Here is a 56546-nt window from a genome sequence, read left to right as displayed (position 1 = left end):
CGTATTATGGCCGCCGTTTTTGCTGTTCGTCGGGCAAGCGAATCCGACGCATTGGCCGCACCGACCGCAGGCCGGCCGGCCGTCCCGTTCCACGGAGTTGATCAGAAGAGGGACCGGACCGACAGCCCATCCGAGCTTCGCCGCCCCTTGAGCCAATCGCTCCGCCTCCGAAGCGCGGGGCAGCGGCGGCATCGGATAGGGACGCTGCCGCCGTCCGCCTCCCGGATGGGCACTCCCGTCGCCGGAGACGCCGACCTCCCATTCGGCCCGTTCATAATAAGGTTCGAGCTCTTCATAGCGAATCGGCCAATCCTGAAGCGAACTTCCGTCAGGCACTCCATAGCGGGTCGCCATGCGGAAGTCTTCCGGGTGGAAACGCCATGCCTGCGCTCCGTAAACCCGCGTTCCGCCGCCCGCTGTCATGGCATTATTATGATAGTCGCCTTCGAAAGGGAGCGTGATCCTCTCGTCTTCGCCGGCCGGCAGAATCGTGCGGGGATGACCCGACGAATCCGGCCCCGTGTTATGACCGTATTTGCTGAGCCGATGGTTGCGCAGGTGGTCCCGGCCTACCTGACCGTACCGAAGCCAGCTCCCGCGTTCGACGACGAGAACTTGCATTCCCGCTTCGGCCATCACCGCTGCCGCGACCGATCCCCCGGCTCCGGCTCCGATGACGACGGCATCGTAATGGTCCCGAAGCCGGTCGAACGGCCGCAGCGGCAGGTCGGCTTCCGCGGCCGGAGGAAGATCGCCGGAGACCGGCCCCGGACGGAATCCGATCATGTCCCACGACTTGCCCTCCAGGTTCCCGCCGGCATCCGGACTTCCGTAATAACCTTCGACAACCAGGCTCAGCAGCGTATCGAAGAAACGCTTGGGCGATACCGGCCAGTTCCGTACGCGCTCCAGTTCTACTTCCCGCAGCATGGCGTCGGCCTCCGCCTCCGGCAGCTCCTTAAAGCTGCGGCCGTGAAGATTCAAGGCCGTCGCATCCAACTTGCGCAAGCCCGGCTCGATCAAGTCCGTCCAAGCCGCGGGATCCTCGGCCGCATGACGTTCCAGGTAGCCGAGAACGCCGCCTTCTGTCGCCGACGGCCAGGCATCCTTCGGAACGATCCGATTCGCAAACGCTTCCAAGACAGAATGTATCTCATTGGAAAAAGAACGCCGGTCTCCGGGCTTCATCTCGTTCTCCACGCTCCATTTCGTTTGCTGTCCTTCTCCCTATCCTAGCAGACTTGAAATCGAAAATCGCGGGATTTTTAACAAAAATCCCGGATCATTTCCTCCTTCATAGCCTCGACGGGATAGCCCGGATAGATGGACATCAGAAACATCAGGCCATGCAGCGCCGAAGAGAAGTACAAGGAACGAAGCTTCGGGTCCTTCGCTTGCATGCGCTCGAAGATCTCGCATTGAAGCTCGTACTGTCTGGACATTTCGCGGTTCAGCCGTCGACTGTACTTAGAGAGCACTTCGTCTTCCTCCGGCTGCGTCTGAAGATGCAGGAAGAAGCGATACGCCTTCGGGTTCCTTGCGATATGATCCAGAGCCCCTTCGATAATCTTAAGCAGACAGTCTCTAGGCGAACCGGACGAGGAAGCCGCCTCCATCACGCTTGCGATCTCGTTTACCCGGGTTTGGACGATTTCGGCCAGAAGGCCTTCCTTTCCCTGATAGTAATTGTACAACAGCCCTTTGGACACGCCCGCTCTCCTGGCGATCTCGTCGATAGATACGGCGTGATACCCTCGCTCCAGGAAGCATTCCATGGCGGCGGTACCGATATTGTCCATCGCCAGTCGGCGAATTCTCTCGTTCTCTTCCCGGCTGCGCGGCATTCATCGTTCACTCCTGTCGATTCGAATCCGGAAATCCCAGAATGAGGGAGGCAAGCTTCGAGGCGTGCGTCATCGTAATCATATGGTCCGCGCCCTCCACCATGGCAAACCGCACCGACGGCACGCGTTTGAACGTCTCGGCGACGCCAAGCATATCGCTCCATTCCACCGATCCGTGAATAAACAGCGTCGGCGCGGCCGCTTGCTCCAGCCGCCCGATCGCCGGCGGCTGCGGCCATACGACCTCGAAGCTTTGCCATTCCGTAAAGACACGGGTCATATATCGAGTGTGCAGCTCCGCCAGAAAATCGCGGTGCTCGCTAGCCATTACCGTCCGGTAATGAGGGCCGTCCAACGAAAACTGTACCATTTTACGAATATCGGGAGCAAGCGCGTTTACGGCCCTTATCCACTCGACAAACTCTGGCGAATAGGGATACCCGGTCAAGGAAGGAGCGATGACAACCAGCCGTTCGACCATCTCGGGATACGCAAGCGCGAAATTCAGGGCCACCTCTCCTCCCATGGAGTGGCCGACGAGCGTAACCCTGTTCGACCGCAAGTGCCGAAGCAGCGCGAGCAGATCTCGCACGGGATCCATTGGCTCCTTCGGCGCGGGCGATTGCCCCATTCCCCTGCCATCGAAGGTAACGATCCGATAGGAATTCCTCAGCAACGGCGCGAGCTCTCTCCATTCCCTGGAGTCGACGCCGGGACTATGAATCAGAACGACGGTCGGCCCATGGCCTTGAATCTCGTAATGCAAATCCATTTCCAAAAAACTCCTCTCGTCGGAAAATTGTTTTGGATCCCCTCCATCTTACCTTTGATTGAACGTTCGGTCAATGTAAAAGTCATAAAGAAATCGCCGGCTTGCCATCCGCCGGACGAGGAGCGAGCTCAGGCTTTGCTTCCTCTCCGGCGCGAACAAGTCGGCGATCGTTCGATTCATGATTTCGGCTTGCGATGTTGGCCGAAAGTCTAACGGGAAAGTGCGACGACGGCACGGCCGCGCATGCGACCCTGCAGCACTTGAGCCAGCGCGTCCGGCAGCTCGGACAGCGCGATCTCGTGCGAGACGGCTTCCAGCAGCGCGTCGTCCGGCCGCCACTCGGAAGCGATGCGGCTCCAGACCGTGCGGCGGAGCCCCATCGGGCATTGCACCGAGTCAATGCCGAGCAGGTTGACGCCGCGCAGAATGAACGGGAACACCGTGGCGGCATAATCCGTCCCGCCCGTCAATCCGCTGAGCGCGACGGAGCCGCCGTAACGGACCGAGCCCAGCACGCCGGGCAGGAACGGACCTCCGACCGGATCGACGGCCCCCGCCCATCGCTCGCGGCTAAGCGGCCGGTTGTCCGGGCTCTCCAAATCCGCGGGCGAGATCGCCCCGCCGGCTCCAAGCCCCTTCAAATAATCGGCTTCGGCGCTCTTGCGGGAGCTGGCCGTCACCTCGTAGCCCGATCGCGCCAGCATCGCGACCGCCCAACTGCCGACGCCCCCGGTGGCTCCGCTCACGAGCACGGGGCCTTGGCCCGGAGCCAGCCCGTTCTCCTCCAGCCGGTGCACGGACAGCGCCGCCGTAAATCCGGCGGTGCCGATCGCCATCGCCGCCTTCGCCGACAGTCCCGGCGGCAGAGGCACTACCCATGCCGCGGGAACTCTCGCGACCTGGCTGAAGCCGCCCGGATGGGATACGCCCAAGCCGTATCCCGTCACCAGCACCTCGTCCCCCTCGCGGAACGCCGGATCGGACGAGGCGATCACCGTACCGGCCAAGTCGATGCCCGGCACATGGGGATAATGGCGCACGATCTTCCCCTCCGGGATGCTGGCGAGTCCGTCCTTGTAATTGACTCCCGAGTAAGCGACGCGGATCGTAACCTCGCCTTCCGGCAGATCGTTCATCGCATACTCGCGGATTTCCGCCGCTAAGCGCGAGTCTTTCCAGTCGACTGTCAAAGCCTGATAAGTCTCCATGTCCTTGTCTCCTCCCCTACGCTGCAAAAAAAGGAAAGCTTGTCCATCATGCTCCCTGCATCGCATGAAACAGCAGCGCAGCGCCTGATACTCGAATTGGCGGCCCCCTCTTATGTATAGATGTAATTGTAACTTCGGTTCTTTGCTGAAATCAAATCGAGGAATATCCCGTCAGACATGCCGAAGCTCCGGTCTTGCCACGATCAGCGCCGGCAGCTTGACGGGACCGGTTCGCCTGGTCATCGCCCGATGCAACGGGCTCCCATCTTTTGAACTGGCTGTTGCTAGCGGCACGGAATACGGCGTCAGCATCGACCGGATTCAAACCATCGGCATTCTGAACCTCTGCGGGGCGACGGCGACGGGATCTTTCTCGATCTCGATTCCGGAATAGCTCGGGCTTGCCGATTCGGATCAATGAGTTCGGTTCAAGATGCGGATCCACTTGCTTCTGCGCCGCTTGCGAAGGGGCACTCGCGCAGGCGTCGTGACGGATTTCAAATAAGCGAGGATGGCGTTGACGACGCAGACGGAAGCTTCCTGGCCGTCCACGGACGGATAAGCCCGGGCCCCGAATGGCTGTTGCCGCAAATATTGAACGGTTTGTCTTCTCAGATCCTTCTTGTTATAAGCCGTGCTCAGCGTCCCTTGGGCGGTCCAATACGACGCGTTTCCTTCCTCTTGCCCCGGAATCGGGCGGTATACGACGACCGGCAGCCGCATGGCGGACGCTTCGGTCAGCGTAATGCCGCCCGCTTTGGTGATCAAGCAGGCCGAATCGGCCATCAGCTGTTCGATCGCCTCCACATAGCCGTAAATCCGGACCCTCGGTTCTTCTCCGAACAGGCGGATCATGTGCCGTTCCAGCTTCTTGTTTCGTCCGCAGACGAGCGAGATCGCAATTCCCTCTTCAGCCAACAAAGATTGAACCATCGAGTCGACCTCGCCGGATACGCCGTAAGCCCCGGCCATAACGAGAACGCCCGCGGGAGCGGATCCGGTCTCCATTCTGGATCCGATCTTCGCCTGGATCTCGCTTTCCCGGAACGCGGAGCGGATGGGAATGCCGCTGACCCGAATTTGATCCGCCGGAACGCCGCACTGAACGATCATGTCCCGCTTCATTTCTTCGGACGCGACGAAATACAGATCCGTCTCGGGATGAAGCCAACGGCTGTGAAAAACATAATCCGTCAGGAGGGTGAACGTCGGAATCCGGTACCCCATGCTTTGGCGCAGGTACGACATCGTAAGCATCGGGAAGGTCTGAATGACCGCGCTCGGCCGCCATTCCTCCACAAGTCTCCCGAGCGTCTCCGAGCCGAGCGAATGAACCCATTGCCCCCAGCGAGTGGAAGACGGAAGCCGATCGGACAACGAGTATCCCAAGCCGTACAAGGTCGGCCAATGAGAGGTGCTTCCGTAATAAATCATCTGCGACAGCCGGTTCAGGACGGGATGGGATTCCGCGAACAGGTTGAACAGGACGACTTCCCGAATGCCTTGCGACTCGAACCGTTCCTTAAGCGCTTTGGCCGCCTGATAATGCCCGTCGCCGAACCGGGCGTACAGGATCAGAATTCTTATGGTCGCGTCCGACATGATTCGTCCCCTCTCTCATGACGAATTTCTTGCCTTCAATCCGCAGGACGACAGGAAATAGACGGACAGCAAAGCGAAGACGGCGCCGCAAATGTAAAAAGGGACCGCATCGCCGAACCTCTGCGCCACCCAGCCGCCCAGTACCGGTCCGGCCATGGCGCCCGCTCCTTCGATCGTGGAGATCAGCCCCCATCCCGTTCCTTGAGCCTGATCCGGAACGTGCTTCGCAAGCTCGGCGTTCCACGCCGGAAGAAAGGCGGCATAAGAAGCGCCGAGCACGGCGGCGAGCACGGCCGCCTGAACGAGGCGTCCGGCGCTGGGGACGGCCGCGACCGCGGCGGCGAACAGTCCGCACCCGACGATGAGAAATCGTTTGCCGCCGATCCGGTCCGTCAGCTTTCCCATCGGGATAAGCAATCCGACGGCGCAAGCGCCGCCCGTGATCATAACCGCGGACAGCGCCGCATGGCTCCAGCCGAAATGGGCGGTTGCGAACGGCGTCAGCAGCGGGACGAGCATGCTTCCCGACAAGGACTGAAGAATCATAACGGCCATCAGCGGCCCCATCCGCCTCGCTCGTTCCTTAAGCAGGGCCGCTTGCTCCCGGAAGTCGAGCCGGTCAAACGAAGCCTTCGCGCCTTGCGGCAGCCGCAGGGCGGCAAAACCGGCAATCGCGGTCAAGCCCATGAGCAGCGCCAAGGACAATGAATAACCCGCGTCCAACGCGAAGTTGATCAAGACCGGGCCAAGGCCGAGGCCTCCCATCCAGCATAAGTATAGGATGCCCATCTGTTCGGCCCGTTTGTCTTTGTCCAGCCGGCTGACCCCGACGAGCCACACCGGCGAGCTGCCGATGCCCGCCGCGGCCATGGCTGCATACAACAAGCCCGGGCTGCTCGAATGCGAGGCAAGGCCGAATCCTGCCGCCATGAGCACGGCTCCGCCGAACAGCGTAAACCGCGCCGGCACCCGCTCCAATACGTATCCGGCGATCAGCTTTAAGGCGCTGTCGGCCAAATAATGGATCGAGACAGCCAGGCCGATGACGGCCGCCGACAGGTGAAGCCGGTCATGGCCGATGCCTGGCAAATAAGACACGAGAAAAGCGCCGCGAACGAATTCGAAGGCGAACAGCAGCAGCAAGCTGAGCGTGAATCCTTCCGCTGAGACCGGGCGGTCTCGTTTTGCCGCAATCGCAAGCTCCGACGGCTGCATCTTTGTTCCCCTCCTTTCGGACATCCTAGGACTGTTGTCGCTGTTACCTTTACTTTAGAGTTCATTTTTAAATCCTGAGTAAAGCATCTCTTAAATGATTATTAAATGGTGCACTTTATTTATCCTTAAGATTGATCCGTTATCCTTTAAGATAAAAAACAATGGAGTGTCTCGACGATGAACGAGTCTAACCCCGCGAGATCCAGGCCGATTCCCGGATGGGTCGGCGCCTGCGTCGCCGCGCTCGGAACCTTGCTTCTGTTCCCCGCGAATTCCTATAACGATCCGGACACGTTCTGGCATATCGAGAACGGCCGGTACATGCTGGAGCACGGCGTCGTGCTGCATCATGCGATTCATACGTTCCAACCGGGACTTCCGTATGTTCCCCACGAAGTCGGATTTCAGCTGATCGAGGCCGCTCTCTATAACGGATTCGGCTGGCCCGGCATTTATGTATTGACGGCCGCTTGTTTTCTCCTGCTCGTCGCCGGACTGTACCGTTTGATGACCGTGTCCCGCAAGGAAGCGGGACTTGCAGGATTTCCTCTTTCCTGCTTGGTCCTGTTGGCGCTTGTCGGCGCGTGGGTATATTACCACTATTTTACCAGTCGTCCTCAGATGATCTCGTCGGTATTGATCGTATGGTATGTCTCATGGATGAGGCAGTACAGGATGACGGGCCAACTGCGCCTTGCCTTGGCGATGGTCCTTTCCTCCTGGCTGCTGGCCAACGTGCATGCGGGAGTCTGGCTCGTCATCGCGGTCGTTTCGGGGATGCAAATCGTCGAGACCTTGATTCGGCGGGACGGTACGGTTCGGGATGCGGCCGTTTACGCTGCCGTCGCGCTTGCCGGGCTTTTGAATCCGGGAGGCTATCGCAGCCTGTTCTATATCCTGGTCGTAACCAGACACCATTACAACCGGTTGATCGACGAATGGAACCCGATCGACTTCGGCAATTGGGAGAACGTCCCGATCGCGCTGATGCTTCTGTTCTTCGCCTTGACGTTTCTCTACTCCAACAAGAAAAACGGATTTCGCTGGATGCTGATGATCGGAACCGGGTACCTGGGCGTTACGAACTACAAACAAAATTTATTTTTATGGCTCTTCGTCCCTTATTTCGCCGCCGCAGCCATGGACACGGCACCGCTCCTTCGGTTTACGGCCAAGCTCCGTTTCCCCTTGCGACTCAAGGGAATCGTTTGCGGCCTGGCCGCCGGGCTTCTGGCGAACGCGCTGTTCGTCTTTGTCTTTCCTCCTTCGGTCGATGCGAAGAAATATCCGGTGGACGAGATGGCTTACCTACTCGCACATACTCCCCAAGGAGTTCGCCCCAAAGTGCTTGCCCGGTACGGATCGTCCGGCTACGTCATGTTCCGCGGCGGCGACGTCTTGTGCGACGGCAGGCAGGATCCGTTCATCACCGACGCCTCCAAAGGGGCTTACGGCTGGAATTCGTTCGAACGGTCGATGTACGGCTTCTCGGACCGGTTGCCGGCCATCGTTCAGTCCGACCGCCCCGATTATGTCATCGCGCAGAACGATGTATCCGAGAAGCTGATGAACCAGTGGATCGGCGCATTCGGTCCGCCCGTATATGAAGGAAGGTACGGCCGCGTGTTCGTCATTCGGCGGGCTTGACCGGCTCACGGGTTTGCGTATTCGGGAGCCTAACGGTGAATTCGGTGCCGGCTCCCTCCTCGCTCCGAACCGCGATCGTCCCCCCATGCTCCTGAACGATCGATTTGGCGATCGGAAGACCGAGCCCCGCGCCGCCCGTCTGACGTTGACGAGCCTGGTCGACCCGGTAAAAACGATCGAACACGTACCCGATGTGCTCCTTCGGAATGCCGATTCCGTAGTCTTTGACGCGAATCTCCGTATCTTCGCCCTGAGTAGAGACCGTCATCTCGATCTGTTTATCGCTGTATTTCAACGCGTTGTCCAACAAAATAAGCAGCAGCTGCTTGATCTTCTGCGGATCGGCTTGAATGATCGGGTCCAAAGCGCCTTTGGCCCGAACGGCGATATCCCTCTTATGGAGCTTGTTCGCCAGCGAAGCCGCCTGCTTGCAGCATTCGAGAATGGAGAAGGATTCGATCTCCAGCTTCGGATCGTTCTGCGACGACGCCAGATCGAGCAATTGACGCGTCATTTTTTTCATGCGCTTGGATTCTTCGTAAATGTTCTCGATCGACTCCCGCTGCACTTCCTCGTTTGTCGTTCCCCACCGCTTGAGCATACCGGCGTAGCCTTCGATGATCGTGAGCGTCGTGTTCAGCTCGTGAGACGCATCCGACACGAATTGCCGCTGCCGAAGGAAGCTGCCTTCCAACCGTTCCATCATGCGATTGAACGTATCCGTCAATTGCGACAGCTCGTCTTTATTTTTGCGGTGCGACGGAATTTTCTTGAACGTCAGGCTGCGCTCGATATCCTGCATCGTTCGAATATGGTCGGAGATCGGATTCATGATCGTTCGGGAGATGAGCAGTCCCCCGATCACGCTGAGCAAGGCGGCTCCTCCCGTGGAGAAAGCCAATACCGTGACGAGCATGCCGATGCTGGAATCGAGCGAATCCATCTTCTCGATCATTTCCAAAGTTCCGGCGGGAGTGGAGCCGGTCGTAATAATCGGAACGCGAACGATAATGACGTTCTGATCGCCATCCTCCAGTTCGGATTCGTTGGATGCGGCATAATGGAAAGGCGGAAGCTCGAACGGATCGTTCTGAACGAGGAGGATCAGCTTGGAATTCTCGTCGACGATCCGAATGGCCGTATCTTCCGGAACCATCGTTCGCAAATCCATGGCCCGGCTGTTTCGCATGAGCGGCTGCGGGCCGATCTTCTCGATGATTTGTTCCGCTTTCGATTGCAGCGTCTGGATCTCGTTGTGGGTAGCCGTCCGGATAAACAAGAAATAAATGATGAAGTCCGCGATAATGAGAATGCAGATAACAGTGACGGAGACGAGCAGCGTCAGCTTATTTTTGATATTCAACTCTCATCCTCTTTCATGCAGTATCCGACGCCGCGGATCGTGTGAATCAGCTTGTCCCGATGCGGTTCGTCGATTTTTTTGCGCAAATACCGGACGTAGACGTCGACCACATTCGTATCGCCCACAAAATCGTAGCCCCACACCCGGTTAATGATCTGTTCGCGCTCCAGAACGGTATTTTTGTTGTCCAGCAAATAGACGAGAAGATCGAACTCCTTCGGCGTTAGTTCGATATTTCGGCCGCCGCGGGACACCTTCCGGGTTACTCTGTCCACGGTTAAATCTTTCAATCGGAGAACCGGCGGAGGCGTATCGGCTTTCTCTTGAGAAGGCTCGCGAAGGCAAACTCTCATCCTCGCCAGCAGCTCCTCGATCTCGAACGGCTTCGTGACGTAATCGTTCGCTCCCTGGTCCAGGCCGCTTACCTTCTCCGCCGTGGAGCTTCGCGCCGTCAGCAGAATGATGGGCGTTCTCGCGTCCGTCTTCCTGAACCTTCGAAGCACTTCCATACCGTTAAGCTCCGGCAGCATGACGTCCAGAACGATTAGTTGCCAAGGCTCGGCGAGCGCCTTTTCAAGACCTTCCTTGCCGTTCGAAGCCACCTCGACGCGATACCCTTCGAAAGACAGCTCGAGCTGCAGCAGCCGCGCGATTTTGGCCTCGTCCTCGATGAGCAAAATTTTTTTTTCCAACCGCAGCCCTCCTTATGCAGCGATTGTATCCAATTGACGCGCAATCCATACAAAAGTCCATTAAGAAACCATTAGGAATTTCTAATCGATTTTTAACAAAGACGCTCCCGTACGGATCGCGCCTGGGTTTGCTTTTGATATGGTAATTTATAGTGCATTTATTTATGTTATGGTTGTTATAGGATCACGCAACCGAATCCGAACTGACAAGGGAGGATACAAGATGAGCATCCATAACCGGAAATATCGGCTCGGCAAATCGTTGCTGGGAGTCGGCCTCGGCCTTGCGATCGTTTTTGCCGGAAGCGCAGCGTTAACGAGCCAACCCGTGCAAGCCGCAGCGGCCTCGTCCAGCGCATCTTCGCTCGCGGACCAAATTATCGCCACGGGAGAAAAATATATCGGGGTTCCCTACAAGTTCGGAGCCCGATCGGGACAGACCGATTCGTTCGACTGCTCTTCCTTTACGCAATATGTCTATAAGCAGCACGGCATCGACCTTCCGCGTTCATCCAAAGACCAAGCGACCGTCGGCACCCGCGTGTCCAAGGATCAGCTGCAACCGGGCGACTTGGTATTCACGGATACGAATCGCGACGGGGTTATTAATCACGTCAGCATCTACATCGGCAACGGCCAATTGCTGCATACGTACCGCGTGGGAATCGGGGTTACGATCTCCGACTTCGCCGGCAGTACCTGGGATCAAACGTTCGTGACGGCTCGCCGCGTCATTCCGGACGACGGACAAGCCGCCGCGGACAATGGCCAAAGCGCTTCGACGGCCTCCGGCGGTCAATCGTCTGCCGACGATAAGCAAAGCGGTTCGGCGTCTGACAAGCAAACAACCGCAGACAACAAGCAAGTTCCCGCGGCCGATAACGGCCAATCTCTCGCGGATATCGGGCAAGCCGCATCGACAACGGATCGTTCCTCCTCCACTGCCCGATCGTCGAACTCCGGTTCCTCCTCCTCTTCCGGGCACAAAGATTTGACCTCTGATGCCGGGGGATCCTGGTGGCAAGGATTCGGCAATTGGAACGGAAGGCGCTAAGCCCGAATTACCAAAGAAAGCCAGCCGGCCCATTCGCGATGGAAGCGAATGGACCGGCTGGCTTTTGCTATGTCTTTCATCATGATTTCGATTTCGATTTGTTCTTCTTGCTTAGCGCTTTCTGCTCATTTTCTTTCGCTTTGTACGACGCCAGCTCCTTGATCAGTTCAAGGGGAATCGCTTGGTTCGCGGGGAACTTGACGGCAGTCTTCGACCTTTCGTATGGAGCGAGCTTGTCCTTGAAAACTTCGAAGACGCTGAACGGAGGCGGAACCGAGATGGAATAATGGTCTTTGTAAGCGGAGTAATAAATGAGCATACCGTGGTAGGAAAAGGCCGGCAGCTGGTAGCTAAGCACTTCCTCCGCTTCCGGAACGGCTTCTTGAATCGCGCTTCCAATCTGACGCAGCGTCTGCTGCACATCCGTGGGAAAGCTGGCGAGATAAGCATCCACGGTCTCGAATTTCATGCGCTTGGATCCCTCCCATTCTTGGATCGTGTAGCCATTGCCCCTTCAATATACCTATTTAGGAATATTCCTGTCAATGCTTAGAACGATAAAGCATCCGCCGAAATATGCCGATCATCTCCCCGTTCTATACATCAGCCGTGCCGCATCGGACGTCGGAGCTCATACAATGCCGAAGACATCGCCTTCTTCGCGGATTCCGGAGGTGATCAACTTTTGAAAATCGTGATTATGGCAGGAGGGAAAGGAACGCGTTTCTGGCCGCTCAGCACGGAGCACGCACCCAAGCAGTTTCTGTCTTTCCATTCGGAGCAAACTTTGATTCAGGAGACGGTGTCCCGCTTCCGGGACTTCGTGCCCGATTCCCGGCTGTTCGTTGCGGTGCCCCGCCGGTATTTGCCGGTCCTTCGAGAGCAGCTTCCCGGTCTGGCGCCGAAGCAGCTGATCGTCGAGCCTCGGCAAAAGGACACCGCCGCCTGCATCGCGCTGGCCGCTTTCCGCTTCCTTCAGGCCGGGGACAACGAGCCTGTCGCGTTCATCCCTGCCGATCAATATATCGACGATAAGGCGGCTTATCTCGCGGCAATCTCGGCAGCGGCGGAGATCGCCTTGAGGCCGAATGCGATCGTAACGCTCGGCATCAAGCCGCGAAGACCGGAGACCGGCTTCGGCTATCTGCTCACTTCTCCGGCAACGGAGGAAGAGCATGCAGCTTTGGGAGCGCGGCGGGTGAACCGTTTCGTGGAAAAACCTTCGGAGGAAAAAGCGCGGGAACTCATCGGGAAAGACGACGTTTATTGGAACAGCGGCATCATCGTCTGCCGGCCCGAGACGATTGCCCGCTGTATCGAAACTTATGAGCCGGCCATCTGGAACAGCCTGGCGGAGAACCCTCAAGATATCGACGCCGCTTATGCCGGCATGCCGCGGCTGTCCATCGACTATGCCGTCATGGAACGAGCCGATTCGGTCTACTGTCTTCCGATCGACTGCGGGTGGGACGATATCGGTTCCTGGGCATCCATGCGCCGGCATCTGGAGCCGGACAGCGCCGGCAATGTGAGCAAGGGCAATGCGACCTTGCCGGAATCGGCCGGAAATATCGTATTCGTCGAGGGGAAGCCGGCGGTTGTGATCGGGGTCAAAGATCTCATCATCGTATCGACCGCGAACGGTCTGCTCGTCTGCCCGAAATCCGAGGAACCGAGCTTGAAAAAATGGCTGTCGTTGAACGGTGACCTAACCTAGCGAAAAGGAGCGCGTTCTTAAGATGCCGTCTGGCCATGCATTTCCGATCGACGTCGTCATTCCGGCCATCCCGAAAGACCTCGGCACGCTTCCCCACGTGATCGATGGCGTAAGAAAGCACGTGGCGCATCCCATCGGCCGAATCTTCATCGTAGCGCCCTCAAGCGATAAAATCAAAGCCGTCTGCAAGCGTAAAGGCTGCACGTTCGTTCACGAGAGCACCGTCCTTCCTCTGCGAAAAAAAGACATCGTCTATCGATCGAAGCGGTGGGAAAGATCGGGGTGGCTGTACCAGCAGCTCTTGAAGCTCGGAAGCAGCTCCGTCGTGGGTCATCGGCACTTCCTGGTCATCGACGCCGACACCGTGCTGATCCGTCCGCACCGTTTTTCCGCCGACGGCAAGACAACGTTTTATTGCCGGGGCTGGAGCCAGCCGGAATATTTCGTCACCTACCGCAAGCTGCTCGGGGAGAAGCCTCCCCGGCCCCGTTCTTTCGTCACGCATTATATGATGTTCGATAAGGAAAAACTGCGGTCGCTCAAGCACAAAATCGAGAGCAGGCACGGCACGAACTGGTACAGAGCGATCATCCGAAGCATTGACCGCAAAAAGCAGTTCGGCTTCTCCGAGTTCGAGACCTACGGAAACTACGTGTATTCGAGAAATCCGGGGAGCGTCCGGCTGAGGAGCGCACGGAACAAAAGTCTCGCGTCCAGTCCGTCCGCTTTGTCCGCTTCGCAAAAAAGCCGGTTGGCCGCCCGCTATCGTTCGCTTTCCTTCCATAAAAGAAAGGCTTACGTGCGCAGCGCTTCTTCCTTGCAGTAATCCGGGTCGTAATCCGCCACGATCAGCACGTCCATATGACGGGCTTTGCGCAGGACGCCGTTCACGACCGAGCCTCGCCGCCAATTCGACCAGAAGCTGCGGGTCGATTGTCCCAGAATCATCTGGGTGGCGGCGAGCTCGTTGGCTTTCTGAACGAGAAGAGACGCGACGTGTTTGCGATGCCGCGCGTGCTGAAGCTCGAACGTTCCGCCCAACTGGCTCGTCAGCTCCTTCAGCTTGCCGATGCGCTTCGACGGCTCTTCCGGAATCGACTCCTCCTCATGCACATAGTGGACGAACCATGCCGCCTTCAGCCGATAGGCGATGCGGAAGCCGCGGCGGATGAGCCGCTCGGCGTTGGAACTGAGCGTGACCGCCACGAAGATCGCTTCCTTCCTCCGCCACGGTCCGCGCAACGAGTCCCGCCGGTCCCACGATTCCAATCGTTCGTCCACATCGTCCGCGATCTCCCGGAGCGCCAGCTCCCGCAGCGCGATCAGGTTGCCCAGCTTGAAAAAATGGCTCAGCGCCTGATCCACCTTGCTGCGGTCGTAAATTTTGCCTTCTTTCATTCTCTGCTGCAGCGCCACCGGCGCCACGTCGATCAATTGGACCTCGTCGGCCAGACGAATGATGCGATCGGGGACCGTCTCCCGGACGCGGATGCCGGTGATCTGCTCCACGGAATCGTTCAGGCTCTCCAGGTGCTGCACGTTCATGGTGGAGATGACGGAGATGCCGGCGTTCAGGATATCCTGCACGTCCGCGTACCGTTTCCGATGCCGGCTTCCCGGAACGTTCGTATGGGCCAGCTCGTCGATCAGCACGACCTCCGGGTTGCGCCTGATGATCGCGCCCGTGTCCATCTCTTCCAGCGTCGTTCCCCGATAGTTGATCTTCAGGCGAGGAATCGTCGGCAATGCCCCGACTTGCGCCATCGTCTCTTCCCGGCCGTGCGTTTCGAGCAGGCCGATGACGACGTCGATGCCTTTGGCCAGCAGGTCGTTGCCTTCCCGGAGCATCGTATACGTCTTGCCGACCCCCGGCGCCGCTCCGATGTACACCTTGCACTTGCCCCGCCTCATCCGCTCGATCTTCGCTTCCAGCTCTTTCCCGCTCAATCGGCGATAAGGATCGGCGGCGTCCCCGCTTCGGCTGCGGGTCGGAAGAATCCGCTCCCCTTCCGTTCTCGCGCGGTCGGCTACGAAGAACAAGTCGGTATTGTGGATCCGTTTGAGCAGCCCGCCCGAGACGGAGCCTTTCCACAGATCCTGCCAGCGGCTCTGCCGCGAATGTCCCATCACGATCCGCGTGACTTTGTGCTCCATCGCGTAGTCGGCCAGCTGCCGCGGCAGCGTTCGGCGCGACCGGATCGCGATTTCTTCGAAGACGCCTTCCACCTTTTCTACCAGCTGTATGATCGACTTCTTGAACGCCTGCGCTTCTTTGGACAGCGGCGCTCGGGCGCGAACGAAGGAGACGACCCGCAGATCGCCGCTTAACCGCTTCGCGATCTGCTGCCCCCTGCGAACGTAGATCGAACCGTTCCAATGATACTGCGTCGCGACGAGAATGCGCTCCGCCGCGCCCGAAGGACCCCGCAGCCCCAACTCCTCCCGGTGCTTCTCCAGCGAGTCGTTGACGCCGTCCGCGACCAGGCGAAGCGACAGCTCGCGAAGCTTGGCCAGATTCCCCCGCTTGAACAGGTCCGGATGGCCGCGGGCGAAATGGCCGTTCGACAAACGCTCCAGAATCGTCTCGGGCGTCACGTCGATCAAGCGAACTTCGTCTGCCAGCTCCAGCGTATGGGCCGGCACCGTCTCCTTGACCTCGATCCCCGTCCACTTCTGGGCAAGCTCCGTCATCCCGTCCAGCTCATAAACGTTGATCGTCGTAATGACGCTGATGCCCCGGCTTCGCAAATGCTGAATATCTTCGAGGCGCGTCGGGAAGCGCGCGCCTTCGCGGTTGCGGTGGGCCAGGTTATCCACCAGCACGACTTCCGGGTTGCGCGCGATCAAGGCGTCGAGATCGAGATCCTTGCGCTCTTGTCCGTCCCGGAACCAGTGAATGCTGGGTACCCGCTCCAGGTCTCCGACTTGCCGGACCGTCTCCGGCCGCTTCATGGTCGATACGGCGCAGATCACGACGTCGATGCCTTTGGCCTTCAACGACTGGCCTTCCTGAAGCATGTGATACGTCTTCCCGGCGCCGCTGACCGAGCCGATGTAGATTTTCAGCCGGCCCATCTGCACCTTCATCATGGAACAGAGCAGCTCTTCCGGCGTCTTGCGGCGAAATTCCGTCATCCGCAATCCCTCCTGCAGGCGCGCGGGAACCCCCGCCCGTCCGGTTGGACAAGCGGGGGTTCGCCGGCTTTTATTTGTTCAACATGGTCTTAAGCTCAAGGTTCAACTCGAGCACGTTCACCCGCGGTTCCCCGAAGACTCCGAGATCGCGTCCGCCCGTATGCTTGTCGACCAGCTGCTGAAGCGTATCCGGAGCGATCCCGGTCAGCTTGCTGATGCGCGGAATCTGCACGGCCGCGGACTTCGGCGAGATATGCGGGTCCAGTCCGGACCCGGAGTTGGTGATCAGATCGATCGGCAGCTTGGAGATCGGAACGTCAGGGTTCGCCTGCTGCCATGCCGCGATCGAATCTTGCGTACGCTTGAGCAGATCCGGATTCGACGGCGCGTAGTTGTTCGACCCCGAACCGTCCGCTGCGTTATCGATACTCGATACCCGACCCTGAAAATATTTCGGATCGGCGAAGGTTTGACCGATCAGCTCGGATCCGACGACCTGTCCGGACGCGTCCTTGATCAGGCTTCCGTTGGCATGGCCCGGCATGAGCAGCTGCGCAAGGCCCGTGCATAGGAGCGGATAGACGATGCCGCACAGAATCATGAACAGAATGCCGCCTCTGATCGCGATCCAGACGTAAGAGCCCGATGACGTCCCGGGAAGCTTGTTTGTTTGGTCCATGTCCGATGTCCTTCCTTCTTCACGATATTCCGTTAACTACCCGTTATACCCACAGATGAACGATCAAGTCGATCAGCTTGATGCCGATGAACGGCACGATCACGCCGCCGATGCCATACACCACGATATTGCGGCCGAGAAGCCTCGATGCGCTCATCGGCTTGTAAGCGACGCCTCTCATGGCGAGAGGAATGAGCAGCGGAATGATGATCGCATTGAAGATGAGCGCCGACAAGATCGCCGACATCGGCGAACCGAGTCCCATGATGTTCAGCACGTGCATCTCGGGAATGGCCAGCGTGAACATCGCGGGAATAATCGCGAAATATTTGGCGATGTCGTTGGCGATACTGAACGTGGTCAGCGCCCCGCGCGTCATGAGCAGCTGCTTGCCGATGGCCACGACCTCGATGATCTTGGACGGATCCGAATCGAGATCGACCATGTTGGCCGCTTCCTTGGCGGCGGTCGTGCCGCTGTTCATCGCGAGTCCGACATCGGCTTGGGCGAGCGCCGGCGCGTCGTTCGTGCCGTCGCCGGTCATGGCGACGAGCTTGCCTTCCGCCTGCTCGCGGCGAATGACCGCGATCTTGTCCTCCGGCTTGCTCTCCGCGATGAAGTCGTCGACTCCCGCCTCGAGGGCGATCGTCGCGGCCGTGAGCGGATTGTCGCCGGTACACATGATCGTCTTGATGCCCATCCTGCGAAGCTGGTCGAAGCGATCGCGCATGCCCGGTTTGACCGTATCCTTCAGATAGATCAGACCGAGAATCCGATTGTCGATCGCTACCGCAAGCGGCGTTCCGCCTTCCCGGGCGATGCCGTCCGTGCGGGCGTCCAGATCGCTCGGGATCGAACCGCCTTGCGCGGCGACCCATTTCTTCACCGAATCGACCGCGCCCTTGCGCACTTTGCGGCCGTCCTTCAGATCCATGCCGCTCATGCGCGTCTCTGCCTTGAATTCGATAAACTCTCCGCCTACTGCCACTTTCTCGTCGTAGCGAAGCGAGTTCGTTTTCATCAGCTCCAATACGGAGCGTCCCTCCGGCGTGTCGTCCTTCAAGGAGCTGACGGCCGCCCATTCGGCCACCCGCTCTTCGCTCTCCCCGCCGACGGGAATGAACTCGCTGGCCATCCGGTTCCCGAAGGTGATCGTACCGGTCTTGTCCAGGATCATCGTATTGATGTCGCCGGCCGCTTCGACCGCTTTACCGGACATGGCCAGCACGTTGAACTGCGTCACGCGGTCCATGCCGGCGATGCCGATGGCGGACAGCAGACCGCCGATCGTGGTCGGGATGAGACAGACGAGCAAGGCGATCAGCACGGGCACCTGAAGCTCGATATTCACGTATTTGGCGATCGGAGCCAGCGTTACGACGACAATAAGGAAGATCAGGGTCAAGCTGCTCAGCAGCGTGTTCAAAGCCAGCTCGTTCGGCGTCTTCTGCCGCTTCGCGCCTTCGACGAGCGCGATCATCCGGTCGATGAACGATTCGCCGGGATCCGTCGTGATCCGGACCCGAATGGTGTCGCTCACGACGCGCGTTCCTCCGGTGACGGAGCTGAAATCGCCGCCCGCTTCCTTGATGACCGGCGCGGACTCGCCCGTAATGGCGGATTCGTCGACCGACGCGATCCCCTCGATCACTTCGCCGTCGCCCGGAATCATCTCGCCTTGGGAGACGATGACGATGTCGCCTTTGCGAAGCTCGGCGGAAGGCACCGATTTGACGCCGCCGGCGACGACTTTGTTCGCCGTCACTTCTTTCTTCGTCTTCTTGAGCGTATTCGCCTGTGCTTTGCCTCTGCCCTCGGCCAGCGCCTCGGCGAAATTGGCGAACAGCACGGTGAACAGCAGAATCAAGAAGACCGTCACATTAAAACCGATATCATCGGTTGTATCGAAATAACCGGGAAACACGGTCATCAGCAGCACGACGAAGGTACCGGCTTCGACGACGAACATGACCGGATTTTTCATCATGGTCAGCGGGTTCAATTTGACGAAGCTATCCTTGATCGCGCTGCGCACCATTCCCGAAGTCAGCATCGATTTGCGTTGCGTACTCATCTTCCACTCACCTCAGCGTCAGGAATTCGGCGATCGGACCCAGAACGACGGTCGGCAGGAACGTCAGCGCGCCGATAATCAGCACGGTACCGATCAGAATGCCGTAGAACAGCTTGTTGTCCGTCCGGAACGTGCCGATCGTCTCGGGCACCCATTGCTTGCGAACGAGCGATCCCGCGACCGCCATCATCGCGATCATCGAGATGTACCGGCCCAGCAGCATGACCAGACCGGTCGTGATGTTCCAGAACGACGTGTTGTCCGCCAGCCCTTCGAAACCGGAGCCGTTGTTCGCCGCGGATGAGGTGTATTCGTACAACACTTGGCTGATGCCGTGGAAACCGGGGTTGGTAATCGCTCCTTTGCCCAGATCGGTCACGAAGGCGATTGCCGTCGGAGCCAGGATGATGAGCGGATGCATCAGTATCGCGACGGCGATCAGCTTCATCTCCTTCGGCTCGATCTTGCGTCCGAGGAATTCCGGCGTCCGGCCGACCATCAAGCCGCACAGGAACACGCCCAGAATGGCGTACATCAGCATATTGACCAGACCGACGCCCTTGCCGCCGAAGACGACGTTCAGCATCATCTCGGCGAGCGGCACCATGCCGCCGAGCGGTGTCAAGGTGTCGTGCATGTTGTCTACCGATCCGGTCGTGGCCGCCGTGGTCACGGTCGTGAACAGCGCGGATTGGGCGACCCCTAAGCGGACTTCCTTCCCTTCCATGCTTCCTTCGGAGTGATCGATCCCCAATGCGTTAATCGCCGGGTTGCCATGCATCTCCGAAGCGTAAGCGACAACGAGGAACGCGATGAACAACGTCATCATGGCGCTGAAGACAACCCAACCCTGCTTGCGGTTCTTGGCGAACCGGCCGTATACGTAAGGAAGGGATGCGGGCAGCAGCCACATGGACAAAATCTCGATGACGTTCGTCAGCCCGTTCGGGTTCTCGAACGGATGGGCCGAATTGACGCCGAAGAAGCCGCCGCCGTTCGTCCCCAGATGCTTGATCGATTCCAAGGAAGCGACCGGCCCGATGGCGATATGCTGCGTGGCGCCTTCCAGCGTCGTGACGGTAAGCGTCGGATCGAACGTTTGCGGAACTTGCAGCGCCACAAGGATCAGCGTGACCCCGATGGCTGCCGGAAAGAAGATGCGGGTATGCGACTTCACGAAGTCTTCGAAGAAGTTGCCCAGCGTCTTCCCCTTGCTCGTAAGGCCGCGGACGAACGCGATCGCGACCGAGAAGCCGGTAGCCGCCGACGTGAACATCATCATCATGATAACGATCATCTGGCTGAAATAGCTGAGCCCCGACTCGCCGCTGTAGTGCTGCAGGTTCGTGTTGGTCATAAAGCTGATGATCGTATTGAACGACAGCGTCTGTTCCATATTGCCGATGCCGTTCGGATTGAGCGGCAGCACGCTCTGGATCCGCAGCAGCAAGTAACCGAGCCCGACAAACACGATATTGGTCAGCAGGAAGCTCAGCACGTACTTCTTCCACGTCATGCCGGCTCGCTCTTTGAGTCCGATCAAGGCGTAGATGAAGCGCTCCAGCCAGCCGAAGATCCGGTCCGTCCGATTCGGTTCGTTGGAATACACGTGGTACACATAAGTTCCGAGCGGCTTCACCAGCAAGAACACGACCGCTAGGACGATAACGATTTGCAGAACACCCATCGGGCTTCCTCCTCCTGATCTCGAACGGACGGCTTAAAATTTTTCCGGATTCACGAGCGCGTAAACCAGATAGAGAAAAATGAATAAGGCGAAAATTCCGACCACGATCATTCGCGATCCCCTCCCGCCGGTTCCCGGATCGTTCGGTCGCACCAGGCCGTAAAGCCATAAAACGCGGCGAACGTTACGCCGAGCAGCAAAACCATGTACAGATCCATCATGTTCCGCCAACCTCCCCTTCTTGCTTCTTCAGAAAAACCGGTCGATCAGGAAGGAGACGTCGTCGCCGTTCGTATGAACGACGTAATCCGCTCCCAGTCCCTTATAGATGAGGCGGGCATTGCCGCCGGACGTGACGACGTAAATCGGCCGGCCCGTCCACGGACGGCAAATTTGCAAGTACCTGCACGTCAGCGTCAAGCTCCTCTCGAATAAAAACACTTTGCCGATCGGAAGCTCGGGAATGCGGGAGTTCGCCCGATTGGTAGTATCTACCTTGATAATGGGCGCTATTCCGTCCTGCTCCCATCGCGTTCGCTCCGTCTCGTTGTTGGTCAGAGCCGCGAACGGAAGTTCCCTCTTCCGGAGCGCGGCTGCAAATCGTTCTCCTGCCAAAGTGGCCGGGGAGATCAGCATAAACTCTTCGCGGATTCCCACAAGCAATCCCTCCATCTGTACGGGCAACAAAAAAAGCCGAGGAAGAGGACTCTTCGTCAGCTTTCGGGCACAGGAAAGATGACCCGTGCCGATCATGACATTGGTTGCCCCTCTTCATACGCTTACGAGGTTAGCTGACGGATTCGGGCGCAAGAGTCGCCCTACGCCGGTCGTTTCCGATTCCGGCGATTCACCCCGAGAGCCGATGACGGCTCCGATTGGTTCCCCCGTTCCCTGCCGCCTGCAAGGATTCAGCGAAATGCGTTGCCCAAACGTTTCCATCCGTTTCCTTCGACTTCAAACTCGCCGGCCGACACATCATCCTTTCTTCCCCTGTCCACGAGCGCCCTACGCCGCATCTACAGTCGTTGATTCGCTGCATGGATCGTATCTTAAGGCGGCCTGAAATTTCTGTAAAGCGGCGCGATTCGGCTATTCGATGGAAAACGGAACGGTGCGTTCATGAGAGCGGTTACGATTCGAACGAATTCCGTCATGCTCTTCCATGCTCGCGAAATCAGCGGATTTCGTCTGTTTTTACGCCTTTTTTACACCTCCGGCGGTTTGTTTTACTCCTTTTTTACGGGGATTTACGGGAGAGGACAATCGCCTATAATAGAGAGCGATAGATTAAAGACGGGCAGGAAGTGTACGGTTGTGAACATGCGCAAGCGATTCGGGTTGCCGGGAAGCTCTTATGTCTTGATCACGCTGCTGGTCGTTCTCATGACCTTATTGCTGAGTTGGTTCGGGCTCGCTTTCGACTTGGTCAACATTGCGCTGATCTTTTTGTTTCCGGTTCTTCTGAGCGCCGTCCTTTGGGGACTTCGTCCCGCATTCTATGCGGCGGTCCTGGGGGTCTTGGCGTTCGATTTCTTCTTCGTTCCCCCGACGCTCAGCTTCTCGATCGCGGATTTGCGCTATGTCGTCTCCTTCTGCGTCTACTTGTCGGTAGCCGCTTTGACCGCCAGCCTGGCCGCCCGATTGAAGCAACAGCTGCTGTTCTCGCGCCAAAGAGAAGCGCGTACGGCGGCGCTTTACGAGCTTAGCAAGCAGTTAAGCGACATCGCGGACCTCGATTCCTTGCTGGACGGCATCTCGCGGCAGGTGCTCCGGAACGTCGGTACCGAGATCGCGATCTACTTGGCGAACGATCGCCGCCGGCTGGACCTTGCTTACGGCTCGGCGCGTTCCGGCGGTTGGGGACACGGCGAGGCGGAGAGAACGATCGCCAAGTGGGTGTTCGAGCACGGGGAAGCGGCCGGCTCCGGAACGTCTACGTTAAGAGAGTCGCCGGGTTATTACGTTCCGCTCCGGACCGAGGATCGCGTGTACGGGGTAATGGCGCTTCTTCTGAATGACGGCAAGAACGGAGTCGCGCCCGAAGACCAACGGCTGCTGGAAGCGATAGCCGGACTGGCCGCAAGCGCCATTACGCGCATCCGGCTGGCCGATGAAGCGAAAATCGCGCATCTGACGGCGGAATCGGAACGGCTGCGCACGGCGATTCTGGATTCTGTCTCGCATGAATTGAGAACGCCGTTGGCGGCGATCATCGGGTCGGCTACCGGCTTGATCGAAGGGGATCAGCTTTTTACTTCGGAGGATCGAATGGAATTGCTCCTGACGATCCGGGACGGCGCCCTCCGGATGAACCGGTTGGTCATCAATCTGCTCAGCATGGCCCAGCTAGAGAGCGGTATGCTGCGGCTGCGGAAAAATTGGTGCGACGTGGAGGATCTGATCGGGGTCGCGCTGTCCCAGGTCCGCGACTTTCGTCAGCATCGCCGCCTGCGCGTGCAGCTGCCGGAAGCCGTTCCGATGGTATCGGGAGACGAGGTTCTGCTGGAGCAGATGCTGGTCAATATCGTGAGCAACGCGATCAAGTATAGCCCGGATTACAGCGAGATCGTCATTGGCGTGCAAGCCTCCGACCAGGAGCTGACCCTTGCGGTTGCCGATCAGGGTACCGGGTTGCCCGAAGACGAATATGCCCGGATTTTTGAAAAGTTCTATCGTTCCCCGGCCGCGAGCCGAGTGACCGGTACGGGACTGGGACTGGCGATCTGCAAAGGAATCGCGGAGCTTCACGGCGGTACGATCTCGGCCAAAGCGAACGTGCCGCGCGGAACCGTCGTGACGGTCACGCTCCCCTTGCCCCGGCAAAGCGCGCCGCCCATCCTGTCGCATGAAGGGAGAATCGAAGAAGATGACCGTGAATGAAAGCGGAGCCCGCATCCTGATCGTCGACGACGAGCCTCAAATTCGCAAGCTGCTGAAAGTGGCCCTGCAGGCCCACCGTTATGTCGTCCACGAAGCGTCGACGGGCGAGGAAGGCATTCGGCAAGCCTCCTTGGTTCAACCGGAGCTGATCGTGCTCGATCTGGGGCTGCCGGACTTGTCCGGCATGGAGGTGCTAAGCCGCATCCGGAGCTGGTCGGCCGCGCCGATCATCGTCCTGACCGCCAAAGACCGCGAGGAAGACAAGATCGCGGCATTGGACGGCGGAGCCGACGATTACGTGACGAAGCCGTTCGGCATGGGGGAGCTGGTCGCCAGAATACGGGTGGCGCTGCGTCATGCGGCCAAGTCGACGGGCGAGCCCGTTCTCCGCTTCGGAGAGCTGTCTATCGATCTTGCCCAGCGGATCGTGGAATTGAACGGAGAACGCGTCAAATTGACGCCGACCGAATACGATCTCCTCAAAATCTTGGCGTCCAACGCCGGGAAAGTCGTCACCCAGCGGCAGCTCCTTCAGCAAGTGTGGGGCGAGCATCACGACGAGTCCGACAGCCACTATTTGCGCATCTATATCGGCCATCTCCGCAAAAAGCTGGAGGAAGACTCGACCGATCCGAAGTTTATCGTCACGGAGCCGGGGATCGGATACCGGTTTCTATCGCGAGATTCGTGAGGAAACGAGAGAATGCGGGAGCAAGGCCGGCAGAGATGAACAACTCGGCGGCTTGAATTCGTTTCCATGCGGACAAAAAGCGTCTATTTTCACGAATGATCCGCCATACCGGGTTTTACATTCACCGGCGGGAAGCGTAATATTCCTCTCAACAACTTCAAAAGCCAGATCATCGCTGAATTCCCATATTGGGAAACGGGGGAACCATTCGAAGCCGTACATCGGCTTCACGGGGTGAATCCTTCTCTCGCACTGCCGGGACCGAAGGACGGGCACTCTCAAGCCCGAATCCGTCAGCTAACCTCGTAAGCGCATTGGGAGAGATCCGCGCTCGGATCTGTCGGCAGCCGTGCGGCTGCGGAAGGCCCGAGAGCAGAGGTCCTCTGCTCTTCGGGCTTTTTGTGTTGCCATAAATCCATCTTTTATTTACGAACAGGAGCGCGATCCCATGATGGCCACCGTCGAACCTCTGCCCTTCCCCGATGTTGAGAGCCCACTGAGAAGTAAAATTTCGTATATGGAGCTGTTTTTGCTCGATCGCGATCCATTTGTACCGGTTCCCCGCGTCGTTTGGCTACATCTCTATTGCGACGGCTTCTCCGGTTGGGGACGCTGTGAAATTCCCCTTATGCGCAAGCATTTGGACCTTTTGCAATGGGCATCCGTCTTCCTGTCGTGGCGAGAGCATCCCTTGGCCGAATGTCTGGACCAAGCGAGAGTGCATGGCGAGTCCTGGGGCGCCGAGAGAAGGATCCTGGCTCAGTCCGCCTTGCTGGATTTGGCCGAGCGCATGGCCGCTCCGTTCCGGAGACGGACGTCTCTTATGCCTGAGCCGCGAGCCGATGAATTGATCGACCGTTCCGAATCGTACTGCTACTATGCTCTTAAGCTAAGGAGATGACCAAGATGCGTATAATCGGTTTACGAGGTCAATACTTGAGGAACCTATACCAGAAGACGGAGTATTTCAAAAAATAGTTCCGCATGCGCGCATAGCTGAAACCAAGTCAACGGTGGCGTTCAACCTCTCAGGAAAGAAGCAAACTGCTCGTTCATCGACTCGGGGCTGCGCGCGAAGTTCTCCTCGCTCCACTGGATGAGCAAGCCCATGAGCGCATTCGCCTGGTAGGCGACGAGCATGGCAAGGTCCCGATCGCCTATCGAATAGGTCGCGGCGCTTTCCCGCATCAAGCTTTTGATCTTCTCGAACAAGGAATAGTAGTACGACAACGGCGACTTGCGGTCGAACACGATGTCGTAAAATTGCCGGTATTTCTTCACATGGTGGAAAATGCGGATCGTCGAAGGATCGAGCGACCGAACCTCCAGATGGGGCGCGGTCTTGTACGGTTCGTAATACGACTCCTCCAGGTCCCGAAGCAGCGACTGAAGATGCTCGTCGAACAGCGCCTCGACATCCTTGTAATGCAGGTAGAACGTGCCCCTGTTCAACTGCGCCTCGCGGCACAGGGCGGACACGGAGACGGATTCGAGCGGTTTGGTTTTCAGCAAGGCCAAGAGCGCGCCATGCAGCGCCCGTTTGGTTTGAATCACCCTTTGATCGTTCTCGTTCACGGCTTCGACGTCCTTTGCGCGATAGATAGAAAAAAGCTACAGGCAACGGATTGCCTGTAGCCCATGGTATCGAATTCGGACCCGGTTTGGCAATGGTCAACGGGTCTTAAAATGCGGCCGTCCATCCCGCGTCCGCGACGATGACCGCGCCGTTGACAAAGCTCGATTCGTCCGATGCGAGGAACAGCGCCACCTGCGCGATCTCTTCCGGCTGCCCGATCCGCGGGATGACGCCTTGCACGGGCGCCGTCCGCGAGGCCCCGAATTCGTTGAAGTTTTTGATCGAGGAGGTTATGTTCGTCGCCGTTCCGCCGGGAGCGATCGCGTTGCAGCGGATGCCCTTCTGTGCGTACATATAGCCCGTGTTCTTGGTCAAGCCGACGACGGCATGCTTGGAAGCGACGTAAGCGGCACCCGCGTGAGCCCCGCTGAAGCCTCCCGTGGATGCCGTATTGACGATAACGCCCTTGCCCTTCTCGAGGAAGATCGGAAGAGCTTTGCGGATGGCGCGCATGACGGCCTTCGTATTGATATCGAAAATCAGATCCCAGCGCTCGTCTTCCACGTCGCCTACAGCCGCCATGTTATCCATAATGCCGGCGTTGTTGACCAGAATATCCAGCGTTCCGTATTCCGAGACGGCCGCATCGATCATCGCATGGATGTCGTTCAGATCGGCGACGTTCGTCTTCACGGCGATCGCCTGGCCACCTTCGGCCCGAATCCCCTCCGCCACCGCTTGCGCGCCTTCGATGTTCAAATCCGAGACGACCACCTTCGCGCCTTCTTTGGCGTAGAGCTCCGCGATCGCTTTGCCCATGCCCGACGCGGCGCCGGTTACGACTGCCACTTTGCCTTCCAATCGCATGTCCGTTCCCTCCAAATCGTTCAGATAATGAACAACTGTTCATTAAAATTATAGATCTCGGGAACGAGCTTGTCAACGGAGTCCGCAGGCGGCCGAACCTTATCGGATCAAAATACCGGGCAGTTCCTCCAAAGCGCGAACCTTCCGAACCTGCGCGTATTCTGGGGCGCTTTTCCAAATCCCGTCAGGGTCGTACAGGATCGGATGCAAGCCCGCGCCGACCGCGCCATCCACGTCATAAGGAGGCATATCGCCGACATAAACCGCCTCCGAGGGTTCGATCCCGAGGGCTTCGCAGGCCATATGGAAAATTCCGGGGTCCGGCTTGGCAAGCCCGACGACATCCGAGTCGAAAGCCGCATCGAACAGCGGCGCGAGCTTCGTCTGCTCCAGCACTTCCGACAAATGGCCGTAATAGTTGCTGACGATCGCGAGCTTGTACCCTTCGTCCTTCAGTACCTGAAGGAGACTGAAGACGCCGGGCGGAACCTCGTTGTTCGGACGGGGAAGCTTAACCCGCATCAAGCTCCCGATATGCCGATCAAGATCTATGATTCCCGCCTTCGCCAATCCGAAGCGGAAGACATGCTCCCGCCAGCTCAAATCCTTCCAGTCGTGCGGATTGACCCGCTTCATGCCTTCCCGCCAGCCTTCAGCCGCCGCTTCGCGCACGAGGCGCGGGTCCTCCGGAAGAGGTACGCCCGCCTCCCGGCAGAACCGGCAAAACAGCTCCGTTTTGGATCCCAGATGGGACATTAACGTATCTCCCAGGTCGAAAATGGCCGCTTTCCATTTACTCATTCGCGTGTTCCTTTCCTTGCCTGAGCAGACGGCTCCCTCGTTCGCCGAGCAATTGTCCCGCCCAATTCGCCAGCCATCTTCCCTTCGGGGTATCCGGCCATTCCGACGCGCCTCGGCCGGCCAGAAGATCCAGCGTATCCCGGGAATAGGCGGCCGGGTCGGCTTGCCGCAGCACTTGATAGAGCACGGCATACTCCTTCAAGCACTCCGCGGATGCCGACCAGTTCTCGACCTCGCGCGCGAATTCCGGCTGCGGCTCGTTCATTCGCTCGGCTTCCGGCCTTGGTCCCGTACGATTGATGGCGTCGAGCACCGTCAACTTGCGATCCTTCATCGACAGCTCGGCAAGCGTGTCCGGCAGAATCGCCTGTCCGAGATAAATATCCTGCGCCGCGTAACGATAGGGGTAGATCGGCTTCTCCTCTACATCGTTCTCGGGAAGTCCTCCCGCGAAGCGGACGGGAATCACGGGGACGCCCGCATCGACCGCAAGGCGAACGACGCTGTCGCTGATCTTCGTCACGCGGTGCTTGCTGGAGTAAGCCCGAGTCCCCTCCACATGCACCATGCAGCTGCCGCCTTCGAGCATAAAGCTTCTCATCTCGCCCAGCAGTCCGAAGATCGACCGGGGCTCCGCATCGTTAAAATAAAACAGCCGGTACGGAAAAACGGCATCCGGCACAAATTCCGGATAATGGGCCGCATCCGAGAGCAGTCTGCCGATCCAGTGATCCCGAATCCAGATCTTGATCATCGTGCCGATCGGCCTTCGGGCGAGCGCCGACATCACCGTCGTAAAAAACAACGATTCCAGCAGATTTTGATGGTTCGCCAGGTAGAGGACGCCCCCTTGGCCGGCCGCTTGTCGGAAGGATTCCGGATGTTCGATTTGGACGCTGCGCACGAAGCGCCGGGCCAGCGAGACGTAAAGATCGCCGATCAGCCATGATTCCCCCGCCAACTGCCTCCAATGCCGGCCGACTTGCTCCCATCCCCCGTCCGGCAAAGCCGGATTTCCGAGCGCTACCGCGTTCCCCAAGCCCGTCAAGACGTTCGTCATTTCCTCTGTTGTCACTTCGGTCTTCTCCCTTATTCAAGAAATGTCCATCCCGAAGCATCAGTCTATAGGGACGCGCTCCCAAAATTCTCACAAAATATGGCTTGCGCTTTTCCAAACCCGTTGTTATATAATAAGTGATAAGTAATAAGTAGTAAGTAAATATTCAAGTCAAAAGGAGGCCATGGACATGACGCATGCTCCCCTCACCCTTGCTCAGGAATTCGTTCTGCTTGCTTCCGACCGGGAGACCCATAAGCGGAAAAAACCGGCGAAGAGCTACCTGCATACCTACGCCGCGGGAGCAGTGTTGATCGAGCTGCTGTCTGAGGAAATCGTACGGATTAACGATAAGGGGAAAGTCGAAGCGGCACGGCATGAAGCCGTAACGGACGATGCCGCCGCACTCATGCTGGACCTGCTGGAGCGCAGGAAGCCGCAAACGTTGAAAAAGTGGATTCAGTCATTCTATTCGCAAAGCAAAGTCCGTTCCGCGCTGTTCCGAATGATTGTCGACCCGCTTGTCGCAAGCGGCGCCATGACGGAAGAGTCCTATCAGGTCATGCTGCTCTTCCCCGCAAGCCGTTATGTGCCGACGGCCGATTCCAAGAACCGAATCGTGGAACGCATCCGCGCCGAACTGCTGGAGAACGGCCCCGTGGATCGGCAAACCGCCCTGCTCGCCCTGATGCTCGAGATGAGCAAGCTCGTACGGAACTATTTTTCCGAATACGAGGGCAACGAGCTGAAAGCTCGTCTGGCGCGCCTGCATGAGGAGCAGGGCGAACAATGGAAGTCGATCCGCCAAATTCGCAAGGCCATGGAAGAGCTGAACGCCGTTATGGTGTCCGCAGCCGTTTCCGCCTCCGTCTGATCGAGGGAACGCGATGTCCAGAAGAAGAAGCTTGGAAAAAGTGATGCAGTCGGAATTGGTGACGGTCAGCGAGCTCGTTCAGCTCTCCGGTATGCGGTACAGCACTTTGAAATATTACACGGAAATCGGACTGCTTCCGTTCGTTCAGCTCGACGCGGGACTTGTGCGCCGATATCCCCGCATTCGGGCGTTGGAACGGCTGGAAGACATCCGTTCGCTTAAAGACAAAGGGCTCACGATCCAACAGATCGTCGAGCATTATTCAGCCGGTCCCGTCGGTTAAGATTAGCTCACCGCCCGGGCGATTCGAGTCAGCGCCTCCTCCAGGATGGACCACGGACAAGCCACGTTCACCCTCAGGAATCCGTCGCCGCCCTCGCCGAACCAGGAACCCGGATCCAGCAGAACCTTGGCTTCTTCCCGAATCCGCCGCTCGAGCTCCGGCTGCTCGAGCCCGAGCCCGGAGAAGTCGATCCAGCTCAGGTACGTTCCTTCCTGCTTCCTGAATTTCGCCTTCGGCATCCGTTGTTCGACGAACCTCTCCATCCGGTCCAAGTTCAGGTTCAAATAGCGAAGCATCGCGTCCACCCATTGCGCCCCTTCAGGAGAATAGGCCGCCGTCGTGGCCACGATTCCCATCAGATTGGGCGAACCGATCGAGGAACGGCCGAGTTCCTCGTCGATTTTTTTCTTCAGCTCCGGATTCGGAACGATCAGGTTGGAGGTCTGCAAGGACGCCAGGTTAAACGTTTTGCTCGGCGCCGTGCAGATGACGGCCTGCTGAGCGAACGCCTCCCCCAACGTCGCATAGACCGTATGCTTGTTCCCGGGAAGGATAAAGTCCTGATGAATCTCGTCCGATACGACGATGACGCCGTGCCGCACGCAGATGTCCCCTACCCGCCGCAGTTCTTCCGGCGTCCACACTCTCCCGACCGGATTGTGCGGACTGCAGACGATCAGCAATTTGGTGCGCGGATCTTTCGCTTTCTCCTCCAGATCCTCGTAATCCATCTCATAGCGACCGCCGATAAGCCGGAGCGGATTGTTCACCGGAATTCTTCCGTTGTTCTCCGTTACCTTGCGGAAAGGTCCGTATACCGGCTCCTGAATCAGGACGTTGTCCCCTTCGCCGGTCAGCGCCCGGATGACGAAGTTCAGCGCCGGGACGATTCCGGGCGTCGTCGTCACCCATTCCTTGCGAATTTCCCAGCCGTGCCGCTCGTTCATCCACCAAGAGACCGCGTCGTAGTAATCGTCCTTCGGAACGGCATAGCCAAAGATGCCGTGCTCGACCCGCTTCCTCAACGCTTCCACGATGTTCGGCGCCGTCCGGAAGTCCATATCGGCGACCCACAGCGGCAGGTAGCCGCCCTCGTCCTTCAGCTCGAACGTTTTTCGCAGAACTTCCTCATCCCACTTCACGGCGTTCGTTCCCGCGCGGTACCATACTTGATCGAAATCAAAGTCCATTTTCGCTCCCCCTTTCCTCCTATTCTATCACAGCATCCCCCAGGATCATCTGATCCAGCGTCGTTCCGCTCAGAACCATCGGGTACACGTTCTCATCCTTCGGTACCATGAATTCGACAAGAGCCGGTCCGGGCGTCTCCAGCGCCTCCCGCCAGGCGAGGACCGCTTCCTCCTTGGTCGCCGCCCGCCGCGCCCGAATGCCGTAAGCTTCGGCCAGCTTGACAAAGTCGGGACTGCCCGCGAGATCGATCTGGCTGTACCGCCGCTCATACATCAGCTCCTGCTGCTGCTTGACCATTCCGAGCACTTCGTTGTTGAGGACGACGATCTTGACCGGAAGCTTATGGATGGCGCAGATCGCCATCTCCTGCGCGCACATCTGCATGCCTCCGTCGCCGTTGACGGAGACGACCAGACGGTCCGGATTCCCGATCTGGGCGCCGACGGCCGAAGGAAACCCGAAGCCCATCGTGCCGAAGCCTCCGGACGAGACCAGCGATCGGGGGCGGTTGAACTTGTAATATTGAGCCACCCACATTTGGTGCTGGCCGACGTCCGTCGTGACGATCGCGTCTCCTCCCGTCGTCTCGTGGATCATTTCGAGGACGAATTGCGGCTTCAGCTCCGTCTCGGAATCCCGATAACGCAGCGGATGCTTGATTTTGTATTCCTGAACCGTGCGAATCCAAGCTTCGGAGCGGGAGCGGACGGCATTCGCGTTGGCGTAAGCGAGCACGTCCTTGATATCTCCGATGCAGGCGATATCGGTTCGGATGTTCTTGCCGATCTCGGCCGGATCGATATCGAGATGGGCAATCCGCTTCGCCTTCGGAGCGAACCCGTCCGTCTTCATCGTGACCCGGTCGTCGAAGCGCGCGCCGATCGAAATGACCAGATCCGCGTTCTGAAGAGCCGTGTTCGCCGCATACGTGCCGTGGTGGCCCGGCATTCCCAGCCACAGCTCGTGAGCGCTCGGAAAGCCGCCCAGGCCGAGAAAGGTGGTCGTCACCGGAATCCGGGTTCGGTCGATAAAGGCAAGCAGCTCGTCGGCAGCCTGCGAGTAGACCACGCCGCCGCCGGCGATGACGATCGGCCTCTCCGATTCCCCGATCGCTTGGAGCAGCCGGTCGATCGCGTTCGGATCCGGGCTCGGCGCCGCTTCGTATCCCCTCGGAAGAATGCGGTCGGCCGGCTCGTAAACCGCCTTTTGACTGGATACGTCTTTCGGAATGTCGATCAGCACCGGTCCTTTTCTGCCGGTGCCGGCGATATGGAACGCTTCGCGGACGATGCGCGGCAGGTCGGAAGCGTGGCGAACGGAGTAGTTGTGCTTCGTGACCGGCATCGTGATGCTGACGATATCGGCTTCCTGGAACGCGTCCGTCCCCATGACCGCCGTCGGGACGTTGCCCGTAATGACGACCAGCGGAACCGAGTCCATATAGGCGGTCGCGATTCCGGTCACGAGATTGGTCGCCCCGGGACCCGAAGTGGCCATGCATACGCCGATCTTGCCCGTCGAGCGGGCGTAACCGTCCGCCGCGTGGATCGCCCCTTGCTCGTGCCGGGTCAAGACGTGCTTAAAGCCCGGGCGATCGACCATCGCGTCGTAAATCGGCAGCACGCTGCCTCCCGGATACCCGAATACGCATTCCGTCCCCTCCGCAAGCAGGCAGCGCAGCAGAATGTCCGAGCCGGTCAATTCCTCCCGTCCGGCGCGGTTCAACGATTTTTCCATGGTCTTCATCCTCCGCAAAAGAAATTTCCCCTTTCCTCCTAAGCCGTCGGACAGCATGCTGCTGCGGCAAGGGACGAAAGGGGAACTTTCGCGGTACCACCCTGATTCGCCGGACACCTCGCGGTTCCGGCCTCACGAGGAGCGACTCGCGCACCTCAAGCGCGATAACGTGCGCCATTCCGTTCAAGCCTACTCTTCCGGGCCGATTCCGGCCCCGGCTTTCGGTCGAAAGCTCCGGGACGACTTCTGGCGAAGGATTACGGCAGAGGTCTCAGCAATCCCTCTGCTCTCTGGGCATAAGCGCCTTCGTCATTTTTTCCCATCATCGCATGGATATGAAAAATCAAAAACCCCCCTTCGTCCGCAGCCGACAGAAAGCGCCTGTCGCGGCTAGGGACGAAAGGGGAACGTTTCGCGGTACCACCCTGATTCGCCGGACACCTCGCGGTTCCGGCCTCATGAGGTACGATGCGCGCACCTCAAGCACGATAACGTGTGCCATTCCGTTCAAGCCTACTCGCCCGGGCCCGGCTGGCCCTGCTTTCGGTCGAAAGCTCCGGGACGACTTCTGGCGAAGGATTACGGCAAAGGTCTCAGCTATCCCTCTGCTCTCTGGTCATAAGCGCCTTCGTCATTTTTTCCCATCATTGCCCGATATGTTGGCACTCATGATAGCACAGGGCATTCGATAATTCAAGATTACCCCGCTGAAAAAAATATAGTAAGATAGATGCTGGCATTTCGAATCCCAAAGGATGGTTGAGACACGAGATGAAAGCTTTGTACCGCAAATGGATTCTGAATTACTGGAGTCCTTATCTCGCGATGGCGCTCGCGGGAGTCTTGAGCGCAGTATACTTCGGCATTACGAAGACCGTCTGGGCCGTTACCGGCGAATTCACCCGCCTCGGCGGGCACGTGATGGAATGGTTCGGCGCGGACGTGTCCGATTGGGGCTACTTCAAGCTGATCGGCATGCAGGGCAATCCCGTGACCCGAACGGACGGCTGGATCGTCTGGGGGATGTTCGCCGGCGCTCTCGTCATGGTTCTGCTCAACAACAACTTCAAGCTGCGGATTCCCCGGCAGAAGAGGCGCTGGGCGCAGGCGTTCGCGGGAGGCATCGTAGCCGGCTTCGGCGCGCGGCTGGCGCTGGGCTGCAACCTGGCCGCCTTCTTTACGGGCGTGCCGCAGTTCTCGCTGCACTCCTGGATCTTCATGGCCTCGACCGCCATCGGAACGTATCTCGGGGTCAAGCTGATCGGCGCCTCCTGGTGGAAAGGCAAGCCTCGCCTGATCAAGGGTCCCGTCGAGCCGGCGCGCGCCGCGTCGGGACGGATTCAGCCTTTGCTGGGCGGATTGGCGGCGCTGGCGTACGCGATCCTGATCGTTTGCTTCTTCGTCTCCGGCCATAAGATGCTTGGCGTCGCCGCGCTGTTCGGGGCTCTGTTCGGCATCCTGATCGAGCGGGGCCAAATCTGCTTCACCTCCGCGTTCCGCGATCTGTGGATCAGCGGGCGGGCCACGATGACGAAGGCGATTCTCGTGGGCATGGCGGTCAGCTCGGTCGTTACGCTCGTCATCATTCTGGCCAACGGCATGGACCCGATCACGAAGATCGCCGCTCCCAGCACGCTGATCGGCGGCGTCCTGTTCGGCCTGGGCATCGTGATGGCCGGCGGGTGCGAGACCGGGATGATGTACCGGCTCATGGAAGGCCAGGTCGTGTTCCTGCCGGTGTTCATCGGCAATATCGCCGGCGCCGGCTTGCTGGCTTATGCCTGGGACCATACGTTCATCTATCGGCGTCTTGTCGAGACCGGTTCGAAAATCAACCTGATCGACAAATTCGGAGCGGGCGGCGCGATCGCGGCTACTCTGATCGTGCTCGGCCTCCTATTCGCCATCGCGAGATACTGGCAGAACCACTACCGGTTCGGAACCGGATTCCGGAAGGGAGCCGCCAAAAATGTCCATTGATTTCGCGCTGGATGTCCGGGGAGAATCCTGCCCCTATCCGGTGATCTATACGCTCGATACGCTCAAGGAGATGCAGCCGGGACAACTGCTGCAAGTGATCGCCGACTGCCCCTCTTCCTTCCGGAACGTTCCGGAGGAAGTCGTCAAGCACGGCTACACGCTCGTTCAGGAACCGCAGAAGAACGGCCGGGACATCATTTTCTATATTCAGGCTTGAAGCTTCGTTCCTCCAGGGACCTCGAACGGCCGCGAACCGGAAAATCTCCATGCCATTCGGCCAGCGCTGCCGATTATTGCGATTAAAAGGGAAAACTCCCTATATGATCGTTTATAGACGGCAATGGGCGCCATCTGATCGAAATAAGCGGAGGTTTTCCGGTTCATATGTCTAAGCGGATCATTCCATGAGCAAATAAGATGAACCGAAGAAATGAAAAAACTCGCCCCCGGTCACAGGGGCGAGTTTTTATATTCAGTGATCCATCCACTGGAAGTGGAAGCTTCCGCTCTTGTCGACCCGCTCGAACGTATGCGCGCCGAAATAATCCCGCTGCGCTTGCAGCAGATTGGCCGGCAGCCGTTCGGTGCGGTAGCTGTCGTAGTACGCCAGCGCGGAGGCGAATGCGGGAACCGGGATTCCCTTCGTGACGGCGACCGATACGACTTTGCGCCATGCGTCCTGGTAGTCTCTCACGATGCCGCCGAAGTATTCGTCCAGCAGCAGATTTTTGAGCTCCGGATCGCGGTCGTAGGCGTCCTTGATGTTCTGCAGGAACCGGGCGCGGATGATGCAGCCGCCGCGGAAGATCATCGCGATGTTGCCGTACTGCAGGTTCCAGCCGTAAGCTTCGGAAGCGGCCCGCATCTGGGCGAAGCCTTGCGCGTAGGACGCGATCTTGCTGGCATACAGCGCCTTGCGCACGGCCTCGACGAATTCGCGACGGTCCCCGTCGTAGCCTGCCGCTGCCGGACCGGACAGCTTCCGGCTGGCGGCGACGCGCTCGTCCTTCATCGCGGAGATGAAGCGCGCGAACACGGACTCGGTTATGATGGAGAGCGGAACGCCGAGATCCAGCGAGCTCTGGCTCGTCCACTTGCCGGTCCCCTTCTGGCCGGCCGAATCCAGGATGACGTCCACCATCGGCTTGCCCGTCTCCGGATCCGTCTTCGAGAAGATGTCCGCGGTAATCTCGATCAGGTAGCTGTCCAGCTCCCCTTTGTTCCATTCGGAGAAAATCTCGTGAAGCTCGCTCGTGCTCAGGCCCAGGACATCCTTCAGCAGATGGTAAGCCTCGCCGATGAGCTGCATGTCTCCGTACTCGATGCCGTTGTGCACCATCTTGACGTAGTGACCGGCGCCGTCTGCGCCGATATAGGTCGAGCACGGGTCGCCGTTCACCTTCGCCGAGATGGCGGTCAGAATCGGTTCGACGAGCTCGTAAGCGTCGCGCTGGCCGCCCGGCATAATCGCCGGGCCTTTCAACGCGCCCTCTTCCCCGCCGGATACGCCCGCCCCGATGAAGCGAAGACCCTTCGCCTGCAGCTCCCGGTTCCGACGCTGCGTATCCGGGAAGTAGGCGTTGCCTCCGTCGATCAGAATGTCGCCCTCGTCAAGGTAAGGCACGAGCTGGTTGATCGTGTCGTCGGTCGGCCCGCCGGCTTTGACCATGATCAGGATTTTGCGCGGCGTCTCCAGCGACTGCACGAATTCCTCGACGCTAAAAGTGCCGACGAAGTTCCGTCCTTTCGCTTCTTCAAGCAGTTCATTCGTTTTCTCCGGAGACCGGTTGTAGACGGATACGGAGAATCCTTTGCTCTCGATATTCATCGCGAGGTTCTTGCCCATGACGGCCAAGCCGACCACGCCGATTTGCTGCTTGCTCATTCTCTACCGCCTCCTATCCCATGCTTTTTCTATTTATTGAACGGCTTTTTTCCAATCGGCGGCGAACTTTTCGAGACCTTGCTCCGTCAGCGGGTGCTTGGCGATCTGTTCGATGACGGAGAACGGAATCGTGGCGATATGCGCGCCCGCCATGGCGACGCGGGTCACGTGATCCGGGTGGCGAACGGAAGCGGCGATGATCTGCGACTCGATGTTGTGCGTGCGGAACATCTCGGCGATCTTCGTCACCAGCTGAACGCCGTCTTCGGAGATGTCGTCCAGGCGGCCGAGGAACGGAGAGACGTACGTGGCGCCGGCGCGGGCCGCCAGCAGCGCCTGGTTGACAGTGAAGATAAGCGTGACGTTCGTCTTGACGCCTTTCTTGGTCAGGTAACGGCAGGCTTCCAGACCGGCCAGCGTCATCGGCAGCTTGATCGTGATGTTCTTGTCGTAATTGTTGATCTTGATCAGCTCTTCGGCTTGCGCGATCATCTGCTCCGCCGTGACGGCGTCCGGCGTGACTTCGGCGGATACCGATTCGACTTCCGGCACTTCCTTCAGAATCTGTTCGATGCGGTCTTCGAACTTGACGCCTTCCTTCGCCACGAGCGAAGGATTCGTCGTGACGCCGGAGAGAACGCCGACTTGATACGCTTTTTTGATGTCCGCCAGGTTAGCCGTGTCGATGAAAAATTTCATGTTTGTTCCGCCTCCAGATTAATTAATGTGGTTAATATTTTATTTCGTCAATTCTCGAGCCAAACGAACAACGTTCGCGACCGAGAAGCCGAAATGCTCCAGAACTGCGCCTCCCGGGCCCGAAGCGCCGAAGGTGTCGATCGACAGTACTTTCCCGCCGGCTCCCGCGTACCGGTCCCAGCCGAGCGAGATGCCGGCTTCGATGGCGAGCCGCTTCGTTACGGCGTCGGGAAGCACGCTTTGCTTGTAAGCTTCAGGCTGGCGGTCGAACAGCTCCCGGCTCGGCATGGCGACGACGCGAACGTTCGTGCCATCCTTCTCGAGCTCCGCCTTCGCCAAGACGGCCAGCGACACTTCCGAGCCCGTCGCGATCAGGATGACGTCCGGCTCTCCGCCGCTCTCGGCTAGAACGTAGCCGCCCTTGGCCACCTGATCCTTGTTGCCCTTGGTCTCCTCGAAAATCGGCAGGTTCTGGCGGCTCAGAATGAGCGCAACAGGACCTTCCTTATGCTCCAGCGCATAAGCCCAGGCGCTTGCCGTCTCGTTGGCGTCGGAAGGACGGATGACCGTCAGCCCCGGAATGGTGCGCAGCGCGGCCAGGTGCTCGACCGGCTCGTGGGTCGGCCCGTCTTCCCCGACGGCGATGGAGTCGTGCGTGAACAAGTAGATGACGGGCAGCTTCTGCAGAGCCGCCAGCCGAATGGACGGACGCAGGTAATCGCTGAACACGAAGAACGTGCTCACGAACGGGTTGACGCCGCCGTGCAGCGCCAGACCGTTGCCGGCCGCGCCCATCGCATGCTCCCGGACGCCGAAGTAGATGTTGCGTCCGGCGTAGGATTCGACCGCGAACGCCGGCTCGCCGCTCATGTCCGTCATCGTCGAATGCGACAAGTCCGCGCTTCCGCCGAACAGGCCCGGGACGGTTTTCACGTAATGGTTGATCGCTTCGCCGCTTGCGACCCGGGTCGACAACGTCTTCGAGGTATCGTACGTCGGAATGTCCGCAGCGTCTACCTTCACATCGCCGGCGATCGCGGACTCCAATTCCCGTCCCTGCTCCGGATGCTTCGCCTTGTAGGCGGCGAACAGCTTATTCCATTCCGCTTCCTTGGCGCCGCCCTGCTGCTTGAACTGCTCGAAATGTGCCCGAACCGTCTCCGGAACGGTGAATTCTTCTTCATACGGCCAGCCGTAAACCGCTTTGGTCGCCTTGGCTTCTTCCTTGCCGAGCGGATTGCCGTGCGCCTTGTTCGTGCCGGCTACCTTTTTGCTCCCATAGCCGATAATCGTGCGCACCTCGATGATCGTCGGCCGATCGGCATGCTGCTTGGCCGACGCGATCGCCTTGGAGATCGCCGCGATGTCGTTGCCGTCCTCGACGCGCAGGTAATGCCAGTTCTGCGACTCCGCCCGCTGGCGGACGTTCTCGCCGAAGCTCAGGTTCAGCTCTCCGTCCAGCGAAATGTCGTTGGAATCGTAAAGCACGATCAGCTTGCCGAGCTTCATATGCCCGGCCATGGACATCGCTTCGTAGGAGATGCCTTCCATGAGGCATCCGTCGCCGACGAGCGCGTAAGTATAATGATCGACGACCGGAAAACCTTCCTGATTGAATTTCGCGGCCAAGTGCGCCTCGGCCATCGCCATCCCGACCGCCATGGCGACGCCTTGGCCGAGCGGTCCCGTCGTCGCTTCGACGCCGTCGGTGTGCCCGTATTCGGGATGGCCCGGCGTCCGGCTGTTCAGCTTGCGGAAATTTTTCAGGTCATCGATCGACACCTGATACCCGAACAGATGCAGCAAGCTGTACAGCAAGGCGGAACCGTGTCCGGCCGACAGCACGAAACGGTCGCGGTTGAACCACTTGGCGTTGGCGGGGTTGTGGTTCAAATGCTCGGCCCAAAGGGCGTACGCCATCGGCGCGGCGCCCATGGGCAATCCCGGATGACCGGAATTGGCGGCGTTGACGGCGTCGATCGACAATGTGCGGATCGTGTCGATCGCGAGTTGATCAATGGTTTGCGTGGTAGGCATAACGTTCTCCCTCATTCTTCTCGGATTTGTCTTCCGGCTTGTCGAACCACCAGCGGTACCCGTCCTTCGCGAGCAATGCGTCGGATTCGGACGGGCCGAAGGTTCCCGCTTCGTAACGATGCAGCGGAACGAGATTTTCCGCGAACGCGTCCAGCACCGGCTGAACCCATTCCCAAGACAGCTCGACTTCGTCCCAGTGGGCGAAAAACGTGGAATCGCCGTTCAATGCATCGCCGATCAGGTTCTCGTACGCCTCGGGGGAATTCGCCGGGCTCGCCTGAAGATCGATGTGGACCGGCTTGAACCCTCCGTTCGGCCCCGGCTCCTTCTCGTTGAGCTGAAGCGTAATGCTCTCGTTCGGGCCGATCTCGATGACGAGCAGGTTCGGAGTCGCGCCGTCCGACCAGCTTTGCTTGACCGGCTCCTTGAACTCGACGACGATTCTCGTCGACTTCTCTTTGAGCCGCTTGCCGGTCCGGATATAGAACGGAACGCCGCGCCAATCGTTGTTGTCGATCATGAGCCGGGCGGCGATGAACGTGTCGTTCGTGGAATCGGGCGCAATCCCCGGCTCCGACGTATAAGCCGCAACCGGCTTGCCGTCGACGGTTCCTTCGGCGTATTGCCCGCGGACGACGCTCAGGCTGACGTCTTCTTTCTGCACCAGCTCGAGTGCTTCCATTACCCGCTTCTTCTTGAAGCGCACCTTCTCGGAGCTGCTGTCGTACGGCAGGTGGATCGCCGCCATCATGAGCAGCTGAAGCATATGGTTCTGGAACATATCCCTCAAGGCGCCCGTGTGGTCGTAATAGCCGGCCCGCTCTTCGACGCCGACCGTCTCGTTCGCCGTTATTTGCACATTCGCGATATAGCGGTTGGTCCAAAGCGCCTGGATGACCGGGTTTCCTTGCTGCAGCGACTCGAGCCGCTGCACGACCGGCTTGCCGAGGTAGTGGTCGATGCGGTAGATCTCGTCTTCCTCGAACGATTGGCTCAGCTTCTCGTTCAGATGCCGGGCCGAGCGCAAGTCATGGCCGAACGGCTTCTCGATCACGAGACGCTTCCAGCCGCTCACGTCCCCCAGCCCGCTGCTCTGGATATTGGCGGCGATCGGCTCGAAAAACTCCGGACCGACGGACAAGTAGAACAAGCGGTTGCCCGGAATGCCCAGCTCATCTTCCCGGCGCTGAACGAGATCCAGCAGCTTCCGGTAATCTTCTTCGCGGCCGATGTCCAGCACGCTGTACCGGAACGCTTGCAGGAATCGATGCAGCAGCCCGGCGTCGTCCGGCTTCGTTCTCGAGAACCGCTCCAGCGACTGCTCGACGTTGGCTTGGAACGATTCGTCGGTCCATTCCCTTCTTCCGAGACCGACCACGGAGAAGGCCTCCGGCAGTTTGCCGCGAACGAACAAGTTATACAGGGCCGGGTAGATTTTCCGCTTGGCCAAATCCCCGGTCGCCCCGAACAAGACGAAAGTAGTCGGCTCCATCTCCATATCCCTCACTTTTCCGATGAGCTTTCTTAAGCTCTGGTTTCTTTTTCTTAGTTTCACTATAATACGTTTAACGGCCATACAAGTAATTAATATATTGAACAGGAGCTATAGACCATGTCTATGGGTAACAATTATGAGCTGTACAAGGTGTTCTATTGGGCCGCCAAAACGGGCAGCTTGTCCCAAGCCGCCAAGGCGCTTTACTTGACGCAGCCGAGCGTCAGCCATGCGATCAAACAGTTGGAGGAGAGCTTCGGCGTCACGCTGTTTTACCGGAACGCCAAAGGGGTCGAACTGACGCAGGAGGGCGCGGTCCTTTATTCGTATATCGAGCAGTCGCAAATTCTCATCGCGCGCGCGGAGGAGAAGATGGCCGCGCTAAAAAACCTGGAGAGCGGGGAGCTGCGGATCGGCGGCAGCGATTCGCTGTTCAAGCATTACGTGCTCCCCTATCTGGAGCAGTTCCACGAGCAGCATCCCGGCGTCAAGCTTCACTTGAACCACGGGACGACGCCGGAGATCATCTCTTTCCTGAAGGAAGGCCGAATCGACCTGGGCGTCGTCCGGATGCCGATCGTCGACCCTCAGCTTCAAGTGACGGAAAGTTTTCAGCTGCAGGATTGTTTCGTGGCCGGAGCCCGGTACGCGCATCTGAAGGACGCGGTTCTGCCGCTCGACAAGCTGCTGCAGTACCCGATCATTCTGTTCTCCCGCAACAGCCGCGCCCGGATGACGATCACCGAGCTGTTTCAAAGCTACGGGTACTCCATCAAGCCGGAGATCGAGGTCGGCAGCGTGGATCTGCTTATCGAGTTTGCGAAGCGGGGTCTCGGCATTTCCTACGTGACGAGGGAATTCGTATCGAAAGAACTGGAGGAAGGCTCGCTGTTCGAGGTTCGGATCGACGTCCCGCTCCCTCCGTCCCACGTCGGCATCCTGACGATGAGCAACATGCCGCTCTCCAGCGCCGCTAGCGGGTTCATCGAGCTGATCCGGTAAGCCAACCGCGCGGCAAAATAAAGAAGCCGACTCGTTAGAGCCGGCCTTAGCCAGGTGGCGTATCGGTGTTTTTTCGGCGCCGTTACTGGCGGTGTCCTTGGTACGGCGTCGCCACGGGCTGGTTGGGCTGCGCGGCGGCGGGCATCTCCGCGTAGCTCTTCTGGCAGACCATATGGGAGATGCGGGGAATGTAGACGACCTCGCCGGCACTCAGCTGGCTCGGATTGGACAGGTGCGGATTGGCTTCCTCCAGCATGGACTGGGGAATGTTATACTGGTGGGATACCGCCGCAAGCGTCTGTCCCGGCTGGGCTTGATGCGTCGCGAACAAAGAATCGTCGGATTGGCCGTCTCTAAAAAACGGAAAGAAAAACGGGGAAAAGAAGAAAAACGGAAACAGGAATCGATTGGGAAAGAAGGGGTGCGGGAACGGGCGAAAGAACGGTCTGCCAAAGCCAAAGCCTCCGCCGGGGAAAAAAGCACGATCCATCAGAAAATAACCTCCCAAAAATAGTCATTTGTCTCTGTAGGATATGGGCTGTCGCCCCGACTGGTGACACCTCGCCAGCGGAAAATTTCCGTCAAGGAAAATCCGTGCCCGGCCCCCCGTCCGCGGCGAAGCCGGAAAATCGACCTCTTCCAGATGCCGCAGCAGCGCGTGCACGCTAGGCGACCACGCCGAAGCGGGCCTTCGGACGATGCCGTCTTGGAGACGGACCGATTCGACCTCGGACAGCACTTCTTCGTCTTGGTTCATGAGACTCCATCCCCTTTCGCAAAAAAGCGGACCGGCAAATGCGTCGCCATCGCTCGCATCGTCGGTCCGCCGTCGAAGCTATTATTTCGCTTGAATATATCCTTCCGCCTTCAGCAGCTCGGCGATCAGCACGGCTCCGCCCGCGGCGCCGCGCAGCGTGTTGTGCGACAGTCCGACGAATTTGTAATCGTACAGGCGATCCTCGCGCAGCCGCCCCACCGAGACGCCCATGCCGCCTTCGATATCGCGGTCCAGCTTCGTCTGCGGCCGGTTGTCTTCCTCGAAGTAGGTGATGAACTGCTTCGGCGCGCTGGGCAGTCCGAGCTCCTGCGGCCGGCCTTGGAATTGCCGCCAGCGTTCCAGAATCTCTTCCTTGGAAGGCTTGTTGTCGAAGGAGACGAATACGGTCGCCAGATGTCCATCCGTCACGGGCACCCGAATGCACTGCGTCGTAATGAGCGGAGAGCTTGCCTTGACGATCCGGCCGTCTTCGATGCTGCCCCAGATGCGCAGCGGCTCCTGCTCGCTCTTCTCTTCCTCTCCGCCGATGTAGGGAATGACGTTGTCCAGCATTTCCGGCCAATCGGCGAAGTTCTTCCCGGCTCCGGAGATCGCCTGGTACGTCGAGGCGACGATGGTCGTCGGGTTGTAGCTCTTCAGCGCGTGAAGCGCCGGCACGTAGCTCTGAATGGAGCAGTTGGGCTTGACGGCGATAAATCCCGTCTTCGTTCCGAGACGCTTCCGCTGCGCCGCGATCACTTCGATATGCTCCGGGTTGATCTCCGGAATGACCATCGGGACGTCGGGCGTCCAGCGATGCGCGGAGTTATTGGAGATGACGGGCGTTCCCGTCTTGGCGTAAGCTTCTTCCAGCGCCTGGATCTCGCTCTTGGTCATGTCGACGGCGCAGAAAATAAAGTCCGCCTGCCCCGCGACTTCCTCCACCTTGGAGGCGTCCTGGACGACGATGCCCTTCACGGATTCGGGAATGGGGCCGGACATCTTCCATCTTCCCTTGACGGCTTCCTCGTACGTCTTCCCGGCCGAACCGGCGCTGGCCGCGATGGCCGACACTTCAAACCAAGGATGCTGCTCGAGCAGTTGAACGAAACGCTGGCCGACCATCCCCGTTCCCCCGACAATGCCCGCTTTCAGTTTTTCCGACATCGCTTCTTCAACCCTTTCTCTGACTGTCTGAATGAGTGTATGACGTTTATCCGCGCCGCGTTCGCCGACCGGCAACAAAAAAATCCCACCCCCAAGACGTTGTCTCAGGGACGAGATTCGATTCTCGCGGTACCACCCCAAATTCGCCGGACGTCGCCGTCCCGGCCTCTTCGAGTACGGCATTGCTTGGCGGCAACGCATATACTCTAGCTCTGTAACAGGAGCGCCTGTCGCACCATCCCTTCTTCGCGAAGTTCCGATGCGCTGCTCGGAGCCTTTCTTCGATAAAGGATCCTTTGCCCCTTCCCAGCGACCGGAGCTCTCTGCGAAAGGATTCCTTTACTTACTCTTCTCGTCATCGCATTTGATATTATGATTATAATATAAGAAGTTGCGTCCGAGGTAAACCGTTTTTTCAAAAAAACTTGCCGCGGCCTGTCCGGATGCGCGCCGGCGACCGATATAAGCAGATCGCCCGGCCGATCGCGACGGCGGCGCCGAATCCGGCCGCCAGCATCAGCAAGATCGACACGCTCGGAAGGGTAAGGAAGAGCCGCTCACGGCTCAACTGCCGTCCCGCCGCGATGAACGCCACGATCCGGGGTAGAAAGATCAGCAGGAGCAGCGGGATCAGGTTCGATATCAGGAGCGTCCAGGTCAGCCATTTCGCGCGCTTGCGGGTGCGGACCTCCCATCTCTTCATCCGCGCAAGCCGAAAGATGCCGCTTCCGGCCGTCAGAAGCGTGAGAACGCCGACGATCGTCTCGTTCGTTCGGTCGGCGAAGAACGTTCCCTTCGGCTGTTTGCCGTCCAGGATGTCGATAATGCCTTGCATGAAGGACGAATAAGGAACCAGCATGTTGAGCCCCGTATTGAATAGCACGACAATTCCGTACCCGCTCTCGGGCAGCAGCGTCTGATCGGCATAATAGGTCCATAGGAGCCCGTTATGCTCGATTTTGTCCCCCTCGATCGTCCATCCCATCCCGTACGTGCTGTCGAGACCGGCCGGTACGGTGTGCATCGTACGGATTCCGTCCGCGCTCAGCAGCCGAACGCCATCGTACTCGCCGCCGTCTAGCTGGAGCGAGAGCCAGCGCGCCATATCTTCCGCGGTCGAGACGTTGCCCGCCGCGCCTTCCACGAACCAGTCCGGTTCCTTCATGGCGATGGGCTTGCCATAGACGAGAATATGGCCGTCGGCGAAAGGGTCGAACGTCTTCGGAAGAAGCTTGGTGTCGGCAACGTCTGTCGTCCGATCCATATGAAGCGGCCGGAAAATGTGCTTGCTTAGGTAGTCGGGGAACTTCTCCCCGCTCGCGACTTCCGCCAGTCGGGCTAAAATTTGATAATTGGGGTTATGATAGTGGAACTGCCGACCGGGGGCGCTTGCCAGCTTGACTCGGCCGAACCGGGCGACCGATTCCTCCAGAGACTTCGGCTGCTCGCGAAACGTCATCTCCGGAAAAACCGAATCCGCCAGCCCGCTTGTCTGATTCAGCAGCATCCGCACGGTGATTTGCGCCGCCCGGGGATCTCCGGTCTTAAAAGAGGGGATATACTCCGTTACCGGTGCGTCCAGGTCGAGCTTCCCGACTTCAACCAGCTGCATGACGGCCAGCGCGGTGACCGATTTGCTCAGCGACGCGATGGCGAACGGCGTCCGGGGCGTAACCGGACTTCCGTCCCCGTCTTTGCCGAATCCCTTGGCATAGACGGTTTGGTCGCCGTGAACGATGGCAACCGCCAATCCGGGAATGTTGTTCTTTTTCATCTGCGCTTGGACGTACCGGTCGACCCGGGCCGCGTCGAAGTTCGCGGCGGCCGAAGCCGTGCCGGGCAGGCAGCCAAGCCATCCTCCGCAGAAAGCGAGCAAGGTTAGGATTGCGACGAAACGATTCTTCATTGGGGACTTGCCTCCTCTTCTCGAATAGTTCCATGATAAGAACCGTTGCATAAGGAAAAGTAAAGGCAAATCTTAAGAAGAACATAAGCCGAAAAAAAGCGCCTATCCGCGGAGATAGGCGTTCCTTTTTTCTATGGATATGGTCGGGCGCCGCGCTTACAGACTGCGGACGATCTCCCCGATTCGCTGCGGAATTTCCTCCTCCAGCTCCGGCCATGTCGCATACAGCTCCGAATCGATCGAATAGCGACGGAACTTCAGGGACGGCCGGAAACGGACGCTTTGCAAATAAGCGTTCACCTTCCGGTCGGTTTCGGCGTCGGCGGCGAAGCGGCCTTCAAACATTGCCGGAACCAGCAAGCCCGCGTTGCCGGCCTCTTCGTAAGAAGCGGAATGCAAATTCGGAATCAGCTCCAGGAAATCGATCGACGGCGCGAACGCATGCTTTCCGGGCTGGGAGTAGATGCGGACATGGGTTCCTTCCAGGTTCCGCTTATCCTTGAACAAGGCTTTGAAGTAGCGGCCGTGGAAGCTGGCTTCGGCGTCGACAACCGATCCGTCGTGACCGACGTACGCCCAGAAGTGCTCCAGTTCGTACAGATGGCCGATGTCGTAGTCGAAATAGATCGCGTATTCGATCGCCAGCTTGACCTCATCCGGATCGAACTCGATCCGGCGTCCCTCCATCGAAGGCGACGGGCCGGGCCGCTCGAACAAGGTTACGCCGATACGGACGGGACGGAACGGTTCATTCTCGTCGAAAAAGATAGCGGGGCTGTAAGTCTCAGCCCATTCTGTCAGAGTCATGGGAGAAGGTCCTTTCGGATTGATTTAGGTGAATATTCGATACGGAACCGCCGTTTTCCCTCTCTGTTCCGCTTCCAGGAGCGCCGACTTTTTCGCCAGCATGAGAGTCAGATGCGCTCCGACCTGCTCCAATTCCTGCTTTTTCCTCTCGATTTCCTCCAGCTTGAGTCGAAGAAGCTCGACCACCCTGGACAGCGGCAGCCCGCTCGCTTCATCCTCCCGGATCACCTGCTTCAACTCCGCCAGCGTGAATCCGACGGCCTGAATCTTCTTGACCGTCAGCAGATGCTCGACGGTCGCTTCGCTGTAATCGCGATAATTGTTTTCACTGCGACGTACGTGACGTTCGTCGAGCAGCCCCTCTTGCTCGTAAAAGCGGATCGTCGGAGCCGTCAAGCCCGTCCTTTGCGCCAACGCATGAATTTTCATAGAAATCTCCTGTTAAAAGGGATTGACCTTCAAGTTCGCTTTACCGTTTATACTTTAACCGTTGAACCTCATGAGGTCAAAAGATTCTTGAAAAAGGAGAAATTGCAGATGAACACGATCCGCGCAGTTGTCGTTGACCCGCAAGTGGAAGGACGTCTTAAGATCGACGCAGTGGAAGCGCCTCGCCCCGCTTTATCGCAAGCTTTGGTCCGCGTTGCGGCCGTCTCGCTCAATCTCGGGGAGGTGCGCGCCGCCGGCCGCGCGGAAGCCGGGTGGCGCCCCGGCTGGGATCTGTCGGGCGTCGTCGCGCAAGCGGCCGCCGACGGTTCGGGGCCGCAGGCCGGGACCCGAGTATTCGGCATGGTTCCTTCCGGCTCGTGGGCGGAAGTTGCGGCCGTTCCGACGGCTCTCTTGGCCGAGATTCCGGACAGGGTGACTTTCGCCCAAGCGGCGACCCTGCCTGTCGCCGGCCTTACCGCGCTGTATGGCATGGAGAAAGGCGGCTTTCTATTAGGCCGTAAAGTGCTGGTTACCGGAGCGTCGGGCGGCGTCGGGCATTTCGCCTGCCAGCTGGCCCGGCAGGCAGGCGCCTACGTCACCGCCCTCGTGTGCCGCGAAGAACGCGCGGCAAGCCTTCGCGAGACCGGGATCGAAAACGTCGTGGCCGGCGAAGATGCCGCTGCGGCCCAGTCGTCGGGGCCTTTCGATTTTATCGTGGATACGCTGGGCGGAGAGGCGCTGGCCGCCGTCACCAAGTATCTCGAACCGGACGGCCGCTGCGTGAATCTCGGAGCCGCCACGCAGCCGGACATGACGCTGCAGGCCCGTCTGGCGTCTATTCCGGAAGGCGTGCTTGTCCTGGAAGGAATGGAACGCCAGACCGGAATCGCGAAAAATCTCGGCCGCTTGGCCGCCATGGTGGCGGAGGGGCGTCTGCATCCGCCGATCGATCGCGAGTCCTCCTGGACCGAGATCGCGGAAGTCGCCCAGAGCCTCCTGAATCGGGGCATCGCCGGCAAAGCGGTGCTGATGATCTCCTGAAGCAGCGGAAAAGCAGCGGCGTGTCCGGACTCGATGCGCGAGTCCCGGCCTGCCGCTGCTTCTTAGGCGATCCATCTTATTTGAAAAACTTGGACAGGTGCTCCGCCGCCTTGACGATGCCTTCGCGCTCGGCCTCAAGCGAGCCCCAGAAACGCTGGTCCTCCAGCTCGATGCTGACCGCTCCCTTATAGCCGATGCGGTCGAGACGGACGGCGACTTTGCCCCAGTCCACTTCTCCGTGTCCCGGAATCGTATAGCGCCACGAGCCTTCCGAGAAGCCGTATTTCGCGCCGAACGTCGCCGGAAGCACGCCGCATTCGTACAGCTCGTCGTGCAGAAGCTCCGTATCCTTGCCGTGGCAATGAACGATCCGGTCGCCGAACTCCGTCAGCGCGCGGACGTAATCGATGCCCAGCCGCACCAGGTGCGAAGGATCGTAATTCAGCCCGAAGTGCTTGGACGGAATCGCTTCGAACATGGCCCGCCACATCTCCGGCGTACAACCGAGCGTCGGATAATGAGGCGCGGGACCCGGCCAGCCTTCGATAGCCATGTACGTGCCGGTCTGCTCCGCATGGCGGACTAGCTCCGGGAACGTCTCCTTCCAGATCGCGAAGCCTTCCTTACGCGGCAACGTGTGGTCTTCCGGCACGAGGCACATGAACAGCACGCTGCCGCCGAGCGCCGAGATGTCGCTCATCAGCCGCTTCGTCGATTCCACCGCGTCGGCGCGCACCGCATCGTCCCGGCTCAGCAGCTTCGCCGTGCCCACGTCGATCGAGCCGATTCCGATGCCGGCCCGTTCGCAAGCTTGTTTGACTTCCGGCGTTAATTGCGGAACGTCCAGTACATCCAATCCGGCCGACGCCGCCCACTCAGCCGTCGCGCCGATTCCTTCCGCCCCGATCTTCGGCGGGATTCGCATTCCGATGCGATACTTCATCTTCCGTCGTCCTCCTACGGTTATACTTGGGCCAGCGGCGAATAGCCGGCCGCCTGATAGATCATTTCCGACAGTTTGACGACTTTGAGCGCGAATTCTCCGGGCACGAGCACTTCGTGGCGGCCGAGGATCGCGTCGATGAAGCTCTTGTCCTGGTTGGTGGTCGCAGGCGGAAGCTCCGGCACGATCGGCTCCTGACGCAGGCGGCGGAGCGTGATCTTTCCGTTGTCGTAGAAAATGCCGCCGTCTTCGCCGCAGAACACGAACGTCTCATGCCAGCAGGGAGAGTAGCCCACCAGGTTCAGTCCGGCGATCGGGCCTTCCGCGAACCGGATGGACGTGAACGTGTCGATCTCCACCGGCGCTCCGTGCATATGAAGCTGAGGCTTGACTTCCACGGGCGTCAGGCCCGTCGTCCAGAGCAGCGCGTCGATGATATGGCTGCCCGAGTCCATCAGGAAGCCGCCGCCGGACAGCGCCGGATCCTGCCGCCAGGAGCCGGGCGTCCCCTGCCGCCATTCCTGGTACAACGACGCCGTGATCGAGGTCAGCTTGCCGATCTCGCCGCCGGCGATGGCGTTCCGTATGTAGAGGAATTCCGGCTGGAAGTGGCGCTGATACGACACCTGCATGATTTTCCCGGCCTGCTTGGCGGTCTGGATGAGCAGCTCCGCTTCCGCCGACGAGCACGTCATCGGCTTCTCGATCAGCACATGCATGCCGCGAGTCAGCACGTCGCGAGCCTGTTGGAAGTGAAGCGTATGCGGAGAGCAGATGACGACCGCATCCAGGTTCCCCTGGTCCAGCATCTCCTTGTAATCCGAGAACTGCGAGACTTCCTTCAGATCGAACTTCTCCGTGAACGTGCTTCGGCTTTTCTCGCTCGTATCCGCGAGCGCGACGATCCGGGCTTCCGGCAGTTCCAGTAGCTGACGGGCATGCCACCCGGCAATGCCTCCCGTTCCGATAAAACCTACGCGAATGTTGCTCATCGGTTCAGCCTCCCAATCGAAATGGCAGTTCGTAACAGTCCCATTATAGGGTTGTAAGCGCATCCGGACAATCCAAATAGCCGCCACCGCGCCGGTTATTCCTACGATTACGCGCCAAAAAAACGGCCGGCAGGTCCGGGGAAACGCGCGCTCTGCCGACGACTAGGCCCTTGTCCTTAGCGTGCAATCAGCCGCATTCGGTTTCTGTGCATCCTTTAATCCGCTTTTTGATCCGCTGGTCCATTTCCCTTCCCCGGCCGTCGCTTATACTTAGTTTGAATGACGTTTTCCCTTTGAAAGGAAGGATGAACTTTTGCACAAAAGCATCATGCTGCTGTCCGTCGCCGCGGCCGGATTCGCCTGGACCGCCTCCTCCATTTGCCCGCCGAGCGCGAGCGCCGCAACCAATTCGGCCGCCTATTCCCGCTCGACCTGGCTGTGGGAAACGCCCCTGATCCGATCGAACGCTTCCGACGTTCTGGCGTTCGCCAAGAACAAAGGATTGAACGAGATTTACTTGCAGATCAACCGGGATCTGAAGCCGGCCGATTATCAGACATTCATTAAAGCCGCAGGCGAGGCCGGCATCAAAGTCGACGCCTTGGACGGGAGGCCTTCCTGGGGCTTCGCCAAGAGCCGGCCGAACATCGAAGCGTGGCTGAACTGGGTGAACGACTATCAGGAGAACGCCGCTCCCGACGAGAAGTTCGCGGGCATCCACGTCGACATCGAGCCGTACGCGACGTCCGCCTGGAGCGCCGGCAGCCCCGGCTTCGTCGAGCAGTGGCAGAACAACGTCCGGTATATCGAAGGCCGAGCCCGCGAAATGAAGCTTCCGGTCCATGCCGATCTTCCGTTCTGGCTGAACGGCTACCGGACGCCGGACGGAACGGAGACGCTGAGCCGCTGGATGATGAGGCATTACGACGCCGTAACCATTCTCGCTTATCGCGACACGGCCGGAGCGATCGCCGAGACGGCGGACAAGGAACTCGAAGAAGCCGCGGATCTGGGCATTCCGGCGATGATCGGCCTGGAGACGCTGCCCAGCAAGGAAGCGGCCTGGATTACATTCAACGGCCGAAGCTTGTCGTACTTGAACGAGCAGATCGGACAGGCCGAGACGCTCCTGAAAGACCGCAACGCGTTTTCCGGCTTCGCCATTCACGAATTTCGTGCCTGGCAGGCGATGAAAGCATAAACGAAGGAGGTTCCGTCTCTAAAGAGGGAACCTCCTTTCTTTTCGTATCCGCGAATCCGATTTACAAGATGTACCTGTTCAAGAAGTCGTTGCGGAATTTGCCTTCGGGATCCCGGCTGAGAACGAGCTGCCGGAAATCGGGCAGCTTCTCGTAAAGCGGCTGCAGCTGTTCCGGCGGCAGGGTGAACAGCTTCGCCCAGTGAGGGCGCGCCCGGAACGGAGCGAGCTCCTTCTCGATCAGCGGCAGCAGCTGCCGGACCGCTTCCCATTCCGGCTTCCACGTAAAGTGGATCGCGACGGACGGCTGCCCGTAGCAAGGGCTCATCCACAGATCGTCCGCGGCGATCGAGCGGATCTCCGAGACGAAAAGCAGCGGCGCGATTCGCTCGCGCAAACGGTCGATCGCGCACAGCGTGTCATATGCGTCCTGCCGCGCCACGAAATATTCGCTCTGCAGCTCTTCCCCGGCGCTCGGGGTAAAATCGAGGCGGAAATGGGACAGCCGCTCATGCCATGGACCGGGAATGCCCAGCTGCTCGTTGCAATTTTCGGCCGGCATGTCCGAGATCGGGTGCATGCGCCGCGTCGCAGCCGCCGCGCCGAAAAACTCGGGAGCCGCCGGAGTCGCCTCCCCGTCCGACACCCGGCGCTTGAGCCAGACTTGGTTGATCGCCGAACGCCGCCAGTCGGTGAACAAGCTCACGCTGTAGGCGCTCGAGAAAATATCGTCCAAGCCGATCTTCAATTGGCTCAGCGGCAAATTCTCATAGACGATCTGACTCACCTCGAATGCGGGGCTCACGTTCAGCGTCAATCGCGCCGCGACGCCCAGCGCGCCAAGACCGACCGCCGCCGCGGCAATATCGCCGTCCCCCTTGTCGCGAGAGTATCGGACGATCTGCCCGTCCGCCTGGATGACCTCCATGGAATGAACCGCCGTCGCCAGATTGCCGTTGCCGTCGCCGGAGCCGTGCGTCGCGGTCGCGCAAGCTCCCGCTACCGAAATATGCGGCAGCGACGCCAGATTGTGAAGAGCATACCCGTGCTCGTGAAGATACGCGCACAGTTCGCCGTACCGGACGCCGCCTTCCACCGTCACCTTGCCGTTCTCGCGATCCAGCGCCACGATGCGATCCAGCTTCCGAAGCGAAATCTGGCTTTGCGCGCTATCGGCGATTTCGTTAAACGAATGCCGCGTCCCGAGCGCTTTGATTCGAACGCTTGCGGCCACGATCTCCTGCGCTTGCTCCACGGTCTCGGGAACGTGGATTTCTTTGGCGCCGTATGTGTAGTTGCCTGCCCAATTGCGGTGTTGATCCATGCTGAGCTCCTTCCCGGACGAATCCGGATTCTCGATGCGAATCGATTTCTCCTTTCAACATTTCGTCAATCCTCGCGGATTTCCTTCCTTCGCCTTCAAGGCAAACGAATATCGTTTTTCTTCAAATACGCCAAGATGGCATGCCGCAGAAAAGTAAGCGTCGCTTCCTTCAAGTCTTCCGAACCCGGCGGCCAATTGGACTCTCGCACGACCGATACGGACATATTTCGGATCTGGGAAGGATCGTTCCCGGTCATCGCCATCATCAGTTCCCACCATTTGGAGGCCAGCCGCTGGCCTTCTGCGCTTTCCGGATCGGTGCCCCGCCGGTACAAGGCGATCAGTTCGTCCGTAAAGCTCTGCACGCTTTGGCGGAATTCTCCCGCGTCGTCCTCGGTCAACCGCTGCGAGAGATTCGCCATCTGTTCTTTGCCGAAATGCCGGGTCAGAAAAGAGAGCGGGTTGCCCGAACGGGTCGCCCTCGTCATGAACAGCAGACGGTCGATGTCCACTTCGTTGCCCAGGCGAACCTCTTCGATCAGCTTGTCCAGCTCGGCGACCGTTTGCTCGATATGGGCGATTTGCTCCGCGAACACTTTCCGCTGCTGCTCGAACGCTTGCGCCAGCTCCTCCGCGGATTCGGTCGGCAACACTTTGTCCCTTATCTCCTCCAGCGAGAAGCCCATGGATTTAAGGAACAAAATTTGCTGCAAGCGAACGACGTCCTTTCTGCCGTACAAGCGCCGTCCGCCTTCGGTATATTCGCTCGGGCTCAGCAGCCCGCACGAGTCGTAATACTGCAAGGTGCGAACCGTCACGCCGCCTCTGCGCGCCAATTCGCCTACCGTGAACTGTTTCTCGCTGCCGCGATCCATGATCTCGCCTCCTGAACCGAGTATATAATGTTACGTAACGTCATGAGCAAGTTTTTATTTTCCCCGGAAAATTGGAAAAAAGCAGCCGCCGCGACCGAAAGAATCGCGGCGGCTGCGCAAAAGGAAGCCGAGAAGATCTAAATGACGTCCGTCAGCTGCATCCGGCTGTGGTTGTCGAGCGACTTCCAGTCCGGAATCTCGCAGCGCTTGCCGTTGATATCGGTCAGAATGATCCGCGCGCCGCCCGGAAATTGCATGAACTCATGCAAGTTGCGCATCGCGATCCTTGTCGGGCCCAGATTCGTCTGCAGTTCCCAGATCCAGAGATCGGACTTCTGCTTCACGCTATCCACGCGCGTCACGCGGGGCAGGAAGTACCGGAACTGCAGCTCTCTTTCCAATTCCCTCGCGCTCTCTTCGTCCAGATCGCGAATGTCCTGCACGATGCCGAGCTCCTCGCCCTTGGGATCGCGGATCGAGAGGTATTGGGTCGTATAAAGAAAGGGAAACGCGCGATACACGACCAGCTCCGGGTACGTTTTCCCGTCAAGGACGCCCTGAAAGACCCCTCCGGGTCCCCTGCTGAAGAAGACCGAATCCGGTTCGATGATCCGAATGTCGTAAAGGTCCGCGCTCATCCGCCCTCCACCCCCTTGATCTTGGACAGCTCCTTCTGGGCGTCGACCAGCTTGCGGTAGGCGCCGCCTTCGACGGCCAGCAGTTCTTCATGCGTGCCGACTTCCACGATCTTGCCTTTGTCCAGCACGACCAGCCGATCCGCATTGCGGAGCGTCGACAGCCGGTGGGCGATGGCGAACGTCGTTCGGCCCTTTACAAGGCGCGAGATCGCCTCTTGAATTTGCCGCTCCGTCTCCGTGTCGACCGAAGCCGTCGCCTCGTCGAGAATGAGAATGCGCGGATCGTGGATGATCGCGCGGGCGATCGACACCCGCTGCTTCTCCCCGCCCGAGAGACGATGGCCGCGCTCTCCCACTCTCGTATCGTAACCGTCCGGCAGCCGGACGATAAAGTCGTGCGCGTTCGCGATCTTGGCCGCCCGCATGATCTCCAAGGGCGTCGCGTCCGGCTTGGAGTAGGCGATGTTCTCCGCGATCGTTCCGTCGAACAGGAACGTCTCCTGCAGCACGACGCCGATCTGCTTGCGCAGGTCGGTCTGGCTGATGCTGCGCAGATCGGTTCCGTCGATGCGGATCCGTCCCTCGTCCGTATCGTAGAATCGGCAGATCAGGTTGATGAACGTCGACTTGCCCGCGCCGGAGTGGCCGACAAGCCCGATCATCTCGCCCGCCTTAACCTGCAGGTTAATGTCCTTCAGAACGGGATGATGCTTCTCGTATCCGTACGAGACGCGCTCGAACGAGACATCGCCCCGAAGCGTGCCGATCGGCTGAGGATTGCGGGCGTCCGGCACGTCGGACGGCGTATCCATGATCTCGAAGACGCGGTCCGCCGAAGAGATGGCGTGGCTCGCCCAGTTGATCATCTGGCTGATCCATTGCAGCGGTCCGAACAGCATGCCGAGGTACGAGATGAGCGCCATCAGCACCCCGAGCTGCAAGTCGCCGCGGATGACCGAATTGCCTCCGTTGTACCAGATGAGCAGCGTTCCGATTCCCGCCACGAAGGAGAACAGCGGAAACATGCCCTGCCACAAGCCTTCGATGCGGATGTTGTTGCGCACGAGCTCCCGGTTCGCCTCGGAGTAGCGGGACATCTCCGTCTTCTCCTGGCCGAACGCCTTGACGACGCGGATGCCCTGCAGCGAATCGCCGACCAGTACGTTCAAGCGGAAAATCGACCGCCACTGCTGATACCAGCGCCGCCCGATCTTCGGCCACAGCGTCAGCGAGACGACGACCATGAACGGCATCGGGATGAGCGCGAACAGAGTAAGCTTCCAATCCAGTCCGAACATGATGACGAAGATCGCGATGACGCGCAGCGTCTCCCCGCTCACCCAGATGACGCCGTCGGTCATGAACTGGCGCATCGCCTCCGAGTCGCTGTTGACCCGGCCGACGAACTGCGACGTCTGGCGCCGGTCGAAGAAGGCGAGCGAGAGCCGCATAAGCGCGCTGTAGATATCGTTGCGAAGATCGCCCATCAGCTTGGAGCCGACCCATACGCCGATCAGGCCGCGGACCGTCTGCATGACGGACATGACGAGGGATGTGCTGCCAAGCCCGACCACGAGCCAGAGCAGCGCCGAGCCCATGTTCTTCGGCGTGAGCACGTCGTCGATCAGCACCTTCGTCAAATACGGAGGAACCATCTCGACGACAGCCGTCACCATGAGCAGGACGATGGCGACCGCCATTTGCGACTTGTACGGCTTCGCATACCGCAGCATGCGGACGAGCGCCTTGCCCTTGCTTTTGCAGATCGGGCAGGATTGCGATCCTTCCGTCAGCGGGTTGCCGCAGTTCGGGCAATACTTCGGGAATTCCTTCTCCGAGACGACCGGCCGCTCTTCGCCCTTCGCCATCGCGGTGAGCAGCTTCGCGGCGAAGCCGAACGCCGGGGACAGCGCCGCCGTGTATCTTGCGACGACGACCGGCCCGGTCTCCGTGTCGGCCAGCAGCGTGCCGCCGCCGATGCCGTTCGCCGCGCGCGCCTCGGTCAGCTCGCTTACGCCGAGCCGGAATATCGATACGCCGTCCGCGCCCCAGAGCGCGACTTCTTGTTCGGTGACGGCAAACCACAGCTCTCCAAAGCGGCCGTCCGGCATTAAATCCGTCTTGACGCTGAATAACGGCTCTCCGGGCATTCGGGCGCGAACCGGTTCCGGGAGCTTACTTGGAATGGGCATGAATTCCTCCGCCGACCATCGGCTGTCTCCGGGTTTTGAACAGAATCTTGCGAATGCTCTCGCCGGTTAGATGGTACCGGCCCTCCAGTTCGGAGATCGTCGCCCCGTCCGCGTGCAACCGGCAGATCTCCTTGTTGCGTTCCGCCAGCAGCTTCCTTGTTCCGCTGACTTCCCCCCAACGGGCGCGCTGCTCGTTTCCTTTCGGAACGTAAACCAGCTCGCCGCTCACGTACTTCTGCAATTCTTTCAACAAACTAGGGGGAAGCACGTCTCTCCCATTTTTGTAGTTCAAGCGGGCCCTCCTTCGTCTCGTACAATACGGCATTCGTCATCGCCAGTACCTCCAGTGCCTTGCTCATGCACTTCTTCCTCCTCTCGTATGGATGAAATTCGTCTTCAAAAAACAAAAACACGAACGCAAGGCTCGTGCTCTTCGCCACCTATTCCATTGCACGGACTTCCACGGGAAACGCTATTCGGTTAGCTTGTTCGCCCCTCTTCAGCTTTCCGCATGTTGAAAATCCCCTTTCCTG

Annotated in this window: 53 protein-coding genes and 2 riboswitches (1 of these 55 cut by a window edge); of the genes, 15 read left to right on the top strand and 38 right to left on the bottom strand. The window is 59.1% G+C overall.

What is annotated here, in order from left to right:
- From H7C18_RS22720 to H7C18_RS22705, 4 genes are all read right to left on the bottom strand, one after another.
- Positions 1 to 1140, bottom strand: partial view of a GMC family oxidoreductase gene (locus H7C18_RS22720; protein ID WP_238357880.1) — the 5' portion only. Its footprint begins 948 nt before the window's first position; only the first 1140 of its 2088 coding nucleotides appear in the window; it begins with the start codon at positions 1138 to 1140; its stop codon lies off the left edge, out of view.
- 125 nt (positions 1141 to 1265) lie between these two features.
- A complete protein-coding gene (locus H7C18_RS22715; protein WP_185131390.1) occupies positions 1266 to 1844 on the bottom strand; it encodes a TetR/AcrR family transcriptional regulator in 579 nt (192 codons plus the stop codon).
- Between the two features lie 7 nt (positions 1845 to 1851).
- Positions 1852 to 2616 carry an alpha/beta fold hydrolase gene (locus H7C18_RS22710; protein ID WP_185131389.1) on the bottom strand — a complete coding sequence of 255 codons (765 nt, stop codon included), beginning with the start codon at positions 2614 to 2616 and terminating at the stop codon, positions 1852 to 1854.
- A gap of 209 nt (positions 2617 to 2825) precedes the next feature.
- Positions 2826 to 3824, bottom strand: a complete 999-nt coding sequence (locus H7C18_RS22705) for an acrylyl-CoA reductase family protein (protein WP_185131388.1) — start codon at positions 3822 to 3824, stop codon at positions 2826 to 2828.
- 217 nt (positions 3825 to 4041) lie between these two features.
- Here H7C18_RS22705 and H7C18_RS22700 point away from each other — a divergent pair, with 217 nt between their 5' ends.
- Positions 4042 to 4218, top strand: coding sequence for a hypothetical protein (locus tag H7C18_RS22700; RefSeq protein WP_185131387.1), 177 nt, complete (start codon positions 4042 to 4044; stop codon positions 4216 to 4218).
- A 20-nt stretch (positions 4219 to 4238) separates the two neighbouring features.
- Here H7C18_RS22700 and H7C18_RS22695 read toward each other — a convergent pair whose 3' ends face one another.
- Both H7C18_RS22695 and H7C18_RS22690 read right to left on the bottom strand, forming a co-directional pair.
- The gene (locus H7C18_RS22695; protein ID WP_185131386.1) at positions 4239 to 5426 is read right to left on the bottom strand and encodes an MGDG synthase family glycosyltransferase; all 1188 of its coding nucleotides are present in this window, start codon (positions 5424 to 5426) and stop codon (positions 4239 to 4241) included.
- A 15-nt stretch (positions 5427 to 5441) separates the two neighbouring features.
- Positions 5442 to 6641 carry an MFS transporter gene (locus H7C18_RS22690; protein WP_185131385.1) on the bottom strand — a complete coding sequence of 400 codons (1200 nt, stop codon included), beginning with the start codon at positions 6639 to 6641 and terminating at the stop codon, positions 5442 to 5444.
- Positions 6642 to 6818: 177 nt separating this feature from the next.
- On the opposite strand from H7C18_RS22690, the gene H7C18_RS22685 reads away from it, so the two are divergent.
- Complete coding sequence (locus H7C18_RS22685; protein WP_185131384.1) at positions 6819 to 8288, top strand: hypothetical protein; 1470 nt, start codon at positions 6819 to 6821, stop codon at positions 8286 to 8288.
- Here the strand turns inward: H7C18_RS22685 and H7C18_RS22680 are convergent.
- Positions 8272 to 9651 (bottom strand): HAMP domain-containing sensor histidine kinase, encoded by a 1380-nt coding sequence (locus tag H7C18_RS22680; protein ID WP_185131383.1) that lies wholly within the window; start codon positions 9649 to 9651, stop codon positions 8272 to 8274. The two genes, H7C18_RS22685 and H7C18_RS22680, sit on opposite strands and share 17 nt — an antisense overlap.
- Positions 9648 to 10343, bottom strand: coding sequence for a response regulator transcription factor (locus H7C18_RS22675; RefSeq protein ID WP_185131382.1), 696 nt, complete (start codon positions 10341 to 10343; stop codon positions 9648 to 9650). Before H7C18_RS22675 ends, H7C18_RS22680 begins: the two co-directional genes overlap by 4 nt.
- Positions 10344 to 10566: 223 nt before the next feature.
- On the opposite strand from H7C18_RS22675, the gene H7C18_RS22670 reads away from it, so the two are divergent.
- The gene (locus H7C18_RS22670) at positions 10567 to 11397 is read left to right on the top strand and encodes a C40 family peptidase (protein ID WP_185131381.1); all 831 of its coding nucleotides are present in this window, start codon (positions 10567 to 10569) and stop codon (positions 11395 to 11397) included.
- A gap of 79 nt (positions 11398 to 11476) precedes the next feature.
- On the opposite strand, the gene H7C18_RS22665 is transcribed toward H7C18_RS22670, so the two are convergent.
- The gene (locus H7C18_RS22665) at positions 11477 to 11866 is read right to left on the bottom strand and encodes an iron chaperone (protein ID WP_185131380.1); all 390 of its coding nucleotides are present in this window, start codon (positions 11864 to 11866) and stop codon (positions 11477 to 11479) included.
- A 225-nt stretch (positions 11867 to 12091) separates the two neighbouring features.
- Here H7C18_RS22665 and H7C18_RS22660 point away from each other — a divergent pair, with 225 nt between their 5' ends.
- Entirely contained in the window at positions 12092 to 13114 is a 1023-nt protein-coding gene (locus H7C18_RS22660; protein ID WP_337913887.1) for a mannose-1-phosphate guanylyltransferase, read from the top strand.
- Between the two features lie 22 nt (positions 13115 to 13136).
- Positions 13137 to 13940 carry a DUF6492 family protein gene (locus H7C18_RS22655; protein WP_185131378.1) on the top strand — a complete coding sequence of 268 codons (804 nt, stop codon included), beginning with the start codon at positions 13137 to 13139 and terminating at the stop codon, positions 13938 to 13940.
- On the opposite strand, the gene H7C18_RS22650 is transcribed toward H7C18_RS22655, so the two are convergent.
- The 6 genes from H7C18_RS22650 to H7C18_RS22625 all read right to left on the bottom strand — a co-directional run bounded on the left by H7C18_RS22650 (position 13910) and on the right by H7C18_RS22625 (position 21346).
- Complete coding sequence (locus H7C18_RS22650; protein ID WP_185131377.1) at positions 13910 to 16249, bottom strand: universal stress protein; 2340 nt, start codon at positions 16247 to 16249, stop codon at positions 13910 to 13912. The genes H7C18_RS22655 and H7C18_RS22650 overlap by 31 nt on opposite strands.
- A gap of 70 nt (positions 16250 to 16319) precedes the next feature.
- Positions 16320 to 16928, bottom strand: a complete 609-nt coding sequence (gene kdpC / locus H7C18_RS22645) for a potassium-transporting ATPase subunit KdpC (RefSeq protein ID WP_185131376.1) — start codon at positions 16926 to 16928, stop codon at positions 16320 to 16322.
- A 43-nt stretch (positions 16929 to 16971) separates the two neighbouring features.
- Complete coding sequence (kdpB, locus tag H7C18_RS22640; protein ID WP_185131375.1) at positions 16972 to 19002, bottom strand: potassium-transporting ATPase subunit KdpB; 2031 nt, start codon at positions 19000 to 19002, stop codon at positions 16972 to 16974.
- A 7-nt stretch (positions 19003 to 19009) separates the two neighbouring features.
- Complete coding sequence (gene kdpA, locus H7C18_RS22635) at positions 19010 to 20689, bottom strand: potassium-transporting ATPase subunit KdpA (RefSeq protein WP_185131374.1); 1680 nt, start codon at positions 20687 to 20689, stop codon at positions 19010 to 19012.
- Between the two features lie 33 nt (positions 20690 to 20722).
- Positions 20723 to 20800 (bottom strand): potassium-transporting ATPase subunit F, encoded by a 78-nt coding sequence (locus H7C18_RS36095; RefSeq protein WP_420481881.1) that lies wholly within the window; start codon positions 20798 to 20800, stop codon positions 20723 to 20725.
- A gap of 138 nt (positions 20801 to 20938) precedes the next feature.
- Positions 20939 to 21346 (bottom strand): hypothetical protein, encoded by a 408-nt coding sequence (locus tag H7C18_RS22625; RefSeq protein WP_185131372.1) that lies wholly within the window; start codon positions 21344 to 21346, stop codon positions 20939 to 20941.
- Between the two features lie 103 nt (positions 21347 to 21449).
- Positions 21450 to 21613, bottom strand: a riboswitch (cyclic di-AMP (ydaO/yuaA leader).
- A gap of 396 nt (positions 21614 to 22009) precedes the next feature.
- On the opposite strand from H7C18_RS22625, the gene H7C18_RS22620 reads away from it, so the two are divergent.
- The 3 genes from H7C18_RS22620 to H7C18_RS22610 all read left to right on the top strand — a co-directional run bounded on the left by H7C18_RS22620 (position 22010) and on the right by H7C18_RS22610 (position 25161).
- Complete coding sequence (locus H7C18_RS22620) at positions 22010 to 23569, top strand: ATP-binding protein (RefSeq protein ID WP_185131408.1); 1560 nt, start codon at positions 22010 to 22012, stop codon at positions 23567 to 23569.
- On the top strand, positions 23556 to 24260 hold the full coding sequence (locus tag H7C18_RS22615) for a response regulator (protein ID WP_185131371.1): 705 nt from the start codon (positions 23556 to 23558) through the stop codon (positions 24258 to 24260). Before H7C18_RS22620 ends, H7C18_RS22615 begins: the two co-directional genes overlap by 14 nt.
- Positions 24261 to 24423: 163 nt before the next feature.
- Positions 24424 to 24586, top strand: a riboswitch (cyclic di-AMP (ydaO/yuaA leader).
- Positions 24587 to 24708: 122 nt separating this feature from the next.
- Entirely contained in the window at positions 24709 to 25161 is a 453-nt protein-coding gene (locus H7C18_RS22610; RefSeq protein ID WP_185131370.1) for a hypothetical protein, read from the top strand.
- Positions 25162 to 25280: 119 nt separating this feature from the next.
- Here the strand turns inward: H7C18_RS22610 and H7C18_RS22605 are convergent, their stop codons facing one another.
- The 4 genes from H7C18_RS22605 to H7C18_RS22590 form a co-directional block, all read right to left on the bottom strand.
- Positions 25281 to 25835 carry a TetR/AcrR family transcriptional regulator C-terminal domain-containing protein gene (locus H7C18_RS22605; protein ID WP_185131369.1) on the bottom strand — a complete coding sequence of 185 codons (555 nt, stop codon included), beginning with the start codon at positions 25833 to 25835 and terminating at the stop codon, positions 25281 to 25283.
- A 106-nt stretch (positions 25836 to 25941) separates the two neighbouring features.
- Positions 25942 to 26703, bottom strand: coding sequence for an SDR family oxidoreductase (locus H7C18_RS22600; protein ID WP_185131368.1), 762 nt, complete (start codon positions 26701 to 26703; stop codon positions 25942 to 25944).
- Positions 26704 to 26802: 99 nt separating this feature from the next.
- Positions 26803 to 27504 (bottom strand): HAD family hydrolase, encoded by a 702-nt coding sequence (locus H7C18_RS22595; protein ID WP_185131367.1) that lies wholly within the window; start codon positions 27502 to 27504, stop codon positions 26803 to 26805.
- Entirely contained in the window at positions 27497 to 28579 is a 1083-nt protein-coding gene (locus H7C18_RS22590) for a 1-acyl-sn-glycerol-3-phosphate acyltransferase (RefSeq protein ID WP_185131366.1), read from the bottom strand. Before H7C18_RS22590 ends, H7C18_RS22595 begins: the two co-directional genes overlap by 8 nt.
- A 172-nt stretch (positions 28580 to 28751) precedes the next feature.
- On the opposite strand from H7C18_RS22590, the gene H7C18_RS22585 reads away from it, so the two are divergent.
- Both H7C18_RS22585 and H7C18_RS22580 read left to right on the top strand, forming a co-directional pair.
- The gene (locus tag H7C18_RS22585) at positions 28752 to 29435 is read left to right on the top strand and encodes a GOLPH3/VPS74 family protein (RefSeq protein ID WP_185131365.1); all 684 of its coding nucleotides are present in this window, start codon (positions 28752 to 28754) and stop codon (positions 29433 to 29435) included.
- Between the two features lie 13 nt (positions 29436 to 29448).
- Entirely contained in the window at positions 29449 to 29718 is a 270-nt protein-coding gene (locus H7C18_RS22580; RefSeq protein WP_185131364.1) for a helix-turn-helix domain-containing protein, read from the top strand.
- A 2-nt stretch (positions 29719 to 29720) separates the two neighbouring features.
- On the opposite strand, the gene H7C18_RS22575 is transcribed toward H7C18_RS22580, so the two are convergent.
- Together H7C18_RS22575 and ilvB are read right to left on the bottom strand one after the other, a co-directional pair.
- Entirely contained in the window at positions 29721 to 30908 is a 1188-nt protein-coding gene (locus H7C18_RS22575) for a MalY/PatB family protein (protein ID WP_185131363.1), read from the bottom strand.
- 19 nt (positions 30909 to 30927) lie between these two features.
- Positions 30928 to 32655, bottom strand: a complete 1728-nt coding sequence (gene ilvB / locus H7C18_RS22570) for a biosynthetic-type acetolactate synthase large subunit (protein ID WP_185131407.1) — start codon at positions 32653 to 32655, stop codon at positions 30928 to 30930.
- 762 nt (positions 32656 to 33417) lie between these two features.
- Between ilvB and yedE the strand changes: the two genes are divergently transcribed.
- Entirely contained in the window at positions 33418 to 34626 is a 1209-nt protein-coding gene (gene yedE, locus H7C18_RS22565) for a selenium metabolism membrane protein YedE/FdhT (protein WP_185131362.1), read from the top strand.
- A complete protein-coding gene (gene yedF / locus H7C18_RS22560; RefSeq protein ID WP_185131361.1) occupies positions 34616 to 34843 on the top strand; it encodes a sulfurtransferase-like selenium metabolism protein YedF in 228 nt (75 codons plus the stop codon). The genes yedE and yedF overlap by 11 nt, the downstream gene beginning before the upstream one ends.
- 255 nt (positions 34844 to 35098) lie before the next feature.
- On the opposite strand, the gene gndA is transcribed toward yedF, so the two are convergent.
- From gndA to zwf, 4 genes are read right to left on the bottom strand one after another with little or no spacing between them, the layout of a single operon-like run.
- Positions 35099 to 36511 (bottom strand): NADP-dependent phosphogluconate dehydrogenase, encoded by a 1413-nt coding sequence (gene gndA, locus H7C18_RS22555; protein ID WP_185131360.1) that lies wholly within the window; start codon positions 36509 to 36511, stop codon positions 35099 to 35101.
- A 33-nt stretch (positions 36512 to 36544) separates the two neighbouring features.
- Positions 36545 to 37210, bottom strand: coding sequence for a fructose-6-phosphate aldolase (gene fsa / locus H7C18_RS22550; RefSeq protein WP_185131359.1), 666 nt, complete (start codon positions 37208 to 37210; stop codon positions 36545 to 36547).
- A gap of 39 nt (positions 37211 to 37249) precedes the next feature.
- A complete protein-coding gene (tkt, locus tag H7C18_RS22545) occupies positions 37250 to 39247 on the bottom strand; it encodes a transketolase (protein ID WP_185131358.1) in 1998 nt (665 codons plus the stop codon).
- Positions 39225 to 40739, bottom strand: a complete 1515-nt coding sequence (gene zwf / locus H7C18_RS22540) for a glucose-6-phosphate dehydrogenase (protein ID WP_185131357.1) — start codon at positions 40737 to 40739, stop codon at positions 39225 to 39227. The genes tkt and zwf overlap by 23 nt, the downstream gene beginning before the upstream one ends.
- A 126-nt stretch (positions 40740 to 40865) precedes the next feature.
- Here zwf and H7C18_RS22535 point away from each other — a divergent pair, with 126 nt between their 5' ends.
- Complete coding sequence (locus tag H7C18_RS22535) at positions 40866 to 41744, top strand: LysR family transcriptional regulator (protein ID WP_185131406.1); 879 nt, start codon at positions 40866 to 40868, stop codon at positions 41742 to 41744.
- An 82-nt stretch (positions 41745 to 41826) separates the two neighbouring features.
- Here the strand turns inward: H7C18_RS22535 and H7C18_RS22530 are convergent, their stop codons facing one another.
- From H7C18_RS22530 to H7C18_RS22505, 6 genes are all read right to left on the bottom strand, one after another.
- Positions 41827 to 42234, bottom strand: a complete 408-nt coding sequence (locus tag H7C18_RS22530; RefSeq protein ID WP_185131356.1) for a LysM peptidoglycan-binding domain-containing protein — start codon at positions 42232 to 42234, stop codon at positions 41827 to 41829.
- Between the two features lie 24 nt (positions 42235 to 42258).
- On the bottom strand, positions 42259 to 42501 hold the full coding sequence (locus tag H7C18_RS34855) for a hypothetical protein (RefSeq protein WP_202887244.1): 243 nt from the start codon (positions 42499 to 42501) through the stop codon (positions 42259 to 42261).
- Between the two features lie 81 nt (positions 42502 to 42582).
- The gene (gene asd / locus H7C18_RS22520; protein ID WP_185131355.1) at positions 42583 to 43668 is read right to left on the bottom strand and encodes an aspartate-semialdehyde dehydrogenase; all 1086 of its coding nucleotides are present in this window, start codon (positions 43666 to 43668) and stop codon (positions 42583 to 42585) included.
- 415 nt (positions 43669 to 44083) lie between these two features.
- On the bottom strand, positions 44084 to 45574 hold the full coding sequence (locus H7C18_RS22515; protein WP_185131354.1) for a serine hydrolase domain-containing protein: 1491 nt from the start codon (positions 45572 to 45574) through the stop codon (positions 44084 to 44086).
- A 156-nt stretch (positions 45575 to 45730) separates the two neighbouring features.
- On the bottom strand, positions 45731 to 46381 hold the full coding sequence (locus H7C18_RS22510) for a hypothetical protein (protein ID WP_185131353.1): 651 nt from the start codon (positions 46379 to 46381) through the stop codon (positions 45731 to 45733).
- 24 nt (positions 46382 to 46405) lie between these two features.
- Positions 46406 to 46810 carry a MerR family transcriptional regulator gene (locus H7C18_RS22505; RefSeq protein ID WP_185131352.1) on the bottom strand — a complete coding sequence of 135 codons (405 nt, stop codon included), beginning with the start codon at positions 46808 to 46810 and terminating at the stop codon, positions 46406 to 46408.
- A gap of 108 nt (positions 46811 to 46918) precedes the next feature.
- Between H7C18_RS22505 and H7C18_RS22500 the strand changes: the two genes are divergently transcribed.
- Complete coding sequence (locus H7C18_RS22500) at positions 46919 to 47851, top strand: zinc-binding dehydrogenase (RefSeq protein ID WP_185131351.1); 933 nt, start codon at positions 46919 to 46921, stop codon at positions 47849 to 47851.
- Positions 47852 to 47927: 76 nt separating this feature from the next.
- Here the strand turns inward: H7C18_RS22500 and H7C18_RS22495 are convergent, their stop codons facing one another.
- Complete coding sequence (locus H7C18_RS22495; RefSeq protein ID WP_185131350.1) at positions 47928 to 48794, bottom strand: sugar phosphate isomerase/epimerase family protein; 867 nt, start codon at positions 48792 to 48794, stop codon at positions 47928 to 47930.
- Between the two features lie 20 nt (positions 48795 to 48814).
- Positions 48815 to 49786 (bottom strand): Gfo/Idh/MocA family protein, encoded by a 972-nt coding sequence (locus H7C18_RS22490; RefSeq protein ID WP_185131349.1) that lies wholly within the window; start codon positions 49784 to 49786, stop codon positions 48815 to 48817.
- Positions 49787 to 50099: 313 nt separating this feature from the next.
- Here H7C18_RS22490 and H7C18_RS22485 point away from each other — a divergent pair, with 313 nt between their 5' ends.
- A complete protein-coding gene (locus H7C18_RS22485; RefSeq protein WP_185131348.1) occupies positions 50100 to 50987 on the top strand; it encodes a hypothetical protein in 888 nt (295 codons plus the stop codon).
- 61 nt (positions 50988 to 51048) lie between these two features.
- On the opposite strand, the gene H7C18_RS22480 is transcribed toward H7C18_RS22485, so the two are convergent.
- The 5 genes from H7C18_RS22480 to H7C18_RS22460 all read right to left on the bottom strand — a co-directional run bounded on the left by H7C18_RS22480 (position 51049) and on the right by H7C18_RS22460 (position 56305).
- The gene (locus H7C18_RS22480) at positions 51049 to 52308 is read right to left on the bottom strand and encodes an FAD-binding protein (RefSeq protein ID WP_185131347.1); all 1260 of its coding nucleotides are present in this window, start codon (positions 52306 to 52308) and stop codon (positions 51049 to 51051) included.
- Between the two features lie 95 nt (positions 52309 to 52403).
- Entirely contained in the window at positions 52404 to 53183 is a 780-nt protein-coding gene (locus tag H7C18_RS22475) for a MerR family transcriptional regulator (protein ID WP_185131346.1), read from the bottom strand.
- Positions 53184 to 53320: 137 nt separating this feature from the next.
- Positions 53321 to 53821, bottom strand: a complete 501-nt coding sequence (locus H7C18_RS22470) for a DUF1854 domain-containing protein (RefSeq protein WP_185131345.1) — start codon at positions 53819 to 53821, stop codon at positions 53321 to 53323.
- On the bottom strand, positions 53818 to 56013 hold the full coding sequence (locus H7C18_RS22465; protein ID WP_185131344.1) for an ABC transporter transmembrane domain-containing protein: 2196 nt from the start codon (positions 56011 to 56013) through the stop codon (positions 53818 to 53820). The genes H7C18_RS22470 and H7C18_RS22465 overlap by 4 nt, the downstream gene beginning before the upstream one ends.
- Entirely contained in the window at positions 55997 to 56305 is a 309-nt protein-coding gene (locus H7C18_RS22460) for a CD3324 family protein (RefSeq protein ID WP_185131343.1), read from the bottom strand. The genes H7C18_RS22465 and H7C18_RS22460 overlap by 17 nt, the downstream gene beginning before the upstream one ends.
- Between the last annotated feature and the right edge of the window lie 241 nt (positions 56306 to 56546).

Origin of the sequence: Cohnella zeiphila, assembly GCF_014212055.1 — a bacterium.
Taxonomy (GTDB): Bacteria; Bacillota; Bacilli; order Paenibacillales; family Paenibacillaceae; genus Cohnella; species Cohnella zeiphila.
The sequence above is the reverse complement of the archived record's forward strand: the minus strand, read 5'-3'. Positions and strand labels throughout refer to the sequence as shown.

What these genes read in the sequence shown, in the direction of transcription:
- H7C18_RS22715 (WP_185131390.1), bottom strand. Translation starts at nt 1,844, where the DNA reads ATGCCGCGCAGCCGGGAAGAGAACGAGAGAATTCGCCGACTGGCGATG.
- H7C18_RS22710 (WP_185131389.1), bottom strand. Translation starts at nt 2,616, where the DNA reads ATGGATTTGCATTACGAGATTCAAGGCCATGGGCCGACCGTCGTTCTG.
- H7C18_RS22705 (WP_185131388.1), bottom strand. Translation starts at nt 3,824, where the DNA reads ATGGAGACTTATCAGGCTTTGACAGTCGACTGGAAAGACTCGCGCTTA.
- H7C18_RS22695 (WP_185131386.1), bottom strand. Translation starts at nt 5,426, where the DNA reads ATGTCGGACGCGACCATAAGAATTCTGATCCTGTACGCCCGGTTCGGC.
- H7C18_RS22690 (WP_185131385.1), bottom strand. Translation starts at nt 6,641, where the DNA reads ATGCAGCCGTCGGAGCTTGCGATTGCGGCAAAACGAGACCGCCCGGTC.
- H7C18_RS22685 (WP_185131384.1), top strand. Translation starts at nt 6,819, where the DNA reads ATGAACGAGTCTAACCCCGCGAGATCCAGGCCGATTCCCGGATGGGTC.
- H7C18_RS22670 (WP_185131381.1), top strand. Translation starts at nt 10,567, where the DNA reads ATGAGCATCCATAACCGGAAATATCGGCTCGGCAAATCGTTGCTGGGA.
- H7C18_RS22665 (WP_185131380.1), bottom strand. Translation starts at nt 11,866, where the DNA reads ATGAAATTCGAGACCGTGGATGCTTATCTCGCCAGCTTTCCCACGGAT.
- H7C18_RS22655 (WP_185131378.1), top strand. Translation starts at nt 13,137, where the DNA reads ATGCCGTCTGGCCATGCATTTCCGATCGACGTCGTCATTCCGGCCATC.
- H7C18_RS22650 (WP_185131377.1), bottom strand. Translation starts at nt 16,249, where the DNA reads ATGACGGAATTTCGCCGCAAGACGCCGGAAGAGCTGCTCTGTTCCATG.
- kdpC (WP_185131376.1), bottom strand. Translation starts at nt 16,928, where the DNA reads ATGGACCAAACAAACAAGCTTCCCGGGACGTCATCGGGCTCTTACGTC.
- kdpB (WP_185131375.1), bottom strand. Translation starts at nt 19,002, where the DNA reads ATGAGTACGCAACGCAAATCGATGCTGACTTCGGGAATGGTGCGCAGC.
- kdpA (WP_185131374.1), bottom strand. Translation starts at nt 20,689, where the DNA reads ATGGGTGTTCTGCAAATCGTTATCGTCCTAGCGGTCGTGTTCTTGCTG.
- H7C18_RS36095 (WP_420481881.1), bottom strand. Translation starts at nt 20,800, where the DNA reads ATGATCGTGGTCGGAATTTTCGCCTTATTCATTTTTCTCTATCTGGTT.
- H7C18_RS22620 (WP_185131408.1), top strand. Translation starts at nt 22,010, where the DNA reads ATGCGCAAGCGATTCGGGTTGCCGGGAAGCTCTTATGTCTTGATCACG.
- H7C18_RS22615 (WP_185131371.1), top strand. Translation starts at nt 23,556, where the DNA reads ATGACCGTGAATGAAAGCGGAGCCCGCATCCTGATCGTCGACGACGAG.
- H7C18_RS22610 (WP_185131370.1), top strand. Translation starts at nt 24,709, where the DNA reads ATGATGGCCACCGTCGAACCTCTGCCCTTCCCCGATGTTGAGAGCCCA.
- H7C18_RS22600 (WP_185131368.1), bottom strand. Translation starts at nt 26,703, where the DNA reads ATGCGATTGGAAGGCAAAGTGGCAGTCGTAACCGGCGCCGCGTCGGGC.
- H7C18_RS22595 (WP_185131367.1), bottom strand. Translation starts at nt 27,504, where the DNA reads ATGAGTAAATGGAAAGCGGCCATTTTCGACCTGGGAGATACGTTAATG.
- H7C18_RS22585 (WP_185131365.1), top strand. Translation starts at nt 28,752, where the DNA reads ATGACGCATGCTCCCCTCACCCTTGCTCAGGAATTCGTTCTGCTTGCT.
- H7C18_RS22580 (WP_185131364.1), top strand. Translation starts at nt 29,449, where the DNA reads ATGTCCAGAAGAAGAAGCTTGGAAAAAGTGATGCAGTCGGAATTGGTG.
- H7C18_RS22575 (WP_185131363.1), bottom strand. Translation starts at nt 30,908, where the DNA reads ATGGACTTTGATTTCGATCAAGTATGGTACCGCGCGGGAACGAACGCC.
- ilvB (WP_185131407.1), bottom strand. Translation starts at nt 32,655, where the DNA reads ATGAAGACCATGGAAAAATCGTTGAACCGCGCCGGACGGGAGGAATTG.
- yedE (WP_185131362.1), top strand. Translation starts at nt 33,418, where the DNA reads ATGAAAGCTTTGTACCGCAAATGGATTCTGAATTACTGGAGTCCTTAT.
- yedF (WP_185131361.1), top strand. Translation starts at nt 34,616, where the DNA reads ATGTCCATTGATTTCGCGCTGGATGTCCGGGGAGAATCCTGCCCCTAT.
- gndA (WP_185131360.1), bottom strand. Translation starts at nt 36,511, where the DNA reads ATGAGCAAGCAGCAAATCGGCGTGGTCGGCTTGGCCGTCATGGGCAAG.
- fsa (WP_185131359.1), bottom strand. Translation starts at nt 37,210, where the DNA reads ATGAAATTTTTCATCGACACGGCTAACCTGGCGGACATCAAAAAAGCG.
- tkt (WP_185131358.1), bottom strand. Translation starts at nt 39,247, where the DNA reads ATGCCTACCACGCAAACCATTGATCAACTCGCGATCGACACGATCCGC.
- zwf (WP_185131357.1), bottom strand. Translation starts at nt 40,739, where the DNA reads ATGGAGCCGACTACTTTCGTCTTGTTCGGGGCGACCGGGGATTTGGCC.
- H7C18_RS22535 (WP_185131406.1), top strand. Translation starts at nt 40,866, where the DNA reads ATGGGTAACAATTATGAGCTGTACAAGGTGTTCTATTGGGCCGCCAAA.
- H7C18_RS22530 (WP_185131356.1), bottom strand. Translation starts at nt 42,234, where the DNA reads ATGGATCGTGCTTTTTTCCCCGGCGGAGGCTTTGGCTTTGGCAGACCG.
- H7C18_RS34855 (WP_202887244.1), bottom strand. Translation starts at nt 42,501, where the DNA reads ATGAACCAAGACGAAGAAGTGCTGTCCGAGGTCGAATCGGTCCGTCTC.
- asd (WP_185131355.1), bottom strand. Translation starts at nt 43,668, where the DNA reads ATGTCGGAAAAACTGAAAGCGGGCATTGTCGGGGGAACGGGGATGGTC.
- H7C18_RS22515 (WP_185131354.1), bottom strand. Translation starts at nt 45,574, where the DNA reads ATGAAGAATCGTTTCGTCGCAATCCTAACCTTGCTCGCTTTCTGCGGA.
- H7C18_RS22510 (WP_185131353.1), bottom strand. Translation starts at nt 46,381, where the DNA reads ATGACTCTGACAGAATGGGCTGAGACTTACAGCCCCGCTATCTTTTTC.
- H7C18_RS22505 (WP_185131352.1), bottom strand. Translation starts at nt 46,810, where the DNA reads ATGAAAATTCATGCGTTGGCGCAAAGGACGGGCTTGACGGCTCCGACG.
- H7C18_RS22500 (WP_185131351.1), top strand. Translation starts at nt 46,919, where the DNA reads ATGAACACGATCCGCGCAGTTGTCGTTGACCCGCAAGTGGAAGGACGT.
- H7C18_RS22495 (WP_185131350.1), bottom strand. Translation starts at nt 48,794, where the DNA reads ATGAAGTATCGCATCGGAATGCGAATCCCGCCGAAGATCGGGGCGGAA.
- H7C18_RS22490 (WP_185131349.1), bottom strand. Translation starts at nt 49,786, where the DNA reads ATGAGCAACATTCGCGTAGGTTTTATCGGAACGGGAGGCATTGCCGGG.
- H7C18_RS22480 (WP_185131347.1), bottom strand. Translation starts at nt 52,308, where the DNA reads ATGGATCAACACCGCAATTGGGCAGGCAACTACACATACGGCGCCAAA.
- H7C18_RS22475 (WP_185131346.1), bottom strand. Translation starts at nt 53,183, where the DNA reads ATGGATCGCGGCAGCGAGAAACAGTTCACGGTAGGCGAATTGGCGCGC.
- H7C18_RS22470 (WP_185131345.1), bottom strand. Translation starts at nt 53,821, where the DNA reads ATGAGCGCGGACCTTTACGACATTCGGATCATCGAACCGGATTCGGTC.
- H7C18_RS22465 (WP_185131344.1), bottom strand. Translation starts at nt 56,013, where the DNA reads ATGCCCATTCCAAGTAAGCTCCCGGAACCGGTTCGCGCCCGAATGCCC.